The sequence below is a fragment of the Streptomyces sp. NPDC094143 genome, from assembly GCF_040303825.1.
GTDB lineage: Bacteria > Actinomycetota > Actinomycetes > Streptomycetales > Streptomycetaceae > Streptomyces.
The window spans coordinates 1-57,367 of sequence record NZ_JBEOTZ010000010.1 but is presented as its reverse complement, the minus strand read 5'-3'; the positions used below and the strand labels follow the sequence as shown (position 1 = coordinate 57,367).

Genomic DNA, 57,367 nt, shown 5'->3' with positions numbered 1-57,367 from the left:
GAGCGGGACGCGGCGGACATCCTGGTCTTCGGCGGTGGGATCATCCCCGAGGCGGACATCGCCCCGCTGAAGGAGAAGGGTGTCGCGGAGATCTTCACGCCCGGTGCGACGACGCAGTCGATCGTGGACTGGGTCCGGGCGAACGTACGCCAGCCGGCTGCCTCCGGGGGCTGAGCCGGCCCGGTCGGGGCCCGGGCCGGTGTGACCGGGGCCCGGGCCGGTGTGGTCGCGAGCCGGGTGGGAGTGATCGTGCCCCGGGCCGGTGTGACCGTGCCCCGGGCCGGCTTGGTCGCGAGCCGGGTGGGGGTGATCTTGGTCCGGGCCGGTGTGGTCGCGACGCGTACTGGCGTGATCGTGGCCCGGGTTCGCGTGGTGTTCCTCTAGGCCGGGGTGCCGTTCTCCGCCGGCCCCAGTTCCTCGATCATCGCCGCGCGCAGGCGCAGGGTCGTGACCAGGCGCTGGAAGGCCTCCGCCCAGTAGCCGCCCGCTCCCGGAGACGCGTCCTCCGGCTCGTCCGGTACGGCCAGCAGGGCGTCGAGACGGCCCGACTCGGACGGGACCAGGCAGCGCTCGGCCAGCCCCATGACTCCACTGAAACTCCATGGATAACTCCCCGCGTCCCGCGCGATGTTGAGCGCGTCCACCACCGCGCGGCCGAGCGGCGGGGCCCACGGCACCGCGCACACGCCGAGCAGCTGAAAGGCTTCCGACAGGCCGTGCGTCGCGATGAAACCGGCCACCCACTCGGCCCGTTCGGCGGCGCCCAGCGTGCCGAGCAGCTTGGCCCGCTCGGCCAGGGACACCGCTCCCGGACCGCCCGCCTCCGGCGCCGAGGGCTCGCCGAGCAGCGCCCGCGCCCACTCGGCGTCCCCCTGGCGCACCGCGGCCCGGCACCACGCGGCGTGCAGCTCGCGCTGCCAGTCGTCCGCCACCGGCAGCGCCACGATCTCCCGGGGCGTCCGGCCGCCGAGCCGCCGCGACCACGTGCCGAGCGGTGCCGCCTCCACCAACTGACCGAACCACCAGGACCGCTCGCCCCGCCCGGCGGGGGCCTTCGGCACCACGCCGTCGCGCTCCATGCCCGGGTCGCACTCGTGCGGGGCCTCGACGGCGATCGTGGGGGCAGGCGTCCCCGCGCTCCGGCCGGTCCGCGTGTGGTCGATGGCCACGCACGCCGCCGCCCGGACCGCCATCCGCTCCGCGAGCGCCGAACCGGGCAGGGTCGACAGCAGTTCCGCCGCCGTGGCCCTGACGTTGCGGCTGCGGTCGTCCAGGGCCTGTTCCAGGAACGGCTCGTCGTCCGGGCCGAGACCCGTGCGCAGGGAGTCGAGGAACATCAGCCGGTCCTCGGCCCGCTCGGTCGTCCAGGTGGACGCGAGCAGCTCGCGTGCGGCGGCCGGTTCACGGGAGCGCAGGGCGGACAGGAGGGCGACCCGCTCGGCGAACAGGCCCTCCTGCCACAACCGCCGCGTGGTGTCGTCGTCCTCGGGGCGCGGCAGGGCCGCTCCACCGCCTGGGGCCGCGCGCAGGGCGAACCGCCAGTCCGGGTTCAGCCGGGCCAGCCACAGGGCCCGCGGTCCGGCGAACTCCAGCGCCGCCGGGCGCAGGTCCGTCCGCCCCCGGGCCGCGTCCAGCAGGGCCGGCAGCAGCTGCGGAGGCGGGGCGAAACCCCGGGCGTTCGCCGCCGCCAGCCACTGGGGCAGCAGCTCCATCAGGTCGGGCGCGGTACCGCGGCGGCCGCCGCCGGACGCGCCGGGCCGGTCGGCCAGCAGCATCGCCAGTCTGCGGGCGGCGGCGGCGGGCAGTGGGGGACGCCGGTCCTCCGGGGCCGGCCGCGGACGCCGCGCCGCGCGCGCCGGACGCAGACCGGCCCGCCGCCGGACGGTCTCCACGGCCGCCGCGTCCAGCAGGGCCACCGGGGCGTCCTGTCCGGGGGCGGTGCCCGGCGGGGTGCGCCGGTCGGTGCCCAGCAGCGCCGTGGTGACGAGCCCCTCCCAGGCGTCCGCGACGGGCGCGTCCACAGGAGCGGAGGTCCTGGTCATGAGCTTCCTTTCCGTGGGGCGCCCGGAGGTGGTTGAAGGCTCGCCCTTACCGGTTGTCCCGTGATGCCTGAAAGATTCGTGGATCGGTGAGAAGGGTGGGTCCGCCCGAGGCCGCGGGAGCCGGGCGTCCGCTGTCGGGTCAGCACAGGGACACGGCGTCACCCGGGCCCTCGGGCCAGGCCGTCAGCGGGGTGAAGCCCTGGTGGCCGCACTCGCCGAACACCGTGACCGGGGCGCCGCCCGAGAGGGCGACGAGCCGCCACAGGCCGGGGCGGGACCGCGCGGCGGGAGTCAGCGGCAACGCCGCGTCCTCGTCGGCGTCCGCCAGCTGCCAGGAGTCCCCGTCGGGGGCCGGGACGACCCGCCCCAGCGTCACCGGGACGGACTCCAGCCACGGGTCGTCGCGCAGGGCGTCGCCGTAACGGGCGGCCGCCTCGGAGGTCGTCACCCCGGGCGGGCGGGTCTCCGCCGGTGCCGGAGGAGCGAACTGCTCGCCCAGCGCCACCCGCAGCTGCCCGGCTCCCGGATAGGAGGCCACCTCGGCGTCCAGGGCCAGCCCCACGGGCAGCGCCAGCTCCGGGGCGCGGCCGGCGGCGCCGTAGGACAGGAGCAGCGCCGTGCGGTCCGAGTCGGCGCCGTACAGCCAGATCCGGCGGGCCGTCAGGCGCGTGTCCACCGTGTCGTACTGGGCCAGCACCAGCCAGCGGTCCCGTACCGGCTTGCCGTCCGCGGAGACCGGCAGGCCCATGCGGGAGCGGACCGTGGCGGCGAGGCCGTCCGGGAGCCGCTCGCGCCGCAGCCAGCCCTGGCCGAGCAGATGCAGCAGCGCGCACTCCTCCAGCAGCCGCACCGGCCAGCCGGGCCCCGTGGACGGGATCGCCCCCAACTCCCGCACCCGAGCGGCGAGACCCTGGGCCTGGGCGTCGACCATGCGGGCCGCCGTCTCCTCCCAGAGCCCGTACCCGGACCGCTCCGCCGACGCGAGGCCGCCGCGCAGCAGGTCCGCCAGCCGCTGCTCCAGCTCCACCGCGCCCGCCGTGACCCGCTCGGCCCGGCGCTCCGCCCGGCGCCGCGCCGCCTCCGGATCAGCCGACCCGGACGGCGCGCCCGCAGCCTCCCCGCTCCGCTTCTCCTCCGCCCGTCTGCGCCGCCCCGCCAGCCACTGCGCGGCCCACTCCGGCGCCTGTCCCCGCGGCACCGCCGCGTCGCCGCCCGCCCAGAGCAGCAGCAGCCCCAGCGCGTGCTTGCACGGGAACTTGCGGCTCGGGCAACTGCACTTGTATGCGGGCCCGGAGGCGTCCGCGATGTCGACGACCGTCTGATACGGCTTGCTCCCGCTGCCCTTGCACAGCCCCCACACCGTCCCCTCGTCGGAACTGCCCGTCTCGGACCACGGCCCCGCCGCGCCGAGTTTGCTTCCCGCTTTGCGTGATGCGGCGTCAGGCGCCAAGGCCAGCACCTGGTCCGCAGTCCAGCGCACCCCCTGCTGAGTCATGCCATCGAAGGTAGATCCCACCACTGACAATCGGGTCCGCGAGCGGCTGCGGTACTGCATTTCCGCAGGTCAGGACGGATTGTCAGTGGTGTGGTGCACCGTTGGTGGCAGATCCGAACCGGCCGAGCTGGAGGGGGCCTCAGCCATGTCTGTGTCCGTTGAACCGACGACCGTGGAGCCGAAGCGGGAGGAGCCGGCCGAGGCGTTGCGGCCGCATGCCGAGGACGCCTTCGCCGGTGAACTCGCCGCGCTCGCCGCGCAGGACGACCGCCCGCGCCCGGCCCGCTGGAAGCTGTCGCCGTGGGCCGTCGCGACCTACCTGCTCGGGGGCACGCTGCCGGACGGCACGGTGATCACGCCGAAGTACGTCGGTCCGCGCCGCATCGTCGAGGTCGCCGTCACCACCCTCGCCACCGACCGCGCCCTGCTCCTGCTCGGCGTGCCCGGTACGGCGAAGACCTGGGTGTCCGAGCACCTGGCCGCGGCGGTCAGCGGCGACTCCACGCTGCTGGTGCAGGGCACCGCCGGCACCCCGGAGGAGGCCATCCGCTACGGCTGGAACTACGCGCAGCTGCTCGCGCACGGCCCGAGCCGCGACGCCCTCGTGCCCAGCCCGGTCATGCGCGCCATGGCCGAGGGCATGACGGCGCGCGTCGAGGAGCTGACGCGCATCCCGGCCGACGTGCAGGACACGCTGATCACGATCCTGTCGGAGAAGACGCTGCCGATACCGGAGCTGGGCCAGGAGGTGCAGGCGGTCCGCGGCTTCAACCTGATCGCCACGGCCAACGACCGCGACCGCGGGGTCAACGACCTGTCCAGCGCCCTGCGCCGCCGCTTCAACACGGTGGTGCTGCCGCTGCCGGAGAGCCCCGAGGCCGAGGTCGAGATCGTCTCGCGCCGCGTCGACCAGATCGGCCGGTCCCTGGACCTGCCGGCCGCGCCCGACGGGCTCGACGAGATCCGCCGGGTCGTCACGGTCTTCCGCGAGCTGCGCGACGGGGTGACGGCCGACGGCCGGACGAAGCTGAAGTCGCCCAGCGGCACGCTGTCCACGGCCGAGGCGATCTCCGTCGTCACCAACGGCCTCGCCCTCGCCGCCCACTTCGGCGACGGCGTGCTGCGGCCGAGCGATGTCGCCGCGGGCATCCTCGGCGCGGTGGTCCGCGACCCGGCGGCCGACCGCGTGATCTGGCAGGAGTACCTGGAGACGGTGGTCCGCGAGCGCGACGGCTGGAAGGACTTCTACCGGGCCTGCCGCGAGGTGAGCGGGTGAGCGACCGGGGGCGGGGAGCGCTCGCGGGGACGGACAGGGGATGGGAGGGAACCAAGTGACGGGTGTGGAAAGGCCTGCGGGCCGGGGGACCGGGGCGGGGCCGGTGCTGCTGGGGGTGCGGCATCACGGCCCGGGTTCGGCGCGAGCCGTGCGGGCGGCGCTGGAGGAGGCCGGGCCGGACGTCGTGCTGATCGAGGGACCGCCCGAGGCGGACGCCTTGGTCCCGCTCGCCGCCGACGAGGAGATGCGGCCGCCGGTCGCCCTGCTCGCCCACGCCGTGGACGAACCCGGCCGCTCGGCGTTCTGGCCGCTGGCCGAGTTCTCCCCGGAGTGGGTCGCCCTCCGCTGGGCCCTGGAGCACGGCGTCCCGGCCCGGTTCATCGACCTGCCGGCCACGCACACACTGGCCTGGGGACAGCGCGAGGACGAGGCGGAAGCGGAGGGGGATTCCCCGCTGGACGCCGAGACGGCGCGGACGGCGGACGGTGACGGCGCCCCGGGCACCGCCCCGGGCCTCGATCCCGGTCTGGGCACCGCCCCGGGCCCCGATCCTGTTCTGGGCGCCGCCGAGGTGCGGGTCGACCCGCTCGGGGTGCTCGCCGACGCCGCCGGTTACGACGATCCGGAGCGGTGGTGGGAGGACGTCGTCGAGCACCGGGGCGCCGGCCGGGGGGACGCGCTCGCGCCGTTCACCGCGCTGGAGGAGGCCATGGCGGCGCTGCGGGAGACCTACGGCAGCGGGGGCCACGACCGGGACCTGGTCCGGGAGGCGTACATGCGGCTCCAGCTGCGTTCCGCCCAGCGGGAGTTCGGGGACGGCGTGGCCGTCGTCTGCGGCGCCTGGCACGTGCCCGCCCTGCGGCGGAAGACCACCGTCGCCGCCGACAAGGCGCTGCTCAAGGGCCTGCCCAAGGTGAAGACGGACATGACCTGGGTCCCGTGGACCCACCGCAGGCTGTCCCGGGCCAGCGGGTACGGGGCCGGCATCGACTCGCCGGGCTGGTACGGGCACCTGTTCAGCGCCCCGGACCGGCCGGTCGAGCGGTGGATGACGAAGGTGGCGGGGCTGCTGCGCGCCGAGGACCGGATCGTCTCCTCCGCGCACGTCATCGAGGCGGTGCGGCTGGCCGAGACGCTCGCCGCGATGCGCGGCCGTCCGCTGCCGGGCCTGAGCGAGTCGACCGACGCGGTGCGGGCGGTGATGTGCGAGGGCTCGGACGTGCCGCTGGCCCTGGTGCACGACCGGCTGGTCGTGGGGGACGTGCTGGGGGAGGTGCCGTCGACGGCCCCGGCGGTGCCGTTGCAGCGGGACCTCACCCGGCTGCAGCGCCGGCTGCGGTTGAAGCCGGAGGCGCTGGAGCGGGAGCTGGAGCTCGACCTGCGCAAGGAGAACGACGCCGAACGCAGCAGGCTGCTGCACCGGCTGCGGCTGCTCGGCATCGCATGGGGCGAACCGGCCGCCGCGCGGGGCGGCACGGGCACGTTCCGGGAGACCTGGCGCCTGCGCTGGGAGCCCGAGCTGTCCGTGCGGGTCGCCGAGGCGGGCGTGTGGGGGACGACCGTACTGTCCGCCGCGACCGCCAAGGCCGAGGCGGACGCCGTCGCCGCGGAGGGCCTCGCCGACGTCACCGCGCTCGCCGAGCGCTGCCTGCTGGCCGAACTGCCCGACGCGCTGCCGGCGGTGATGCGGATCCTCGCCGACCGGGCGGCCCTCGACTCGGACGTCGGCCATCTCGCCCAGGCGCTGCCCGCCCTGGTCCGCTCCCTGCGCTACGGCGACGTCCGCGGCACCGACACCGGCGCCCTCGGCGAGGTCGCCGCGGGGCTGGCCGAGCGGGTCTTCGTCGGCCTGCCCCCGGCCTGCGCCGCGCTCGACGCCGACGCGGCGGAGGAGATGCGGCGTCATGTGGACGCGGTGCACGGGGCCGTCGGCCTCCTGGGCGACGCGCCGGCAGCGGGAAGCGGTCACCTCAGAGCGCGCTGGCGGTCGGTGCTGCGGGTGCTGTCCGGGCGGGACACCGTGCCGGGGGTGATCCGGGGGCGGGCCGTGCGGCTGCTGCTGGACGACGGGGAGCTGGCACAGGAGGAGGCGGCTCGGCTCATGGGACTCGTCCTGTCGCCGGGCACCCCGCCCGCGGACGCGGCCGCCTGGATCGAGGGCTTCGTCGGCGGAGGCTCCGGCGGCGGCATGCTCCTGGTGCACGACGAGCGGCTGCTCGGGCTGGTCGACGCGTGGCTGACCGGGGTGCCGGCGGAGGCGTTCACGGACGTGCTGCCCCTGCTGCGGCGGACGTTCTCGGCGTACGAACCCGGGGTGCGCCGGACCCTCGGCGAACTGGTCCGGCGCGGACCGGCCTCCGGGAGCGGTGCGGCGGCCGCCGGCTCCGCGCTCCCCGGCTTCGCGCCGGAACTCGACACGGCGCGCGCGGACGCCGTGCTGCCCGTGGTGCGGCTGCTGCTCGGACTCGACGACATGAACACACGGAACGACCTGGTGGGGGTGGAGGGATGACGACCGACGGACTGCGAGCGCCGACGCCGAGGACGGCGGAGGCGGACACCGTCAGGAAGGGACCAGGGGCGGACGGCCGGCCCAGGACGACCGTGCCGGTGATCCCGCTGTGGGAACGGTCGCGCGGGGGAGGACACGGATGACGGCCGAGATGACGGACCCGGCGCGGGAGCGGCTGCGGCGCTGGCGGCTCGTGCTCGGGGGAGACGCGGCGGACGGCACCGGATGCGCGCTGTCCGGGCAGGACGCGGCGATGGACGGCGCGCTCACCGCCCTCTACGGCAGGAAGGACGGCAAGGCGCAGGGCGGCCGGGACCGTTCGGCGGGGCTCGGGGCGTCGGCGCCGTCCGTGGCGCGCTGGCTCGGCGACATCCGGACGTACTTCCCGTCCTCCGTCGTCCAGGTCATGCAGCGCGACGCCATCGACCGGCTCGGTCTCGCCGCGCTCCTGCTGGAGCCGGAGATGCTGGAGGCGGTGGAGGCCGACGTGCACCTGGTCGGCACGCTGCTGTCGCTCAACAAGGCGATGCCCGAGACCACGAAGGAGACGGCACGGGCCGTCGTGCGCAAGGTCGTCGACGACCTGGAGAAGCGGCTCGCCACCCGCACCCGGGCCACCCTCACCGGCGCGCTCGACCGCAGCGCCCGGATCAGCCGGCCGCGCCACCACGACATCGACTGGAACCGCACGATCGCGGCCAACCTCAAGCACTACCTGCCCGAGTACCGGACGATCGTGCCGGAGCGGCTCATCGGCTACGGGCGGGCGACGCAGTCCACGAAGAAGGAGGTCATCCTCTGTATCGATCAGTCGGGATCCATGGCGGCGTCGGTCGTGTACGCATCGGTGTTCGGAGCGGTGCTCGCCTCGATGCGGACGATCTCCACGCGACTCGTCGTCTTCGACACGGCGGTCGTCGATCTGACGGATCAACTCGACGACCCGGTGGACGTGTTGTTCGGCACGCAGCTGGGCGGCGGCACGGACATCAACCGGGCCCTCGCCTACTGCCAGTCGCAGATCACCCGGCCGGCGGAGACCGTGGTCGTACTGATCAGTGACCTCTACGAAGGGGGCATCCGCAACGAGATGCTCAAGCGGGTCTCGGCGATGAAGGCGTCGGGGGTGCAGTTCGTGACGCTGCTGGCGCTCTCGGACGAGGGCGCACCGGCGTACGACCGGGAACACGCGGCCGCGCTGGCGGCGTTGGGGGCACCGGCGTTCGCCTGTACGCCCGATCTGTTCCCGGAGGTGATGGCGGCGGCGATCGAGAAGCGGCCGCTGCCGATACCGGACGCGGCGTGACGGTGGACGGGGCCTGACGGGGCGCGGGGCTTGTTGGGGCGCGGGGCATGACGGAGGGCGGGGCCGGAGTCGGCCCGGCCCCGGCCGGTTGCCGGCGCCCGTGTCGGCATCGGTGTTGGCGTCGGGGCCGGTGTCGTGACAGTTGGCCGGATGGCGACACGTCGACGCATCGTCGCCCGACTTGGGCCGGTAAACCGGACATGGCGGTCCATCGGCCGGCGAGGGCTTGCGCAACCTCCGCACTCCCGTGCGAGGATCGGCGCCTGCTCGGCGGGGTGTCGCGCTGTATCGGGCGGCACCGCGTTGTGCCGACTCATTGCCCGTGACGCGTGATGCGTTCCGCGCCTGTTCCGTCGCACGGAGGAACTCTCCCTCTTGACCTGGTCAGCAGCCCTGTCCGGTGCCGCGTCGCGCGTCCTGCGCACGGCGGCCGGACGGCGTGCGCTGCAAGTGGCGCTGCTGGTGGGTGGGTTGCTGGTGATCGGGCTGCTGTGCGGGGAGCGGGCCGATGCGGCGGACGGTGCCGTTTGGCGGGCCGGCGGTGAACAGAGCCTCCTGGTGCGGGAGGACGTGCATGCTGCGGCGGCGCGGGGGGCTCGGCTCGTGACCGGGGGTGGGGGCGCGCAGGGGGCGAGGGCTGCCGGGGAGCGGTGGGGGCTGGTGGGCTCGTCCGCGTCCTCGACGGTGCGGGAGGCGCCGGTGGACGTGGAGTCCTCTGCGACGCCGAACAGGCTTGAGCCGCCGGTGGAACCGACACTGCCGGGCGTACAGCCGGTCTCCGAGTCGCCGGGGCAGCCCGGCTCTCCGGCCGTGTCGGCCGTGTCGGCCGTGTCGGCCATGTCGGCCGTGTCGGCCGTGTCAGAGCTTTCGAGGCGCTCCGAGCCTCCAGCTCTGCCGTCCGCCCCCGAGCTCCCGGGGCGCTCCGAGTTGCCTGCCCTTCCCACGCTGCCGGTCGAGCCGACCCTGCCCGCCGTATCGACCCTGCCCGCCCTCCCCGGCTCGTCGCCGCTGCCGGGGCAGCCGGACCTGCCCGATCTGCCGACCCTGCCCAATCCGTCGACACTGCCTGACGTGCCGGCCCTGCCCGCGCCGCTGCCGACCCTGCCCAATCTGCCAGCTCTGCCCGCGCCGCTGCCGACCCTGCCCAATCTGCCAGCTCTGCCCGCACCGCTGCCGACCCTGCCCAATCTGCCAGCTCTGCCCGCGCCGCTGCCGACCCTGCCCAACTCGCCCGGTGGTGGCATCGTCCTCCCGGGAGCGCCCGGCTTCCCCGTGTCCCCTGGTCTTCCCGAGGGCCCCGGCGGCCCCGTCCTCCCCGGGCAACTCCTCCCCGCGCCGGTCACGGCGACCCCGCAACCGGGCCATGCGGTCGTGCCCTCGGCCGACGTACCCGCCTCCGTCGGGCGGGCAGCCACAACGGCGTCGAGCCGCCCCGGCGGCCACCGCGCCGTCCGGACGACCCTCGTGAACCACCACCCCGTGTACCCCGGGCTCTGCGGGCACCACCCGGGGCATGCCGACGACCGTGCCCCGTCAGACGCCCGCGCCGGGCACGCTCCGGCCGACGAGGCCCCCGCTGACCGGCCCGACGGCACGCTCGGCAACCGTTCCTCGGCCGACAACGGCACCCCGCGGCACGGCGGCGACCTGCACGCCGTCACGCTGAGCCGGGGGGTCCCGCCGCGTCTGGTGCCCGGTACCGCGGCCCGCGGTGAGGCGGCCGGTACGCGGGGCGGACATCGGGACGTCCCGCTCTTCCCCGGCTAGTCCGCCGGGCCCACGCCCCCTCCCTTTTCGGCCGCTCAGCTTCCCGTCTTCGCTCCGCCTGCGGGTCGCTCCGCCTGCGGGTCGCTCCGCCCGCACGCCGCACGCCGCACGCCGCACGGACAGGAAAGCCGGGAGATCACGCCCCGGTCGCGAGCCCGGGGCGCCACGCCACAGCCGGATCGTGCGACCAGCGTGCGTCGAAGCTCCACACCCACCGACCCCAAGACCCCCACGAGACATCCCCCGGCCGGTCGAAAGCCGTCGGCCCCCGGGGGCCGAGGTCTCGTGGGCAGGGCCCGTCGTACCCCATCGGGGTGGGGAAACGACCGGCCCGCACCCCGGGGAACCGGGGGTCCGACCAGGCCCTCCGTGCTCCCCCGGCGGTGTCGCGCGGGCCTCACCGGGTCAACCCCAGCCCGGTGAGGCCCCCACCCACGCGTCACCCGCTCCTCACACCCGGCACGCCGTGCCAGAGAGGGCGGCATCATGTGACAGGTATCACCGCTCAGGTGTGACCCTCGATTTAGAGGCCTCCCGGAAGCAGCGATAACCTGCGAGACGGACATGCCGCGCGCTCGGACACCGTGTGCGCCTCCCTTGTGACAGACAGCGGACGTCACGTTGCCCTCGCGGCACGCCCACGCAGACAACGAACCGCGAGATCACTGATAGGGACGGAAGCGCGTGGACCTGTTCGAGTACCAGGCGAGGGACCTCTTCGCCAAGCACGATGTACCGGTGCTGGCCGGTGAAGTCATCGACACGCCTGAGGCGGCCCGCGCAGCCACCGAGCGCCTCGGTGGCAAGTCCGTCGTCAAGGCCCAGGTGAAGGTCGGCGGCCGCGGCAAGGCCGGTGGCGTCAAGCTCGCCGCCACTCCCGACGAGGCGGTCGAGCACGCGACCAACATCCTCGGCATGGACATCAAGGGCCACACGGTCCACAAGGTGATGATCGCCGAGACGGCCCCGGAGATCGTGGAGGAGTACTACGTCTCCTTCCTCCTGGACCGTGCCAACCGCACCTTCCTCTCCATCGCGTCCGTCGAGGGCGGCATGGAGATCGAGGAGGTGGCGGCCACCCGCCCCGAGGCCGTCGCCAAGACGCCGATCGACGCCAACGAGGGCGTGACCGAGGAGAAGGCCCGCGAGATCGTCGCGGCCGCCAAGTTCCCGGCCGAGGTCGCCGACAAGGTCGTCAACGTCCTGGTCAAGCTGTGGGAGACCTTCATCAAGGAGGACGCCCTCCTGGTCGAGGTCAACCCGCTGGCCAAGGTCGCCTCCGGTGACGTCATCGCCCTGGACGGCAAGGTCTCCCTGGACGAGAACGCCGAGTTCCGCCAGCCGGAGCACGAGGCCCTCCAGGACAAGGACGCGGCCAACCCGCTCGAGGCCGCCGCCAAGGCCAAGAACCTCAACTACGTCAAGCTCGACGGCGAGGTCGGCATCATCGGCAACGGCGCGGGTCTCGTCATGAGCACCCTGGATGTCGTCGCCTACGCCGGTGAGAAGCACGGTGGGGTCAAGCCCGCCAACTTCCTCGACATCGGTGGCGGCGCCTCCGCCGCCGTCATGGCCAACGGCCTGGAGATCATCCTCGGCGACCCGGACGTCAAGTCCGTGTTCGTCAACGTCTTCGGCGGCATCACCGCGTGCGACGAGGTCGCCAACGGCATCGTCCAGGCGCTGCAGCTGCTCAAGGACAAGGGCGAGGACGTCACCAAGCCGCTCGTCGTCCGGCTGGACGGCAACAACGCCGAGCTGGGTCGCAAGATCCTCTCCGACGCCAACCACCCGCTGGTCCAGCGCGTGGACACCATGGACGGCGCGGCCGACAAGGCCGCCGAGCTCGCGGCTGCTGCGAAGTAAGGGACGAGGGACTACACAGCCATGGCTATCTTCCTCAACAAGGACAGCAAGGTCATCGTCCAGGGCATGACCGGTGCCACGGGCATGAAGCACACCAAGCTCATGCTGGCCGACGGCACGAACATCGTCGGTGGCGTGAACCCGCGCAAGGCCGGCACGACCGTCGACGTCGACGGCACGGAGATCCCGGTCTTCGGCACCGTCGCCGAGGCGATCGAGAAGACGGGCGCGAACGTGTCCGTCCTCTTCGTCCCGCCGGCCTTCGCCAAGGCCGCCGTCGTCGAGGCCATCGACGCCGAGATCCCGCTCGCGGTTGTCATCACCGAGGGCATCGCCGTCCACGACTCGGCCGCGTTCTACGCCTACGCCGTGTCCAAGGGCAACAAGACCCGGATCATCGGCCCGAACTGCCCCGGTCTCATCACCCCGGGCCAGTCCAACGCCGGCATCATCCCGGGCGACATCACCAAGCCGGGCCGCATCGGCCTGGTCTCGAAGTCCGGCACGCTGACGTACCAGATGATGTACGAGCTGCGGGACATCGGCTTCTCCTCCGCCGTCGGCATCGGTGGCGACCCGGTCATCGGCACCACGCACATCGACGCCCTGGCCGCGTTCGAGGCCGACCCCGACACCGACCTGATCGTCATGATCGGTGAGATCGGCGGCGACGCCGAGGAACGGGCCGCGGCCTTCATCAAGGAGAACGTGACCAAGCCGGTCGTCGGCTACGTCGCGGGCTTCACCGCGCCCGAGGGCAAGACCATGGGCCACGCCGGCGCCATCGTCTCCGGCTCCTCCGGCACGGCCGCCGCGAAGAAGGAGGCCCTCGAGGCCGCCGGCGTCAAGGTCGGCAAGACGCCGACCGAGACGGCCAAGCTGGCGCGCGAGATCCTCGCCGGCTGACACCATCCCCGGCTCCGGCCGACGGTGGGCCCGCCCCCTCAGGGGGCGGGCCCACCGCCGTTCGTGGCCTTCGGCGCCGCTGCCTGTCGTGCGCCGGTCCGTCAGCGTGGCTGTGGCAGCAACCGCTCCGGCCCCTTCTGCGTCTGCTCGCGCAGCTTCGCCCGCAGGTCGCGCTCCGACTCCGACAGCGGCCCGGGAGCGACCGGGGGAGGAACGTCCTGGACGGTCTCGCCCTGCGGCACGGGCGGCTCGTAGTGGGTGGGTGCGGTGCGCAGGGTGAGGGCCGTGGTGCCGATCAGGGTGAGGGTGAAGGCGATGGCGGCCCGGGTCCAGAAACGGGCCCGGCGTTCCCCGTCCCTGCGCACGACCTGAGGCTTGGCGGCCCGCAGCCGCTCGGTGGAGGCGAGCTCGACCAGCCGCCAGTGCAGCGTCTCCGGGTCCGCCAGCTCCGGCAGCCGTTCGGCGACCGCCTCCCGCGCGTGCACCAGCCGGTTCACGGCCGCGCGGGTGCTGGCCTCCGTCTCCGCCGCCGTCTCGGGCAGGCCGAGCCCCACGCCGTCGTGGAGCAGGAGCGTGCGGCGGTAGGACGGCGGGAGCTGCAGCAGGGTGTCCATCAGCGCGCGGTCGAGCGCGTCCGAGGGCGGCGGCTCGGGGTGGCGGTAGCGGAGGCGGAAGCGCTGCCAGGGGGAGAGCGCGCACTCGTACGCCATCGCGCGCACCCAGCTCGCCGGGTCACGGTCCCGGGCCACCTCGGGCCAGCGCTGCCAGGCGATCTGGAACGCCCGTTCGACCGACTCCCGGGCCAGCTCACGGCTCCCGGTCAGCAGATAGGTCTGCCGGACGAGGGCGGGGGCGCAGAAGGCGTAGAGCGCGTCGAAGGCCTGGTCGGGGGTGAGCGCGTCGGTGGCGTCGTCCGGCAGGTAGGTCCGCGTCGGGCGGACGACAGGGGCGGGCCACCGGTCGAAAACCGGCACACGGCCTCGATCAGGGACCGGCACACGCCGCTGATCGTGAACCGGTCCGGGTCCCCGGTGGCCGCGGTCGGTGGCGGGCGAGTGGGGCCGTTCGTGGGCGGGGCCGCGGGAACGGTCCGCGGCCGGGGCGCGGCCACGGCCCGGGTCGTTCGCAGTGGCGCGCCGCCTGTCCTTCGCGGAGCCCCGGCCCCGGTCGGTCCCGGACCCGGACCCGGCGGTCACGGTCGCCGAAGTCGCCGAAGTCGCGGTCGCCGCGGTGGCGCGCTTGCGGCCCAAGGCGGAGGCCCGGCCGCGCCCGCGCGACGGGGCCGCCCGAGTGAGGTCATCCGCCTGAACCGCGTCCACCGTGCGTGACTCCCGGGCCGTCTGAGGAGACGTCACTCCGGCCTCTTCACCCAGCGAGTTCAGCACCCTCGCGTACTTCTCCCCTTTCCGGCCGCGGGGTGTCGAACGGCCCGTCTCCCAGCCGCGCACCGTCTCGCTGGTCACGCCCACCCGGGAGGCCAGTTGAGCCCGGGTCAGCGAGGCGGCCTCACGCAGGCGTCGGCGCTCCTTCGGCGGGGGGAGCGGCATGGCAGGGCTCTGTGTCACAGCACGCCCCTCCGTGCAGAAAAGTACATAAACGTATATTGAGCGACACAACGGGGGTTCGCCTGTTACGACGGGAAAGCGCGTGTCGTTGGGAGCATGGCGGGCGTGACCGAGATGACCGCTCGCCGACGTCCGTCGTCACCCCTGCTCACCCGGATGCGCGACCGTTCGCCCGGACTGGTCGGCGGCCTGGTGGGTGGTGCGGTCGCGGCGGGTCTGGGACTCGCGTCGTTCGCCGTGCTCGTGACGCTGCTGTGGATCAGCTCGCCGTACCCGGACAGCGGACCCGGCGGCGCGCTGCACGTCGCCGCGGCCCTGTGGCTGCTGGCCCACGGAGTCGAACTGGTCCGTGCCGACACGCTCTCCGGCGGCGCCGCCCCCATGGGCGTCCCGCCGCTGCTGCTGCTCGCCGTGCCCGTGTACCTGCTGCACCGCGCGGCGCGGGACGCCACGGACGGCGGGGCGGGGGGCGGGGACGACGCCGACGACGAGTACGGCGTCATCGAGGTGGGCGCCGAACCTCCCCAGGTCCCGGCCCGCACGGCTTGGACGGGTGTCGTCCTCGGCTACCTCGCCGTGGCCGTGCCGGCCGCCCTGTACGCGGCCGGCGGTGTGCTGCGGCCCTCGTGGGTGTCGGCGGGGGTGTGCGTACCGGTCGTGGCCGTCGTGGCGACGGGGCTCGGGGTGTGGTCGGCGCACGGCCGTCCGGGCGGGCCGCTGCGGCGGTCGCTCGGGGTGCTGCCCGGGGGAGTACGGCCGCTGGTGCTCGACCCGGACGGACGCCCGGGGGTCGCCGCCCGGGCCGCGGCGGCCGGGCTGGCCGTGCTGCTCGGGGGCGGGGCCCTGCTGGTGGCGGTGTCCCTGGCCGGGCACGGGGCCGCGGCCCAGTCGTCGTTGCTCCGGCTGACCGAGGGGTGGTCGGGGCGGTTCGCGGTGCTGCTGCTGTGCGTGGCCTTGGTGCCGAACGCGGCGGTGTGGGGTGCCGCGTACGCCCTCGGGCCCGGGTTCGCCCTCGGCGCCGGGCATGCCGTCGGGCCCTTGTCCTCCGCGCCGGCACCGTTCCTGCCGCCGTTTCCGCTGCTGGCGGCGGTGCCGGAGGCGGGGGCGGGGACACCGGTGCACTGGGCGGCCGGGACGGTGCCGTTGGTCGCCGGGGTGATGGTGGGCAGGTGGGTGGCGAAGGCGGCGGTCGCCGCGGCGCGGGGCGGGACGAGGCCGGGTGGGCGGCCGGGCGTGGTCTGGTCGGCGGGGCGCACCGCCCGTGCGGCCGGCCTGGCGGCCGTGTTGTGCGCCGCCGTGCTGGCGGGGCTCGCCGCGCTGGCGGGCGGGCCGCTCGGGGTGTCCGTGCTAACCCGTTTCGGCCCGGTGTGGTGGCAGGTCGGCGCGGCGGCACTGGCCTGGCTGGCGCTGGTGGCGATCCCGACGGCACTGGCCGTACGGTCCCGGCGGTGCCGGCCGCCGCGCGACGACGAGCCGCGGATGGGCGGGGAGCGGGACGAAACGGCCGAGGACGACCGGGGCCACCGGGGCGGACGGCTGTGGAGGGGGCGCGGGGCCGGGCGCCGTCGCCCACGCCGGGCCGGCACCGCCAGGGGAGCCGCGGACGCGGGAAGCGCCGACGGCGCGGAAGAGGCCTGGGGCGACGACGAGGACCTGGGCGCGATCTGGGCAGCCGGGGCACCCGACGGCCCGGACAGCACCTCCCCGGACGAGAACTGGCCGACGCCGTGGGCGGCCGGACCCCCACCCGAGCGCGCCGGCTTCGGCGCGGGCGCGGGGGACAGCGGCCGAGCCCCCGAGCGCGACCCCGCGGCCCCCGGCCGCCGAGGTCAAGGCCACGGCGGCGCCTTCACGTCCGTCGAGTCCTACGGCTTCCCACCGCCCGAGTCGGAGACCTCCTGAGGTCCCGGCCGGGTCGGGGCGGCGCTGTCAGCCGTCCGTGTCCAGCACTCCGCGCAGCTGGTCCGGCAGCAGCTCGGAGCAGGACTGCTTCGCCTCGTTGGTCAGGGCGTCATTGGTGCACGTGTAGTAGTCGCGGTAGACCAGCTGGGCCGCGAAGGACGCGGCGACCAGCACGATGGCCAGGGACGCCGTCACCAGGCCGCTCACCGCCGCCGTCGTCTGCGGACGGCCCTGCTGCTCCGGGGCCGGGGAGTCCGGGTCGGACCTGCGGGGCTTGGCGCGCAGGGAGCTGATGGCCCAGTACAGGGCCAGCGCGCCGAGCAGCAGCGCCACGTACGGCCAGCTGAACAGGGCGAAGAAGAACGCCCACATGCCCGACAGCAGGGCGAAGCGCGCGCGGCGCTGGGCCGGGTCCGTCGGGTCCCAGCGCATGTTCGGGCCGCCACCCTGGGGGCCGCCCGGGCCCTCGGGGCCACCGCGCGGGCGTTCGCCGAAGCCACCGGGGGAGCGGCCGGGCTGCCGGTCGCTCCACTGACTGCCCCACGGCGAACGGTCACGCCCTCCGTCGTCCCGCGCCTCGTCCCCGGAGGGGCGCCGCGGCTGCCAGGGCCGGTCCGGCGTGCCCTCGGGCGGCGGGGCGAAGGGGTTGTCCTCCTGGGATCCGCGCTCCCGGCCGCCCCGGTCGCCGCCGTCCGACGGCGCCTCGGGCGGTGAGCCGGGGCGCTCCCGCAGCAGCACGGCGCCGCGCTCCCCTCCCTGTGGCGACAGCTGGGGGAACGTGAGGAGTCGCAGGCTGCGGTCCGGCATCAAGTGAGCGTCTTCCCGTGGGTGAGTAGGACTGGCTGGACGGGACTGGGCGGTGTCGGATCCGGGTCCGTCACCTCCTGAACGCTCCGCGTCCGGACGGCGTTCCCGAACCAGCCCCGCCCAGACGCTACCTTCCGGCCACGCCCCCGTCCCGTGGGGGCCGTCCGGTGTGCCGGTATCGTTGCTGACGGTCGGCCGGTTCGTAGGCTTCCCCGTATCCGGGGGCCCGAAGCATTCGTATGAATGCACAAACGCCACGAGGCGGGCCGCCAGGACAGACGCTCCCCCGAGAAAGGCCCACCACCGTGGCCGCCAAGCCCGTGGCCCCGCGCGCCAAGCGCCTCGTCGTGCTGGTCTCCGGATCCGGCACCAACCTCCAGGCGCTGCTCGACGAGATCGCCGCCACCGGCACGCAGGAGTACGGGGCCGAGATCGTCGCGGTCGGCGCCGACCGCGACGGCATCGAGGGGCTGGCCCGCGCCGAGCGCGCCGGTCTGCCGACCTTCGTGCGCAGGGTCAGGGACTACGGCAGCCGCGAGGAGTGGGACGCGGCGCTCGCCGAGGCCGTCGCCGCCTTCGAGCCCGACCTCGTCGTCTCCGCCGGGTTCATGAAGATCGTCGGCAAGGAGTTCCTCGCCCGGTTCGGCGGGCGCCTCGTCAACACCCACCCCGCCCTGCTGCCCAGTTTCCCGGGGGCCCACGGCGTACGGGACGCGCTCGCGTACGGCGCCAAGGTCACCGGCTGCACCGTCCACTTCGTCGACGACGGCGTCGACACCGGGCCGATCATCGCGCAGGGCGTGGTGGAGGTCCGGGACGAGGACGACGAGAGCGCTCTGCACGAGCGCATCAAGGAAGTCGAGCGAAGGCTGCTCGTCGAGGTCGTGGGGCGGCTCGCCCGCAACGGCTATCGCATTGAGGGACGAAAGGTAGTTATCCAGTGACCGCCGAGAGCAACAAGCGGCCCCTTCGCCGGGCGCTCGTCAGCGTCTACGACAAAACCGGGCTCGAGGACCTCGCGCGCGGGCTCCACGAGGCCGGGGTCGAGCTCGTCTCCACCGGCTCCACCGCCGCGAAGATCGCCGCTGCCGGCGTCCCCGTCACCAAGGTCGAGGAGCTCACCGGCTTCCCCGAGTGCCTGGACGGCCGGGTGAAGACGCTGCACCCGCGCGTGCACGCCGGCATCCTCGCCGACCTGCGCCTGGACAGCCACCGCGAGCAGCTCGCCGAGCTGGAAGTCGAGCCGTTCGACCTGGTCGTCGTCAACCTCTACCCGTTCCGCGAGACCGTCGCCTCCGGCGCCTCCCCCGACGAGTGCGTGGAGCAGATCGACATCGGCGGCCCCTCGATGGTCCGCGCCGCCGCCAAGAACCACCCCTCGGTCGCGGTCGTCACCAGCCCGGCCCGCTACGCCGACGTGCTCGCGGCCGTCCGGAACGGCGGTTTCGACCTTGCCACCCGCAAGCGGCTCGCCGCCGAGGCCTTCCAGCACACGGCCGCCTACGACGTGGCCGTCGCCTCCTGGTTCGCCTCCTCCTACGCGCCGGCCGACGAGTCGCGCTTCCCCGACTTCCTCGGCGCGACCTGGGAGCGCGAGCACACCCTGCGCTACGGCGAGAACCCGCACCAGCCGGCCGCGCTCTACGTCTCCCCGGAGGGCGGCGGTCTCGCCCAGGCCGAGCAGCTGCACGGCAAGGAGATGTCGTACAACAACTACACGGACACGGACGCCGCCCGCCGTGCCGCGTACGACCACGCCGAGCCGTGCGTCGCGATCATCAAGCACGCCAACCCCTGCGGCATCGCGATCGGCGCGGACGTCGCCGAGGCCCACCGCAAGGCGCACGCCTGCGACCCGCTGTCGGCGTTCGGCGGCGTGATCGCGGTCAACCGCCCGGTCAGCAAGGAGATGGCCGAGCAGGTCGCGGAGATCTTCACCGAGGTCATCGTCGCGCCGGACTACGAGGACGGCGCGCTGGAGGCCCTCACCAAGAAGAAGAACATCCGCGTGCTGCGCTGCCCCGAGGGCCCGGCCGCCCCGGTCGAGGTCAAGCCGATCGACGGCGGCGCGCTGCTGCAGGTCACCGACCGGCTCCAGGCCGACGGCGACGACCCGGCCAACTGGACGCTCGCGACCGGCGAGGCGCTGAGCGAGGCCGAGCTGGCCGAGCTGGCCTTCGCCTGGAAGGCCTGCCGCGCGGTGAAGTCCAACGCGATCCTGCTCGCCAAGGACGGCGCCTCGGTGGGCGTGGGCATGGGGCAGGTCAACCGCGTCGACTCCGCGAAGCTGGCCGTCGAGCGGGCGGGCGCCGAGCGCGCGGCGGGCTCCTACGCCGCGTCCGACGCCTTCTTCCCCTTCCCCGACGGCCTGGAGATCCTCACCGAGGCCGGCGTGAAGGCCGTGGTCCAGCCCGGCGGTTCGGTCCGCGACGAACTGGTCGTGGAGGCCGCGCGCAAGGCGGGCGTCACGATGTACTTCACGGGCACGCGGCACTTCTTCCACTGACCGAGGACCGGTTCGACGGAGCGGTCGGACCACACGACCGGGCGGCGCTGCGCGGAAACGCGGGGCGCCGCCCCTTGTTTTCCTGGCCGACGCCCCACTTATAGGATCCCCGGACCGCGGGTAACATACAGACCTATCTGTTTTCCGGTGTTCGTCATCCGGTTACCCGCCTCCGCCCCTTCACCTCGGAGATCCCGTACATGCCACGTCAGGAACGCGCCCTGCGGACCCGGGCACTGCTGCTCAGGTCCGCCGCCGAATGCATCAAGGAGTACGGCTACGACGGCTCCAGCACCACGGACGTACTGCGGCGGGCGGGTGTGACCCGGGGGGCCCTCTACTTCCACTTCCCGTCCAAGGAGGCGCTGGCCGACGCCATCGTCGAGTACCAGCGGCCCCTGCTGCGTTCCCTGCCCGGCGACTGCTCGCTGCAGTCCGCCATCGACCTCACGCTCTCCTACGCGCGGGCGCTGCAGCAGGACGTGATCCTGCAGGCCGCCGTGCGGCTGGCCACCGAGGAGACCTCCTACCAGCCCGGCACCCGCCCCTACCTGTGGTCCCGGCAGAGCGTGGCCGACCTGCTGCACCAGGCCCGCAACAAGGGCGAACTGCTCCCGCACACCGACCCCGACGAGATCGCCGTCCTGGTCGTCGGGGCGTTCACCGGCATCCAGCTGCTGTCCCAGCTGTCCTGTGGGCGGGCCGACCTGCTGTTCCGTGTCTGCGTGCTGTGGCGGGCCCTGCTGCCCGGGATCGCCGCCCCCGGGCTGCTGCTGCGCCTGCGGACCGACGAGAAGCGGGTGGAGGAACTGGAGCTGGCCGACGCGGCCCCCGACCCGGAGCTGCACGACGTCGGGTGACGACGTCTGACCGTGAGTGACGCTTCTCACGTCCGTGCGGCCCGTCATCCAAAACCTGTAGCACCACCGAAATAAACAGGTGAGTATGTTTGTTTTAGAGGGGCAGGCGGCACGGGGGAGCCGCGTGAACCTGGTGTGTCCGTACGTCCCCCTGCTCCGCCATGAACAGAAGGGGAACCGCAACCGATGGGAAACGCTGCTTCCGCCAGGCGCGTGGCACCTCCGCACCTCCTCGAACTCGGCCGGTTCCTGATGGCACGGCGGGCCGAGGTGTCCCCGAACCAGGTCGGTCTCCCGGACGCCGGCAAACGCCGCACACCGGGCCTGCGCCGCGAGGAGGTGGCACTGCTCGCGGGCGTGGGCGTCTCCTGGTACACGTGGATCGAGCAGGGCCGTGCCGAGAACGTCTCGGGCGAGGTGCTCGACTCCATCGCCCGCGTGCTCCGCCTCAGTGAGAACCAACGGCTGTACCTGCGCCAGCTCGCCGGTGTGCAGGCCGTCCCGCTGCTGCCGGACGCCCCGCCGGAGGCGGAGGCCATGCGCCCGTTCGTCGAGAACTGGTGGCCCAACCCCGCGTACATCGCCGACCACGCCTGGAACGTCGTGGTCGCCAACGCGGCGGCGGAGTCCCTCCTCGGCATGGTCGACGAACGTCCGGGCGGCGCCTGCCTCGACGCGGGCACCGGGGTCGGCGGCCTCGGCGGACGCCGGCCGTACAACATCCTGCGGGAGTTCTTCACCAACGACGACGTACGGTCCGCCTACCCGCTGTGGGAGAAGATCGCCCCGACCGTCGTGGCCCGCTTCCGCAGCCAGGCCGCGCTGCACATCGAGGACGCGGCGATCCCGGCGCTGGTGGAGGAACTGCGCGTCGCCAGCCCCGTGTTCGCGCAGCTGTGGGACCGGCACGAGGTGCTGGAGGACTCCTGCGGCCCCGAGGTGCTCACCCACCCCGCCGTCGGCGACCTGCACTTCACCCGCGCCACGCTCGACTTCACCCGCCGTATCGCCCTGCGGATGACGGTGTTCCTGCCCACTCCGGGCACCGGCACGGAGGCGGCGCTGCGCCGGATGTCCCACGTGACGCTGGCGCAGCGGATGAACAGCCTGGGCCGTGACGGCCTGGTGGGGGAGGCCCGGTGAGCACCGTGCTGAACAGCCATGTGACCGAGCCGGTCCGGGTCCGGCTCGGCACGCACCGGCTCACCTATCTCCCCGACGGCTACGTGCAGTTGCACCCGAGGGCCTGGTTCCCGGACTCACCCGGTGCGTTCTGGGAGGACCACGGCGGCCACCTCGACGACGAGGGTTTCCTGCGGGCCTCGGTCGGTGCGCTGCTCGTCGAGTACGAGGACCGGGCCCTGCTCCTCGACACCGGCTTCGGGCCGGCCCACGTCCCCGCCGACCACACCATCCCGCCCCTGGGGCGGATCGAGGGCGGAGGCCTGCCGGACGCGCTCGCCGCGGCGGGGGCCGCCTGGGAGTCGGTGGACACCGTGGCCTTCACGCACCTGCACGACGACCATGTCGGCTGGGCCGGGGACGAGCGGCTGCGCGGTGCCCGGTTCGTGGCCTCGGCCGCGGAATGGCGCGGTGCGCACCGCCGTCCGGCCGGGCAGCCGGTGGCCGTGCGGGACGGCCAGGAGCTCTTCCCCGGCGTCACGGCGTTCGCCACGCCGGGACACACCCCGGGGCACCTGTCGTACGTGATTCGCGGCGGCTCCGGCGGGCCCGCGGCCGTGGTGGTCGGCGACGTCCTGCACTCCGCCCTGCAACTGGCCGATTTGACCTGGCGGGCGGCCTCCGACATCGATCCCGCGGAGGCGGTCCGCAGCCGCCGCAAGGTCGTGGCGGAACTCTCCCGGCCCGGCACGATCGGCTTCGCCGGCCACTTCTCCGGCGCGGTGTTCGGGCGGCTGGCGGTTTCCGGCGACGCGCTGCGGTGGCAGCCGCTGGACTGACGTCCTCCCGCCTGCCCGGCCCACCGGCCCCTGGTCCCCTCGGACCGGGGGCCGGGCGCATTTCCCCGCTCCTCCCCGCGCTTCCCCCGCTTTCCCTGCTTTCCCTGCTTTCCCCGCTTTCCGCCCGCACGGCTTCCGCCGGCGGAGTCGTCCCGTGCTGTGCGTGACCCCCGCGGATATTCCCGGCCGGGGACAAGTGGCCGTTCTCTTCTGTTGGCGCGAGCAATATGTTGCCTGCGCACTGGCAGGTCGTACGGACCCGGCCGAGCCTGAAGGCATGTCCTCAACGGTTGTTCCCCCGATGTCCCGCCCGGCACCGGTCGAACCGCGGCGGCTGCGTACCGTCGCCGGACGGTTCACCACCGGAGTGGTGGCCGTGACGGCGCTGCGCGGCTCCGACGGTGCTCCCGCGGGGCTGGCCGTCAACTCGTTCACCTCGGTGTCCCTGGACCCCCCTCTCGTGCTGTTCTGCGTGGCCAGGACCAGCAGCAGCTGGCCCGACGTCCGATCGGCGGACCGGTTCTGCGTGAACATCCTCGGCGAGGGTCAGCGCGATCTCAGCACCCGTTTCGCGACCAGCGGGGGCGACAAGTTCGGTGCGGCCTCCTGGACGGCCTCACCGGGCGGGGCGCCCGTGCTGGACGGCTCGATCGGCTGGATCGAGTGCTCCGTCGAGGAGGAGATACCGGCCGGCGACCACGACGTGGTGATAGCCCGCGTCCACGACCTGGACACCCACCACGAGGACTCGCCCCTGCTGTTCTTCCGCGGCCTGTACGGGCGTTACGCCCAGCTCTGACCCTCTTTCAGGAAAGGACGATGCATTCGTGAAGCAAACAGCGGCCCCGCTCGGAGTGGGGATCGTCGGACTGAGCGCGGACGGCGGATGGGGCGGGCGCGGCCACGTGCCCGCACTGCGAGCCGTCGAAGGCTACGAACTGCGCGCGCTGACGGCGTCCACGGCCGACTCCGCACGCAAGGCCGCGGCGGCGTTCGGACTGCCCGAGTCGGCCGCGGGGACCGACGCCGCAGAACTCGCGGCCCGGGACGACGTCGACCTGGTGGTGGTCGCCGTCCGCGTGCCCCGCCACCGGGAACTGATCCTGCCCGTCCTGCGGGCCGGCAAGACGGTGCTCAGCGAGTGGCCCCTGGGCAACGGCACGGCCGAGGCCGAGGAACTCGCCGCCGTCGCGGCCGAGGCGGGCGTGCGGACGGCGGTGGGCCTGCAGGCCCGGTCCGCTCCGGTCGTCCGCTACCTCCGGGACCTCGTCGCGGACGGCTTCGTCGGCGAGGTGCTGTCCACCACGCTGGTCGGGTCCGGCGGCGGCTGGGGCCCGGTGGTGGCCGAGCGCACCGCCTACGTCGCCGACCGCGCCAACGGGGCGACCCTGCTGACCGTTCCGTTCGGGCACACGCTGGACGCGCTGACCATGGTGCTGTCCGGGTTCGCGAGCCTGACCGCCACCACGGCGACCCGGCGTCCCCGGGTGCGGATCGCCGAGACCGGTGCCACGCTGCCGATGACCGCCGAGGACCAGATCGCCGTGACCGGGCGCCTGGAGAGCGGGGCGGTCGCCTCCCTGCACTACCGGGGCGGCTCCTCGCGCGGAACCAACCTGCTCTGGGAGATCAACGGCACCGAGGGCGACCTGGTGCTGACCGGCGACTCCGGCCATCTGCAGTTCGGCCAGGTGGAGTTGCGCGGCGCCCGGGGTGACCAGCGGGAACTGCGGCCGCTGCCGGTGCCCGGCGACTATCTGCTGCCGGGCGGCCTCGACCGCCTCGCGGCCCTCGACGGACCGGCCGGAGTGGTCGCCCACGCCTACCACCAGTTGCGTGCCGACCTGCGGGACGGCACCTCGGTGGTACCGGACTTCGCCCACGCCGCCGCCCACCACCGGCTGCTGGACCGCATCACCCACGCGGCGGAAACCGGCAGCGCGCAGTAACCAACCCCGGCGGCCTCCCGACCCCGGCCACGCCGTGATCCCGGCAACTCCCGATCCCGGCCACGCCGTGATCCCGACAACCCCCGATCCCGGCCACGCCGTGATCCCGACAACCCCCGATCCCGGCCACGCCGTGATCCCGACAACCCCCGATCCCGACCACCGGCCGATCCCGGCCACCGGCCGATCCCGGCCACCGGCCGATCCCGGCCATCAGCCGATCCCGGCCATCCCCGACCCCGGCCCCACCCGCAGTGCGTGGCCGTCCGGGATTCAGCCGGCCCCCGACCCGACGGACCCCTGCCGGGCGCGTCCGGCGCCACGGTGTCCGTCGCCCACCCCCGACCACAGGAGCATCATGCACACCGGCTTCGGAGCCTTCCTCTCCCCCCTCCACACGCCCGGACAGGACCCGCACCTGACCATTCGCCGGGACCTGCAGCTCGTCGAGCACCTCGACGAACTCAACTTCGACGAGTGCTGGTTCGGCGAACACCACTCCCTGTCCTGGCCGACGGTGGGCGCCCCGGAGACGATGATCGCCGCCCTCGCCGAGCGGACCCGGCAGATCAAGCTGGCCAACGGCGTGGTGACGCTGCCCTTCCACCACCCGTTCCACGTCGCGACCCGGGCGATCATGCTGGACCACCTGACGCGCGGCCGGTACATCCTGGGCGTCGGCCCCGGTGCCACTCCCAACGACGCCCACATGCTCGGACTCGACCTCGGCGAGCTGAAGCGCATGGCGCGCGAGGCCATCCCCACCGTCATGGAGCTGGTCAACGGCGAGGAGCGGATCTCGGAGAAGACGGACTGGTACACCCTCCAGGACGCCAAGATGCAGCTGCCGCGCTACAGCAAGCCCGGCATCGAGATCGCCGTCTCCAGCGTCGGCACCCCCAACAGCCCCCAGATCGCGGGCAAGTACGGTCTCGGCCTGCTGTCGTTCGGTGCCCCGCCGCCCGGCTGGCCGGCCGTCGACCTGGCCCGGCAGTGGAGTTACGCGGAGGAGTCGGCCGAGGAGCACGGCCAGCGCGTGGACCGCCGCAACTGGCGCATCGCCGTGCCCCTGCACATCGCCGAGACCCGCGAGGAGGCCTTCCGGGACGCCCGGGAGGGCTTCGGCCAGTGGCTGCACGGCTACTGGGGCGAGGCGGTCGGCGCCGACGTCCTCGGCGGCCTCGAAGGGGTGCCGGAGTCCCGGCACCTGGAGGCGACCGTGGAGCAGGGCCGGGCGGTCGTCGGGTCGGTCGAGGACGCGGTGGAGGCCATCCGGAACCTCCAGGAGACCACCGGAGGCTTCGGCACGTTCCTCACCTACGTGGTCAACTGGGCCTCCTTCGAGAAGGTCAAGCGCAGCTTCGAACTGCTGGCGACCGAGGTGGCCCCGCGGTTCACGGGCACCGCCGACCGCGGCCTGGAGTCGGTGCGGTGGAGCACCGAGAACCGGGCCCTGTTCCCCCACACCGAGCCACTGCGCACGCGTCTCGCCGCGACCGCCCGCTGACCCGGACCCCCTCACCCTCACGCGCGCCCGGCCCGCCGGCTCCCCGGCGGGCCGGGCGCACCCGTGTTACGGAACTTTGAATTCCAGCTCCGGTTCCACCGGCATTCCCGTAACCTGTATCCGGACTTCCCATTTCCGGATTCGAGCTCATCCTGTTGGTCGTGGCAATAGCGTTGATGGCCACTGGTTCAGGTGAAAGTCCCCTGTGATGCTTGATCCGTGACGAAACGAATCGCCGTCGTAGGCGCCTACGGATCGGGAAAGACAACGCTTCCCACGGCGCTCTCGCATCTGACCGGCCTGCCCCGCACCCACGGTTCGCCCATGCGGGAGCCGATCGGGGGCGAGGGCCGCAGTGTGCACAACTGGACCGACGGGCAGCTCATCCAGCTCACCGTGAACCGCTACGCGGAACGGCTGCTCGGCGAGGCCGCCCACCCGGAGGGCTTCGTGTCCGACGGTTCCGTGGTGCACGAGTGGGTGTACGCCAAGCTCCGCCTGGTCGCCGGCTCGTACCCGGGCACGCTCACCCCGCTGGAGGACCGGCACCGCAGCACCACGACGGCCGCGCTCGAAGCGGCCGTGGACGACATCGGCCTGCTGATGAAGCACCACGCCCGCACCGCATACCAGGCCTTCGTGCACGTGCCGGTGGAGTTCGAGCTGGCACCGGACAACCGCCCCGTCAACGAGAACTTCCGGCACCTGTCCGACTCCCTGCTGCTGCCCGCCCTCCAGGCCACGGGCGTCCCCGTGCACACCGTCCACGGCGACGTGGCCGAGCGCCTCGCCCAGACCGTGAAGCACCTGGGGCTCCAGGACGCCACGGTCATGACTCCCGACGAGGCCGTCGGGCTCACCGCGTCCGCCCGCTGACCCACCCACCGAGCCCCCAGGCTCTCTTCCGCAAAGGTGACCACCTGTGTCCGCGCTCGAAGTACCCAGTTTCAAGGACAATCCCAAGCTGAAGCTCGCCATTTCCGGCACGTATTCGACGGGAAAGTCGACGACGACCGAGGCCCTTTCCATAGCCACCGGAATACCGCGTACCCACGCCAAGACCTCGCGCGAGCTGCTGGTGGACCTCGTTCCCGGCAAGACCGTCATGGAACTCAACGCCATGGAACTCGTGAAACTCGGACTGCGCCGCTTCGAGGAGCGCGTGCACAACGAGTCCAGCGGTGACGCCTTCATCTCGGACGGCGGCGTGTTCCACGAGTGGGTGTATTTCGAGGCGCGGATGCGCGTCGGCATCAACCCCGGCGCCGACTGGTGGTTCAAGGGCATCAAGAAGGTCATGGGCCTGCCGGTGAAGCACTTCTACCAGCGCTACACCGACACCCTGGGCGACATCACCCGTGCCCGCGCCAAGCGGATCTACGACGCCTACGTCCACCTGCCGGTCGAGTTCGACATGGAGCCCGACGGGCACCGGCCCGTCTCCGAGAAGTTCCGCCGCCTCTCCGACGACCTGCTCATCGAGGCGCTGGAGCGGATGGACATCCCCTACCGGGTCATCGGCGGTCCCATCCCGGACCGGATCGAGAAAATCGTCAAGCTCTTCGACCTGCCGGTGGTGGTCCCGATCGAGGAGGCCATCGAGGAGGCGCAGCGCCGCGTCCTGGCCGACATCGAGGACCTCAAGGCCGACGCCCGCTTCCACGAGGCACAGCGCCAGAAGTCCCTGGCCCGGCGCATCGGTTACGCCATGCGCTACTGACCGGCGCGCCGTTCCCGCCCCCGCACGTCCCCACCCCCCGTCCCCTCCCTTCCCAACCTCGTCCCCCCGACGTCAACCACGAAAGGAACCGGCGTGTCCGGCATCAACTCGACACGGCCGCGTCATCTGGGAGCGGTGCTCGCACTGCTCGCGTTCGCCCAGATGATCATTGCGATCGACTACAACATCGTCTTCGTCTCCCTGCCGGAGATCGGCGACCAGCTCGGCTTCGGCGCCCAGGACCTCCAGTGGGTGGTCTCCGCCTACGCCGTCGCCTTCGGCGGGTTCCTGCTGCTGGGCGGCCGGGCGACCGACCTCTTCGGCCGCAAGCGGATGTTCGTCCTCGGCCTCTTCCTCTACGCGGCGTCCTCCCTCGCGGGCGGTCTCGCCGAGGAGCCGTGGCTGCTCATCGCCGCCCGGGCGGTGCAGGGCCTGGGCGGCGCGTTCCTCGCGCCGGCGACCCTGTCCCTCGTCACGACGCTCTTCGCGGAGGGCGCCGAACGCAACCGCGCCCTGTCCGTGTGGGGCGGCGCCGGCGGCTCCGGCATGGTGCTCGGCTCGATCCTCGGCGGTCTGCTGACCGACGCCTTCGGCTGGCCCTCGGTCTTCTACGTCAACGTGCTGCTGGCCGGCGCCGCCATGTTCGTGGCGATGTCCCTGCTGCCCGACGACAAGCCGCAGGCCGGCGGCGGGTTCGACCTGCCCGGCGCGATCACCGGCACCGTCGCGTCCACGCTGTTCGTCTTCGCCCTCGTGCAGGGCCCGGAGGCGGGCTGGGGCTCCGGCCAGGTCCTGGCCGCGCTCGCCGTCGCCGTCCTGACCTTCGCGCTGTTCCTGGTCATCGAGAGCCGGAGCGCGGCCCCCATGGTGCCGCTGCGGCTGTTCGGCAACCGCAACCTGTCCACCGGTGCCGGCATCACCTTCCTGTTCATGGCCACCTTCGGCGCCCTTGCGTACTTCCTCACCCAGTACTGGCAGATCGTCCAGGGCTACAGCGCCTGGACCACCGGTTTCGCCTTCGTGCTGCCGTCCGGCAGCGTGCTGATCGGCACGATCGTGGGCGGCAAGTGGGCCACCAGGTTCGGCGTGCGCAACACCCTGTTCATCGGTCTGGCCATGGGCCTGGTGGGCACCGTCGTGCTCGCCCTCACGCTCGGCCAGGACGCCTCGTACGGCGTGATCGCGCCGTCGCTGTTCGTGCTCTCACTGGGCCAGGGCATCGTCTTCACGACCATGTTCGCCGCGGCCACCACCGGCGTCGAGGCGGCGGACCAGGGCATCGGCTCCGGTATCGCGACGACCGGCCAGCAGATCGGCGGCGCCGTCGGCCTCGCCGTGCTGATCGCGATCGCCAACGCCTCGGGCGGCGGCGAGACCAAGGACCTCGGCGAGCTGATGGACGGAGTCACCACGGCCACCTGGGCGATCGCCGTCGGCATCGCGCTCACGTTCCTCGTGGTGCTCAACTTCAAGAAGCCGGCGTCGGGCGACCACGTCGACCCCGCGGAGACCGAGCCGGTCGCGGGCACCGCTGAGCCCGTCCAGGCCAGCCGGACCGCCTGAGCACCGCCCGACCTGGACGTCGGCGATACCCGGTCCACTGTTGCGGAGGGTCCCGGGCATCGCCGTCGCCGTTCAACGGCCGTCACCCCGCAGGGGTGTGGCCGCCTACGAAGGAAACTCTATGACTACGGCAGCACCTCTCGACACCCTGGGCACCGTGGACGACTTCCTCGGCGCCAGGGAGGAACGGTTCTTCGGCGAGGGCTTCAAACGGGTGCACCACTCGCTCACCGACCTCACCGTCGACGACCGCGGCATCACCGCCACGGCGGGCCTGGAGATCCCCGGCGCCTGGTCCCGCAAGGGCGACAGCACCCAGCGGCCCCATCTGTCCACCATCGACGTCATGCTCTACGGCGCCCGGCTCGCCGGCCTGCACGCCGCCCACACCCGCAGCCTCGGCCCGCACACGCCGTTCACCGTCCGGTCGCTGACCATCAAGGCCGGGAAGAAGCCGCAGGAGGAGGACCTCGACACGTTCCCGGTCTCCGGCCGGCTCCTGGACACCGCCGGCGACGGCACGACGACCATGGAATGCCGCGTGGGCCCGCTCACCGTACGGGTGGAGACCACCGCCGGCACCGGCGCGCCGCAGGCCGCCCCCACCCGGCCGGGCACGGCCCGCCACGCGGACGCCGACGCGCTGCCCGGCCCCTGGAACGAGGCGCCCTTCGGCACCCCGCACCGCGACCGGCGGCAGCTGCTCACCTCCGTCGAGGTGCTCCCGGACGCCTCGCTGGCCCGGGCCGACCTCACCCTCGATCCGGACGGCCCGGCGTCGATGATCGACCTGTTCGTCGCGGCGCTCCAGCTCGGCCAGGTCCTGCTCTACTCGCTGGACGGAGTCCCCCGGGCCGACAGCAACACGCTGTGGATGCGGCGCACCGTCATCGGGCCGGCGCCCGAAGCCGACACGGCGGGAGGCCGGTTCGCCGTCCGGCTCCGGGAACCGCAGCTGCTGCACAGCGCCCAGGGCACCTGGCGCAGCGCCGAGATCGCCGCCGACCACGCCGGCCTGCGGCTGAGCTGCTCCGTCGCCCACCTGCTCCCCGCGTGACGGCCCGGGAGCGCACCACCACCCGGAGCCGACGGCTCCGATCCCAGTTCGCGTCCTCGGCCGCAGCCGGTCACCACCGGCGCCCGCGGCCCGCGGCCCTCCACGGGAGGCGAGACACATGCCCCTGACCGCCGTACTCACCGGACTCGGCGCCTACCTTCCTCCGCGTCGCGTCAGCAACGAAGAACTCGCGGACCGCTTCGACACCACCGACGAGTGGATCACGTCCAGAACCGGCATACGCAGCCGGCGCTGGGCGGACCCGGGCACCTCCACCGGCGACCTCGCCGTGGAAGCCGGGCACCGCGCGCTGAAGTCCGCGGGCGTCGACCCCGGGCCGGGCGCGGTGGACCTGGTGGTCCTGGCCACCACCACGCCCGACCACCTGTGCCCGGCCACCGCGCCCGACGTCGCGGCCCGGCTCGGCCTGGCCGGCGCGGCGGCGTTCGACATCAGCGCCGTCTGCTCCGGATTCGTCTACGCGCTGGAGACCGCGGCCAACGCCATCGGCGCCGGACGGGCGCGGACCGCCCTGGTCATCGGCGCCGAGACCTACTCGACCATCCTCAACCCGGCCGACCGCACCACCTCGGTGATCTTCGGGGACGGTGCCGGAGCGGTCGTCCTCACCGCGGGCGACGCAGACCTCCCCGGCGCCCTGCACGGCTTCGAACTCGGCTCCGACGGCACGCAGAAGGACGTGATCTGCATCCCGGCCGGGGGCTCCCGGCAGCGTGCCGCGCTGACCGAACCCGCCCCGGGCGACGAGTACTTCGCCATGGAGGGCCGCAAGGTCTTCCTCTCGGCCGTGCAGCGCATGAGCGAGTCGTCCGCGTCCCTGCTCGACCGGATCGGCTGGCCGGTCGAGAGCCTCGGCCACCTGGTCGGCCACCAGGCCAACGTCCGCATCTTGCGCGCGGTCGCCGAGCAGCTCGGCATCCCCGCCGAGCGGGCGGTGGTCAACCTCGACCAGGTCGGGAACACCTCGGCCGCGTCCATTCCCATCGCCCTCGCGGACGCCGCGGCCTCCCTGACGGTGGGGGAGCGGGTGCTGCTCACCGCCTTCGGCGGCGGGCTCACCTGGGGCTCCGCGGCACTCACCTGGCCCGACGTCGTACCCGCCTGACCCGGCCCGGCCCCACCCGCCGGCCCCGCCCGACCGAAGGAGAAGGACACCATGACCGCACCCACCGCCCCGGCCGACCTGACCGAGGCCGTGCTCGACATCGTCCGCGGCAAGTTCGAGGCACCGCAGGGCACGACCGCCACCACGCCGTACGAGGACATGGACTTCGACTCCCTCGTCCTGCTGGAACTCGCGGTGCACCTGTCCAAGGTGTACGGGGTCGAGATCGGCGACGACGAGATACTCGACGCCTCCGACGTCGCCGAGACCGCCCGGCTGCTCACCGCGAAGGGCGCCCGCCTTGCCCGGTGACGGCCCGGCCGGCACCGCGGGGGCCGCGTTCTTCGACGTCGACGGCACACTCACCACCGGGACCACCCTGTTCCGGTTCCTCGAGTACCGCTTCGCCGTCGAGGGACGCCCCCCGCAGGCCTACACGCAGGAGCGGCAGCGGCTGCGCGCCATGACCGAGGCGGGCGTGTGCCGGTCACGCACCAACCGCGCCTACTTCGCCAGTTACGCCCGGCTCAGCGTCTCCTACGTGACGGACCTGGCCGAGGACTGGTTCCGCTCGGAGCTGGAGTCCGGGGGCTTCCTGCACGACGAGGCCGTCGCCGCGCTGCGCCGGCACCAGGCGGCGGGGGAGCCCGTGGTGCTCGTGTCGGGCTCCTTCGCCGCGCTCATCGCGCCGCTGGCGCGCCTGCTGGAGGTGGACGCGGTCCTGGCGACGGAGCCGGAGACCGTCCTCGGCCACTACACCGGCGACGCCGCGGTCACGATGATCGGCGCCACCAAGGCGGAGGCCGTCCGGTCCTGGTGCGCCGAGCACGGCGTCGACCGGGCCGCCGCCACCGCCTACGGCGACCACGCCTCGGACCTGCCCATGCTGCGGGCCTCGGGCCGCGGCGTGGTGGTCGGTGGCGACCGGGAACTGCGCGCCATCGCCGCACGGGAGGGCTGGCGCCTGCTGCCCGCCCCGCCCCCGGCGCCCCCGCTGCGGCTCCCCGAGCCCCTGTGGACGGCCCGGACGTCACCCGCCGGCCTGCGGCACCCGGCCTGACCACCCCCTTCCACCCACCCGAGACAACCCACCCGCAGGCCTCACGGCCCCACAACGGAAGTGCTCCACCATGCGCGCAGTCGGAATCCTGGAATACGGCGGACCGGACGTGCTCGAGGTCATCGACCGGGGGATACCGGACCCCGGCCCCGGAGAGCTGCGCGTCCGCGTGGCCGCCGCAGCCGTCAACCCCACCGACCTCATGCTCCGCTCGGGCGAACTCGCCGCCTACATGGCCGCCTTCGAACCCCCGTACATCCCCGGCATGGACGTGTCCGGCACCGTCGACGCCGCGGGCGCCGGCACCCTGTTCGCCCTGGGCGACCGGGTCATGGCGTTCGTCAACCCGTTCCGTCCGCTGGGCGGGGCCCAGGCCGAGTACGTGGTCGTCGCCGCCGCGGACTCGGTGCTGGTCCCGCCGGGCATGGACCTGGTCCGGGCGGCCGGGCTGCCCATGAACGCGCTGACGGCCCATCAGGCGCTGGCCCTGCTCGGACTCCGCTCGGGGGCGACCCTGGCCGTCACCGGCGGAGCCGGCGCACTCGGCGGCTTCGTGATCCAGCTCGCGGCGCACCGCGGCCTCCGCGTGGTCGCCGAGGCGGCCGCCGAGGACGAGCCGCTGCTGAAGCAGCTCGGCGCGGAGATCATCGTGGCGCGGCACGAGGAGCTGGCGGACGCACCGCACGCGATCGCCACGGCGGCGGCCTCGCTCGCCGGGCGGTACCGCCGCGCCGTGCCCGAGGGCGTCGACGCGCTGGTGGACGCCGCCGTCCTGGGCGAACCGGTGCTCGGCGCCGTCCGCGACGGCGGCGCCGTGGTGACCTGCCGTCCGGGCCCACTGGCCGTGCCCCGCGGGATCGTGCGGCACGAACTCAACGTCATGGCCTACCCGGACAAGGCCGCGGCGCTCAGCGAACTCGCCGCACTCGCCTGCGAGGGACTGCTCTCCCTGCGCACGGACTCCCTGCTCACCCCGTCCGCCGTACCGGACGCCCACCGCCGCCTTGCCGCGGGCGGCGTACGCGGACGCCAGCTCGTCGTCTTCGACGGGCGGCGGGACACCCCGGCCGGTTCCTGACCGGGCCTCACCCCGCCACCCGGGAGGCCTCGCGGGACGACGGCGGTCCCCGCCCCGCCGTCGTCCCGGCAGCCACCCCCGCAGTCCCGCACCGCTCAGCCCGGCCCGACACCGAACCCGCCCGAGGAGGCAGCACCCATGACAGACGGGGCCCTTTCCTACGCCCGGACCGTCGATCGTTCCCTCACCCACCGCGCCGCCGTCAGCGAGTGCTTCCTGACCGACACCCGGCGCACCGGCGAGCGCACCTTCCGGGTCGCGGCCCAGCCGCCGCGAGCGCACCTGTACTACAGCGACCACGTGACGGACGCGCGGACGGCGCCGTCCTACGACCCGCTGCTCGTCCTGGAGATCTTCCGCCAGTGCTGCATCCTCGCCGCGCACGAGTACCTCGCGGCACCGGCGGACAGCAGTTTCGTCTTCGACCGGGGCACGCTGGAGGTCCTCGACCCCGAGGCGCTGCGCGTCGGCGAACTGCCCGCCGCGGTCACCGTTGAGGGCGAGTTCACCGACGTCCGTGAGCGGGCCGGCCGGCCCTGCGGCGCCACCGTGGAGGTGCGGGCCTCGGTCGACGGCCGGGCGGCGGCGACCATGCGGCTGGCCTTCCGGTGGATACCCCGCCGGAGCATGCGGCAGCTGCGCACCCGGGCCAGGGCCGCTCTCGCCCTGACCCCGCGCCGCGCCCACCCCCTGGTCAACCGGCTGGCGCCCGCCGAGGTGGGCCGTGAGCTGTCCGCCAACGTCGTCCTGGGACGGGTGACCGTCTCCTCCGGCCCGGAGGTGGTGGCCCAGGTGGTCGTCGACCGCGGCCACCCCGCACTCTTCGACCACTACGTGGACCACATCCCGGGTGCGGTGATGTTCGAGGCGCTCCGCCAGACGGCCACCACGGCCGCCCGCGAGCTGTGCGGCCTCGACGTCGCGCCCCAGGAGCTGGAACTGACCGGCTGCGACGTGGCGTTCCTGCGGTTCGGGGAGTTCGAGCTGCCCACCGACTGCCGTGCCCGGGTCGCCGGCGGGGCCGACGGACGCCCCGTGCTCGACCTCGTCCTGGAGCAGGAGGGCGACGTCCTGGCGACGGCGCGGGTGACCCTCGCCCGCAAAGACCGCGCTCTCCGGGAGCGAGGTGACCGCGGCACCGGCGACATCGTCGTGACGGATGCCCGCCCCCGGCTCCTGAGCGCCGCCTGAGACGGGCGGCACACCGTGACGACCACGCGTGACGACCACCGCGCACCGGCGCCCGCACCGGAGGGTGACGCGCCCGCCGCCACCACCGTCTGGTTCGACTTCGGCGGTGTCCTGACCCCCACCATGGCCGAGCTGTACGCCCGGTACGCCGAGGAGACCGGCATCTCGCCCGAGCGGCTGCGCCGGGCCGTGGCCGACGTGACAGCGGACCTCGGCACGCACCCGCTGGCCCCGCTCGAACTGGGCCGGATCAGCGAGGCCGAGTGGGGAGCCCGGGGCCGGGCGGCGCTGCGCGCCCGCCACCCCGGCCTGGACCTCGGCGCCGCGCGGCTGGAGCGGTTCGGCGAGCAGTGGCTGGGCGGGCGCCGGGGCAACCCGGTGACGGCGGCGGTGGTCCGCGCCGTCCGGGCCGCCGGCCACCCGGTCGGGCTGCTCACCAACAACGTGCCCGAATGGGAGGGCCACTGGCGGCGCATCACCGCCCCGGCGGGCCCCTTCGACGCCGTCGTGGACTCGTGCCGGGTCGGCGTGCGCAAGCCCGATCCGGCCGTCTTCCGCATCGCGGCGGCGGCGTCCCCCACCCCCGGCCACGTCCTCGTCGACGACCTCCCGGAGAACTGCGCGGCCGCACGGGCGGCGGACTGGCGGACCGTGTGTTTCCGGGACGACGCGCAGGCGTCCGGCGACCTCTCCGCGCTCCTGGGCCTCCCGCTGCCCGGACCCGGCACGCCACCCGGACCGGGCGGGGTCACCGCCGTCCGGCCGGCGCGTACTCCTTGAGGTAGTGGGCGACGCGTCCGGCGTAGTCGCGTACGTCCGGGGGCACGCCGCCCGCCCTGTTCACCGTCCGGTACGACGTGCGGTACGCGGCGGCGATCAGGACCCGGCGGTCGCCCGGCAGGTCCGCGTGCAGGCGGGGTGCGATCCAGCACAGGTAGCGGCCCATCGCCGGGATGGACTCGGCCGGCGGGAAGGGCGGATGGGGGACGGTCTCCCCGGGGGTGCCGTCCTCGTTCATCCACCAGCGCAGCACGCGCGGGGTCCAGCGGGCGATGCCGTACTCGTCGTTGGCGGGGTCGGACAGGTCCGGGTCGAAGTCGCTCTCCACCTTCAGCATGGCGGCGATCAGGACCGGGGTGACGTCCTTCTGGTCGCAGTCGTGCGCCGTCTCGACGATCAGCAGCCGGTAGGCGGGCGGGATGCCGCGGTCGGTGCGCAGTTCCGAGGCGCCGTACGTGGCGGCGGCGACGTTCGCCGTCGCCCCCGGGCCGCTGCCGCCGCCACGCGCGCCCTCGTCCAGGAGGCCGACGCCGTAGGCGAGGGCGGCGACGGCCGTGACGGCGACGGCCGCGGCCGCCACGACGGACGCACGGCGCGGGCGGCGGCGGGCCGGGCGCAGCCGGGGCAGGCGGAAGGGGCGGTGCCCGGTGCCGGCGGCGGCCTCGACCCGGCGCAGCAGCGCCTCGGCGGTGACGCGGCTTGCGTGGGTCTGGGTCAGGCAGGCGGAGATGATCTGCCGCCAGTCGTCGGTCAGCGCGGGCGACAGGCGCAGCTCGTCGGTGCCGCGGGCGTAGGCGACGGCCGCGTCGCGGCGGGCCGTCGGGGTGGCGCCGGGCAGGGGGAAGGAACCGGTCAGGACGAGGTGGGCGAGGACGCCGAAGGCCCAGACGTCGGCGGAGGGGCGGATCCGGCGGCCGCGTTCACCGATCTCGGTCCACAGCAGCTCGGGCGGGGTGTAGTCCGGGGTGGAGAAGGCCGCTGTGTAGGCGTGGGTGCCCTCCAGCTCGGCGGCCATGTTGAAGTCGGCGAGCCGGACCGAACCGTCCGCCATCAGCAGGACGTTGGCCGGTTTCAGGTCGCCGTGCACCCAGCCGGCGCCGTGCAGCTGGGCCAGGCCCTCGCAGATCTGGGCGAGCAGGGCGGGGCCGGCCGCGGGCCGGGGCGTGGCTTCGAGCAGGGCGGACAGCGAGCCCTCGGCCCGCTCCAGGACGAGGACGGTGGCGCCGTCCAGCTCCGGGTGGCCGGGGTCGTCGACGGTCAGGGTCTCGTACATCCGCACCAGCCGCGGGTGCCGCAGGCGCCGGTACAGCTCGACCTCCCGCTCGATCAACTCCCGCAGGTGGGCCAGCCGGCGGGGCGTCGCGGTGCCGGTGGGCAGGAACTTCAGGGCGGCCGTCGGCGGCAGGGCGGCGTCGCCGCCGACGCGCCGGGCCGTGTACACGCTGCCGAAGGCCCCGGTCGCGAGGGGCTCGCGCACCTCCCAGACACCGACCCGGTAACCCTTCGGTACGGGTACGGCGTAGGGCTCGGTCACCGGGACACCCCGCCCGGTGGGGCGGCCGGTCCGGCCCCGTGCATGGGGTGGAAGGGGCGGAAGGTGTGAAGGGGGTGGGCAACGTTGTCGGGCGCGGACCTGCCGGGGGTGGGGCGTGGGCCGGGCGCGCAGCGGTTGGGGGTGCGGTCTCGTTCGTCCTCCGTGGTCGGCGGAGGTACCACGACGATGCTGTACAAGGTGCTCTCCCCGTGCCTGGACAGCTACCACCGTCAGACTAGGGCGACGCACCAGGGCCGTGCCCCCCTCGTACGGGTGAGACACGGCCCTTGGATGTGATTGGCGTGAAGTGGTCCGGTCGACCGGGTCCGCTCAGTAGCGGGGGCGGTTGAACCAGGCCTTGCCGGCCGCGTTGCCGACGAACACCGCCACCAGGACGGCCAGGATCGTGTGCACCAGGCCGACGATGACGAACGGGTAGATGCCGAGGACCGCCGTGATGATGGCGAAGACCAGGATCGTCACGCGGGCGCCGTTGCCGCCGTTCTTGAACTTCGTCGCCAGCACGGCCGCGAACACCAGCCAGGCCAGGCCGAACACCACGTAGCCCCAGATCACGCCGGTCGAGTCACCGACGAGGTCCTGGAAGGCGGTGTTGTCCTTGAGGGACTCGTCGTCCTTCGCGGCGTTCAGCGCGATGGCGGAGAAGGCGAAGATGGCCACGCCGAGGACCTGGAGGCCGACGATCACCCACAGCATCACGCGGGCCGCGTTCACCGAGCCGGGCATCGTGGTCGGGGCGGCGGGTCCTGCGCCGTAGGGGGAGACCGGAGGGGCCTGCGGGTAGCCGTAGCCGGGCGCCTGTCCCTGCTGCTGCGGGTAGCCGTAGCCCTGCTGCTGCTGCTGCTGCTGCTGCGGCTGCTGCCCCTGGGGCTGGCCGTAGGGGTTGTTCGGGTCGCCGAAGCTCATGGCGGACTTTCCTCCGTTGTTCCGAGTGCGGGGACGACGCGTGACGTCCGTACGGAGGAGAGCTCTTCAGATTGCGACCGTCCCCCCGTTGAACTGCCCGCGGCACTTGTCAGGTCATCGTTCTGCACCACTGACCGGCTTGTCCAGCCGCATTCCCGATGTGTTGTGCAAGTGCAACATCGCTGATCATGGGCGGATACGGGCGGAGCGCACCCCCGGTGCCCGGATTGCGGGCGGATTGGAACCGGGGCGGGGTCATCCGCGAGGATGGGGCCATGACCGCCCAGATTCTCGATGGCAAGGCCACCGCAGCCGCGATCAAGTCCGATCTGACCGCCCGCGTGGCGGCGCTGAAGGAGAAGGGCGTCACGCCCGGCCTCGGCACGATCCTCGTCGGGGACGACCCCGGCAGCCAGAAGTACGTCGCCGGCAAGCACCGCGACTGCGCGCAGGTCGGCATCGCCTCCATCCAGCGTCAGCTGCCCGCCACCGCCACGCAGGAGGAGATCGAGGCGGTCGTGCGCGAGCTGAACGAGGACCCGGCCTGCACCGGGTACATCGTGCAACTCCCGCTGCCCAGGGGCATCGACGAGAACCGCATCCTGGAGCTGATGGACCCGGACAAGGACGCCGACGGCCTGCACCCGATGAACCTCGGCCGTCTCGTCCTGAACGAGCCGGCGCCGCTGCCCTGCACCCCGAACGGCGTGCTGACCCTGCTGCGGCAGTACGGCGTGGAGATCAAGGGGGCCGAGGTGGTGGTAGTCGGACGCGGCGTGACCATCGGCCGGCCGATGCCGCTGCTGCTCACGCGGCGCAGCGAGAACGCGACCGTGACCCAGTGCCACACCGGCACGCGCGACCTGTCGGCGCACCTGAAGCGCGCGGACATCATCGTCGCGGCGGCCGGATCCGCCCATCTGATCCGCGCCGAGGACGTCAAGCCGGGCGCGGCCGTCCTCGACGTCGGTGTCTCGCGCAGCGCCGAGGGCAAGATCGTGGGCGACGTCCACCCCGACGTGGCCGAGGTCGCCGGCTTCATCTCCCCGAACCCCGGCGGGGTCGGCCCGATGACCCGCGCGCAGCTGCTCGTCAACGTGGTCGAGGCGGCGGAGCGCAGTGCCGGCTGACCGCGACGCAGCGAGCACGCCGGGCGCCGCGCCCGGCCCGGACGGGGCGGTCGCGTCCGACGCGCACGACGACCCCGGGGGCCGTGACGGCCAGGCCCGGTCAACCGGGCTCGAGGACCGTCAGGGCCACGACGGCCGTGAGAGCCCCGTCGGGCGCGACGGCCAGGACGGCCGGGGCGGCGGTCCTGGCGTGGCGGACGAGGGCGACGGCGAGGAGTTCACCGTGCGTGACCCCGTCAGCGCCCCCGGCGCCGACGGACGGCCGCGGCGGGTCACCCGGCGGTTCCCGCTGTTCACCAAGGACACCGCGCGCCCCGAGGGCGGTGGCCGGGCCGCGTCCGGGGACGCGCCCGCGCCGGCCCGGCAGTGGCCCGTGCTCACCGTGCTGGGGATCGCCGGGCTCGGGCTGCTCATCACCGCGTTCGACCAGTTCCGTCTCGGCACGCTGCTGATCGGCGTCGCCCTGCTGGGCGGCGGCGCGCTGCGCTGGCTGCTCCCGGACGTCGGCATGCTCGCCGTCCGCTCCCGCTTCACCGACATCGTCACGTGCGGCGTGCTGGGCACCGTGATCGTCCTGCTGGCGCTGATGGCCCAGCCGCATCCGCTGCTGCAGATCCCCTTCCTGAAGGACACCCTGCACTTCACGGTCACCAGCGAATGACCGGACGACGGCCCGTCCCCTCCCCCGAGGAAGGACGGGCCGCCGCCGCGATCCACCCTCGTGCACCGCGAACGGCCTGTTCAACGCCTGTCAGTACGCTGTGGCACGGAAGTGACGGTTCCGGTACGTCCTGCTTCCGATTCCGCACGAAGTGGTGCGACACGGGGGTTGGCATGGACAATCGGGACGGTCCAGGGTGTATCGCGCGCGGTCCCCACGCTTCTGTGCGCCCCTCGTCGGGGAACTGAGATCCTGACTGGACGCATCCCAGTGGGTAGCCACAACGGGGATCGGCCCAGGCCGCCACGCGCGGGGCGAACAGCGCGGGAAAGAACAGCACGTACCGGGGGGAAGAGGGTGGGAAGCAATGCCTCGTTGGAAGGCCTTGCCGGATGAGCTCGATCCACAGATCAGGGAGTTCACCAGCCAGCTGCGCAGACTCGTGGACCGCAGCGGTCTGAGCATCGCGTCGGTGGCGGACCGCACGGGCTACAGCAAGACGTCGTGGGAGCGGTATCTGAACGGCCGGCTGCTCGCGCCCAAGGGCGCGATCGTGGCCCTGGCCGAGGTCACCGGGACCAACCCGGTGCACCTCACCACGATGTGGGAGCTCGCCGAGCGTGCCTGGAGCCGCTCGGAGATGCGGCACGACATGACGATGGAGGCCATCCGGATCTCCCAGGCGCGCGCCGCGCTCGGCGAGTTCGGCGGCCAGGACTTCGGCGCCGCCGCGGCCGGCTCCAGGGAGGACGGCAGATCCGGGGGCGGCAAGCCGTCCCGCCGGAGCGGCAGCGCCACGGTCACGCCGGGCATCGCGGGCCCGGCGGGCGTCGTCCCGAGCGTGCCGTCGCAGCCGACGGCGCCCGAGGTCCAGGACTCCGCCGGCACCGGCCTGCGGGAGGACCGCAGCGAGGTCAATTCCTGGGGGCTGGCCGGGTACAAGGGCCCGTCGCCGACCGGCCCGGGAGTGGGTGGACGCACGTCCGGCACCGGCGCCTGGCCCGGCTCCGCGGACGCGGCCGGAGCGCCCGGCGCGTCCGCCCGGCCGGCGGCCGTGGGCGCGTCCGGCGCGCCGCAGGACGCCGTCCCGGCCGCCGGCGGTGGCGGCCGGGCCGGTGGCCGCGGCCGGGGGGCCGGCCCGGGGCACAAGGGCGGTTCCGCCGGCAAGCGGCGGACCGGGACGTTCCTCGCGGGGATCGTGGGCGTGCTCGTGGTGATCGCCGGCGCCTTCTACCTCACCGGCGGCGGCGGTGACGACGACGTCAAGGGCGGCGCCCAGTCGCCCACGCCGACCGCGGGCACCGACCGGAACCTGCCGCCCGGTGTGAAGTGCAGCGGTGACAGCTGCACCGGCAAGGACGCGGAGAACATGGGATGCAGTGGTGACCTGGTGACCACGGCCCGGACCGCGACCGTCGGCACGACCGTCGTGGAGGTCCGCTACAGCGAGACCTGCAAGGCGGCCTGGGGCCGTATCACACAGGCCGCGCAGGGCGACGAGGTCCAGATCAGCGCCGGCAAGGCGAAGCAGAACGGCAGCATCACCGCGGCCGGCGACACCATCGCGTACACCCCGATGGTGGCCGTCAAGAGCGCCGCCGACGCCAAGGCGTGCGCGACGCTCGCGGCCGGCGGGCAGGGCTGCACGGAGTAGCGGGAAGCGGGGCTCCGCGGGGGGCGAAGGATTCCGCCGGGGGAGGCATGCCCGCCGGAATCGGGGGCAGGCGATCCGTACCCCCACGGGACCGGCATCGTCGGTATCCCCCTCAGGCGGCCGCCTCCGTCCTCCTCTCCCGGACGGGCGGCCGCCTCTTGTGTGACGGGTGGCGGGTTGTGGGCCGGGCCACACCGACCCGGCCGTCCGGGATCCCGGATGCGCGATAGCCTGACCGCTTGATGGATCTCTTGACGCCAAGAGATCGATCAAACGTCCGGGGCAGGGACCCCGCCCCTACCGCCAGCTGTCATACGGAGAACGCCATGACCCGCACTCCCGTGAACGTCACCGTCACCGGCGCGGCCGGCCAGATCGGTTACGCCCTGCTCTTCCGCATCGCCTCCGGTCAGCTGCTCGGCGCGGACGTGCCGGTGAAGCTGCGCCTGCTGGAGATCACGCCGGCGCTCAAGGCGGCCGAGGGCACGGCCATGGAGCTGGACGACTGCGCGTTCCCGCTCCTGCAGGGCATCGACATCACGGACGACCCGAACGTCGCCTTCGACGGCGCCAACGTCGCTCTGCTCGTCGGCGCCCGCCCGCGCACCAAGGGCATGGAGCGCGGCGACCTGCTGGAGGCCAACGGCGGCATCTTCAAGCCGCAGGGCCAGGCCATCAACGCCCACGCCGCGGACGACATCAAGGTCCTGGTCGTCGGCAACCCGGCCAACACCAACGCCCTGATCGCCCAGGCCGCGGCGCCGGACGTCCCCGCCGAGCGGTTCACGGCGATGACCCGCCTGGACCACAACCGCGCCCTGACCCAGCTGTCGAAGAAGACCGGCACCCCGGTCTCCGAGATCAAGAAGCTGACGATCTGGGGCAACCACTCCGCCACGCAGTACCCGGACATCTTCCACGCCACGGTCGCCGGCAAGAACGCCGCCGAGGTCGTCAACGACGAGAAGTGGCTCGCCGACGACTTCATCCCGACCGTCGCCAAGCGCGGCGCCGCCATCATCGAGGCCCGGGGCGCCTCGTCGGCCGCGTCCGCCGCCAACGCCGCCATCGACCACGTCTACTCGTGGGTCAACGGCACCCCCGAGGGCGACTGGGTCTCCATGGGCATCCCGTCGGACGGCTCCTACGGCGTCCCGGAGGGCCTGATCTCCTCCTTCCCGGTCACCTGCAAGGACGGCAAGTACGAGATCGTCCAGGGCCTGGACATCAACGACTTCTCGCGCGCCCGGATCGACGCCTCCGTCAAGGAGCTGGAAGAGGAGCGCGAGGCGGTCCGCGGCCTCGGCCTCATCTGACCGCACGCCGCACGCGTCTTCGCGCGGGCCCCGCACCGGATCTCCGGTGCGGGGCCCGCGCGCTGTTCGACGAGTCTTTCGTTCCCTTTGTCCGCATCTCCCGTGACGCAGCGCACTTTCGGCCACCCAGGCGCATGCATCCGGGGGCTCTCGGGCAGGCGAACCCGGTCTCTTGGTGGCACGTGTGTGACACGGAGACGCTGACCAGGAACGGAAGGCGAAGAGCGACCATGGCGGAAAGTACCGAGCTTCAGGCGAGTCAAACCATCCACGCGGGAGGAGAATGGCGCGCGGCCGTCTCCGGGGCCACGCGCGAGATCCTCGACCCCGCGGACGCCCTGCCCTTCGCCGTCGTCGCGGAGGGCGACGAGAAGGACACCGACGTCGCGGTCGCGGCGGCCCGGCGGGCGTTCGACGAGGGCCCCTGGCCCCACACGCCCGCCGCCGAGCGGGCCGCGCTGCTGCGCCGGGTGGCCGACCTGCTCGTGCGGGACCGGGAGAAGCTCGGCCGGCTGGAGGCCCGGGACGCGGGCAAGACGGTCGAGGAGGGTCGCGTCGACATCGACTGTGTTGCCGACGCCTTCCGCTACTTCGCCGACCTGGTCGCCGCCGAGGCCCCGGGCCGGGTCGTGGACGCGGGCTCGCCGGACGTCCACAGCGTCGTCGTGCACGAGCCCGTCGGCGTCTGCGCGATGATCACGCCCTGGAACTACCCGCTCCTGCAGGCCAGTTGGAAGATCGCCCCTGCCCTCGCCGCCGGCAACACCTTCGTCGTCAAGCCCAGCGAGATCACGCCGATGACGACCATCGCGCTGATCGACCTGCTCGTCGAGGCCGGACTGCCCGCCGGAGTCGCCAACATCGTCACCGGACCGGGCCACACGGTCGGCGCCCGGCTCTCCGAGCACCCCGACGTCGACCTGGTCTCCTTCACCGGCGGTCTGCTCAGCGGCACCAAGGTCGCCCAGGCCGCCGCGCCCACCGTCAAGAAGGTCGCCCTCGAACTCGGCGGCAAGAACCCCAACGTCGTCTTCGCCGACGCCTGCGCCACCGAGGAGGGCTTCGACACCGCCGTCGACCAGGCCCTCAACGCGGCCTTCATCCACAGCGGCCAGGTCTGCTCGGCCGGGGCCCGCCTCATCGTCGAGGAGTCGGTGCGCGACCGGTTCGTCGCCGAACTCGCCCGCCGGGCCCGGAAGATCCGCCTGGGCCGGGGCACCGAGGACGGCGTCGAGTGCGGCCCGCTCGTCTCCGAGCAGCAGCGCGCCAAGGTCGAGGCGTACGTCGCCTCCGCCCTGGCGGAAGGGGCGGTGCTGCGCTGCGGCGGCAAGCGCCCCGAGCCGTCCCCCGAGCGGCCGGAGAACGGCTACTTCTACGAGCCGACCGTCCTCGACCACTGCCACCGCGAGATGCGCGTCGTCCGGGAGGAGGTCTTCGGGCCGGTCCTCACCGTCGAGACCTTCCGCACCGAGGACGAGGCCGTCGCCCTGGCCAACGACACCGAGTACGGACTCGCGGGTGGCGTCTGGACCGCCGACCCGGGCCGCGCCCGCCGCGTCGCCGGCCGGCTGCGCCACGGCACCATCTGGATCAACGACTTCCACCCCTACCTGCCGCAGGCGGAGTGGGGCGGATTCGGCAAGAGCGGAGTGGGCCGCGAACTCGGCCCGGCCGGTCTCGCCGAGTACCGGGAGACCAAGCACGTCTACCAGAACCTCGCCCCCAAGCCGGTGCGCTGGTTCGCGGGCTGACCCGTCGGCCCGGATCACCGCCCTGGTCCGGGCCGCCCCCGGGTCCGGATCACCCCCGGTCCGGGCGCCCTCCACCGGCCCGGATCCCCGGTCCGGGCCCCCCTGGCCCGGATCTCCCGGGGCGCGCCCCCTCGGCCCCGATTCCCCCGGTCCGGGCCGACCCGGCCGGCCCCGGGGCGCCCCCCGGCCCCGGGCGGGTTCCCCCACACCTCCGAGCCCGTCCCCCTCATCCCCCTCTGGAGCAAGCACGCCATGTCCCACACCAGTCATGAGTACGACTATGTCGTGATAGGCGGCGGAACCGCCGGTTCCGTCATCGCCTCCCGCCTCACCGAGAACCCGGATGTGACCGTCGCCGTCATCGAGGGCGGCCCCAGCGACGTCGGCCGCGACGACGTGCTGACCCTGCGCCGCTGGATGGGCCTGCTCGGCGGCGAGCTCGACTACGACTACCCCACCACCGAACAGCCCCGCGGCAACTCGCACATCCGGCACAGCCGGGCCCGCGTCCTGGGCGGTTGCTCCTCGCACAACACCCTGATCGCCTTCAAGCCGCTGCCCGCCGACTGGGACGAGTGGGAGGCCGCCGGCGCCGAGGGCTGGGGCGCGGCGCAGATGGAGGCGTACTTCGCCCGGCTGCTCAACAACATCGTCCCGGTCGACGAGAAGGACCGGAACGCCATCGCCCGCGACTTCGTCGACGCCGCCCAGGAAGCGCTGGGCGTGCCCCGCGTGGAGGGCTTCAACAAGAAGCCCTTCACCGAGGGCGTCGGCTTCTTCGACCTCGCCTACCACCCCGAGAACAACAAGCGCTCCTCGGCGTCGGTGGCCTACCTGCACCCGGTGATGGACGAGCGGCCCAACCTGACGATCCTGCTGGAGACCTGGGCGTACAAGCTCCAGCTGGACGGCAACCGCGCCGAGGGCGTGCACGTGCGCACCAAGGACGGCGAGGAGATCCTCGTCCGGGCCCGCAACGAGGTCCTGCTCTGCGCCGGCGCCGTCGACTCGCCCCGGCTGCTGCTGCACTCCGGCATCGGTCCGAGGGCCGACCTGGAGAAGCTCGGCATCCCCGTCACGCACGACCTGCCGGGCGTCGGCGAGAACCTGCTCGACCACCCCGAGTCGGTCATCGTGTGGGAGACCAACGGCCCCATCCCGGAGAACTCCGCGATGGACTCCGACGCGGGCCTGTTCGTGCGCCGCGACCCCGAACTGGCGCACCCCGACCTGATGTTCCACTTCTACCAGATCCCGTTCACGGACAACCCGGAGCGACTGGGCTACCAGCGGCCGGAGTTCGGCGTGTCGATGACCCCGAACATCCCCAAGCCCAGGAGCCGCGGCCGGCTCTACCTGACCAGCGCCGACCCCGAGGTCAAGCCGGCCCTGGACTTCCGCTACTTCACCGACGAGGACGACTACGACGGCCGCACCCTCGTCGACGGCATCCGCATCGCCCGCGAGATCGCCAGGACCGAGCCGCTGGCCGGCTGGCTCAAGCGCGAGGTCTGCCCCGGCCCGGAGGTCACCGGTGACGAGGAGCTCAGCGAGTACGCCCGCAAGGTCGCGCACACCGTCTACCACCCGGCCGGCACCTGCAGGATGGGCGCCGCCGACGACCGACTGGCCGTCGTCGACCCCGAGCTGCGCATCCGGGGTCTGGAGGGCATCCGCGTCGCCGACGCCTCCGTGTTCCCCACCATGACCACCGTGAACCCGATGATCGGCGTGCTCATGGTCGGGGAGAAGGCCGCCGAGCTGATCGGCGGTGGTGCCAAGTGACCGCGACCCTCGAACCCCCGGCGGAGCAGACCATGGACACCACCCCCGTCTTCTCGGTGGAGGGCCTGTGGAAGGTGTTCGGCCCCAAGGCCGACCGCGTCCCGGGCGACCCCGCGCTCACCGCCCTCGACCCCGCCGAACTGCGCGCGCGCACCGGCTGCACCGCCGCCGTCCGGGACGTCAGCTTCGACGTGCGCAAGGGCGAGGTCTTCGTCGTCATGGGCCTGTCCGGCTCCGGCAAGTCCACCCTCGTGCGCTGTCTCACCCGGCTGATCGAGCCCACCGCGGGCACGATCGCCATCGACGGCGAGGACGTCCGCGCCATGGACCGCACCCGGCTGCGCGAACTGCGCCGCCACCGCGCCGCGATGGTCTTCCAGCACTTCGGCCTGCTGCCGCACCGCACGGTCCTCGACAACGTCGCCTACGGCCTGGAGATCCAGGGCATGGGCAAGGCCGAACGGCGCGAACGGGCCGCCGAGGTCGTCGCCAAGGTCGGCCTGGAAGGCATGGAGCACCGCCGCCCCGGCCAGCTCTCCGGCGGCCAGCGCCAGCGCGTGGGCCTCGCCCGGGCCCTCGCCGTCGACCCCGAAGTCCTGCTGTTCGACGAGCCGTTCAGCGCGCTCGACCCGCTGATCCGGCGCGACATGCAGGAGGAGGTCGTCCGGCTGCACCGCGAGGAGGGCCGCACGATGGTCTTCATCACCCACGACCTCCAGGAGGCCCTCAAGCTCGGCGACCGCATCGCCCTGATGCGCGACGGCCGGGTCGTCCAGCTCGGCACGCCCGAGGAGATCGTGGGCGCGCCCGCCGACGACTACGTCCGCGAGTTCGTCCGGGACGTCCCGCGCGAGCAGGTCATGACGGTCCGCACGGCCATGCGCCGCCCGTCGGCGGAGCTGGACGGCAGCGGACCGGCGGTCCGGCCCGAGGCGACGGTCTCCGAGGCCATCGAGGCGGTCGCCCGCGCCGGTCTTCCGGCCCGGGTCATGGACCACGGCCGGTGCGTGGGCATGGTCGACTCCGACACCCTCCTCGGGGTCGTCGCCGGCACGGAGCAGCCCGCCCCGCCGGGGACGGAGCAGCCCGGGGAGGCGGTGTGATGGCGACCATCACGGCGAACCCGCCGCGCCTCGGTCTGCCCGGGCTGCTGAAGAACCGGACCGTGCGCAAGCTCCTCCTGCTCGCCGTCGCGGCGGCGGTCCTCGTGCCGCTGGCCGATGCCCGCTGGGCCAGCGGCACCTGGCCGAGCGCGCTGACGGTCGACTTCTCCGAGCCGCTCGCCAAGGCCAGCGACTGGATCATCGACAACCGCGACAGCCACCCGCTGTTCCTCTACTTCTTCGGCCACGTCAGCAACGTCGTCGTCATCGCCGTGCGCGCCGTCTACCTCGCCCTCCTCGCCGTCGGCTGGGCGGGGGTCACGGCTCTGGGCGCCCTGGTCGCCTGGCGGGTCGCCGGTGTGAAGCTCGCGCTCGGCACGGCCGTCGCCTTCCTCGCCTGCGGCCTGCTCGGCATGTGGGTGCCGACCATGCAGACCCTCGCCCTGATGGTCGTCGCGGTCCTCGCCTCGATCGCGGTGGGCGCGCTGCTCGGGCTCGCCGCCGGGCTGTCCGACCGGATGGACCGCGCCCTGCGCCCGGTCCTGGACACCATGCAGGTGCTGCCCGCCTTCGCCTACCTGCTGCCCGTCGTCCTCGTCTTCGGCATCGGCGTCCCCGCGGCCGTCCTGGCCACCGTCGTCTACGCCGCCCCGCCCATGGCCCGGCTGACCTCGCTGGGCCTGCGCCGCGCCGACAAGGAGGTGCTGGAGGCCGTCGAGTCGCTCGGCGCCACCGCCCGCCAGCGGCTGCTGACCGCGCGCATCCCGCTGGCCCGCAAGGAACTCCTCCTCGGCGTCAACCAGACGATCATGATGGCGCTGTCCATGGCCGTCATCGCCGCCGTCATCGGCGCGGGCGGTCTCGGTGACCGCGTCTACCAGGCCCTGGCCTCGGTCGACGTGGGTGCCGCGCTCGCCGCCGGCATCCCGATCGTGCTGCTGGCCGTCGTCCTGGACCGCGTCACCGGCGCGGCCGGGGAGAGGCTCGGCGCCGAAACCGAGCCCCACAGCGGGCGCGCCTGGCTGTACGCCCTCGCCGGGGTCGTTGCCGTGGCGGTCGCCGGGCGGCTCGCGGGCCGCCTGGACTGGCCCGATGCGTGGGTCGTCGGCATCGCCGAGCCCGTCAACCGGGCCGTGGACTGGATGACCGCGCACCTGTACTCGGGCGTGCCCGTCGTCGGCGGCACCGCCGACTGGGCGGGCCACTTCACCGCCTGGGTCCTGGACCCGGTGCGTGACGGGCTGCAGGGGCTGCCCTGGTGGGCTGTCCTGCTGATCGTCGCCGCCCTGGCCTGGGTCATCGGCACCTGGCGCACCGCCCTGACCGCCGTCCTCGCCATGGCCGCCATCGGTGTCCTCGGCGTGTGGAAGCCGTCCCTCGACACCCTTTCCCAGGTGCTCGCGGCCGTCGCCGTCACCCTCGTCGCCGGCTTCGCCGTCGGGATCGCCGCGGCCCGCAGCGACCGCCTGGAGCGGGCCCTGCGTCCCGTGCTGGACGTGTTCCAGACGATGCCGCAGTTCGTGTACCTCATCCCGGTCGTCGCGCTGTTCGGCGTCGGCCGCGCCCCGGCCGTCGCCGCCGCGATCGTCTACGCGCTGCCGGCCGTCGTCCGCATCACCACCCAGGGCCTGCGCCAGGTCGACCCGGCCGCCCTGGAGGCGTCCGGATCGCTCGGCGCGACGAGCTGGCAGCAGCTGCGGCAGGTGCAGCTCCCGCTGGCCCGCCCGGCGCTGCTGCTCGCCGTCAACCAGGGTCTCGTCCTGGTCCTCGCCGTCGTCGTCATCGGCGGCCTGGTCGGCGGCGGCGCCCTCGGCTACGACGTCGTCTTCGGCCTCGCCCAGGGCGACCTGGCGACCGGTCTGGTGGCCGGCGCGGCGATCGTCTGCCTCGGCCTGATGCTCGACCGGGTGACGCAGCCCACCGGACGCCGCGCGAGGAAGGGAGCCTGACATGCGGATCCGTACCACCGCCGCGGTCGCCGCGGCGAGCTGCCTGGCGCTGCTCACCGGCTGCGGTGCCGCCGACATGACCAAGCAGGCCTCACCGTTCGCGAACGCGCAGGGCGCGAAGACCGTGACCCTGTCCGTGCAGTCCTGGGTGGGCGCGCAGGCCAACGTGGCCGTCGCCCAGTATCTCCTGGAGCACGAGCTGGGCTACCGCGTCGACACCGTCCAGGTCGACGAGGTGCCCGCCTGGGACGCGCTCAGCCAGGGCCGGGTCGACGCGCTCCTGGAGGACTGGGGCCACCCCGAGCAGGAGAAGCGGTACGTCGACGACAAGAAGACGATCGCCCGCGGCGGTGAACTCGGCGTCACCGGCCACATCGGCTGGTTCGTCCCGACATACCTCGCCGAGCGGCACCCGGACATCACGAACTGGAAGAACCTCGACAAGTACGCCGACCTCTTCCGCACTGCGGAGAGCGGCGACAAGGGCCAGCTGATGGACGGTTCGCCGTCCTACGTCACCAACGACAAGGCCCTGGTGAAGAATCTGAAGCTGGACTACCAGGTGGTGTTCGCCGGGTCCGAGGCGGCGCAGATCACGCAGATCAAGCAGTTCGCCAAGGAGAAGAAGCCCTTCCTCACCTACTGGTACTCGCCGCAGTGGCTCTTCGAGAAGGTCCCGATGACCGAGGTGAGGCTGCCGCCGTACAAGGAGGGCTGCGACGCCGATCCGGAGAAGGTCGCCTGCGCCTATCCGCACACGCCGCTGGAGAAGTACCTCAACGCGGACTTCGCGCGGAAGGGCGGCAAGGCGGCGGCCTTCCTCAAGAAGTTCAAGTGGACGACGGAGGACCAGAACGAGGTCTCCCTGATGATCGCCGAGCGGAAGATGTCCCCCGAGGACGCGGCGAAGAAGTGGGTGGACCGTCACGAGTCCACGTGGCGGAAGTGGCTGTCCTGACGTCCCCTACCTCAACCCGGCGGCGATCTCCCGCAGTGCGCGGGCGGCCCGCCGCTGGAGCCCCGGCCCGAAGGTGACCCGGGTGGCCCCTCGCGCGCCGAGTTCGGCGGGCGAGGGGCCGTCCTCGGTGAAGACCCCCGCGTTGAGCGGCCCCTGGATCCCGGCCCGCAGCAGCGGCAGGACCGCCAGGGGCGCCCCGACCGGGTAGACGCAGTCGGCGCCCGCCGCCACGTACAGCGCGGCCCGCTCGATGGCCCGTGCGGGATCGGCGACCCCGCGGGCGAAGGTGTCCACCCGGGCGTTGACGAAGAGCCGGTCACCGGCCGCCGCCCGCACCTCGGCGAGCCACTCGGCGTGCCGGTGGGGGTCCTTGAGCACCCCGTTCCCGGAGTCCTCCAGGTTGCAGCCGACCGCGCCGGTCTCCAGCAGCCGCTCCACCAGTTCCCCGGGCGCGAGCCCGTACCCGCCCTCCACGTCCGCCGACACCGGCACGTCGACGGCCCGGACGATCCGGGCGACCGCCGCGAACATCTCGTCGGCCGGGACCTGCCCGTCCTCGTACCCGAGGGAGGCGGCGACCCCGGCGCTGGGCGTGGCCAGCGCCGGGAACCCGGCCTCCACGAACACCCGGGCGCTGGCGGCGTCCCAGGGGCCGGGCAGCACGAGCGGATCGTCCGGTGTCCGGTGCCGGTGCAGGGCGCGGAACACGTCGGCCTTGCTCATGGTGTGTATCCCCCCGGCGGAATCCGGCGGGCGACCATCATCCGGTTCCAGTTGTTGATGGCGACGATCAGACCGACCAGATGGGCCAGCCGGGCCTCGTCGAAGTGCTTGGCGGCCCGCTCGTACACCTCGTCCGGCACGAAGCCCCCGGTCAGCACGGTCACCGCCTCGGTCAGCGCCAGCGCCGCCCGCTCCCGCTCGCCGAAGACGTCCCCGGCCTCCTCCCAGGCGGCCAGCAGATCGAGCTGCCGCTCGCTCACCCCGTACCGCCGGGCGATCGCGAGATGCATGTCGAGACAGAACGCGCACCGGTTGAGCTGCGAGGCGCGGATCACCACCAGCTCGGCCAGGGCCGGGTCGCCCAGCCCCTGCTTCGCCGCGGCGCTCAGGGCCGACATAGCCCGGGCCACCGCCGGGTCGAGCGCCCGCGTCCGGGCCGTCACTTGTACTGGCCCGGCTGGTAGTGCCCCGGCGCCATGCGGCAGGTCACCCCGAACCGGTTCCAGGCGTTGATCGTGGTGATCGCCGCGAGCAGCTGCGCCAGCTCCGCCTCCTCGAAGTGCCGGGCGGCGTTGTCGTACACCGCGTCCGGCACGAACCCGTCCGTCAGGACCGTCACGGCCTCCGTCAGCTCCAGTGCCGCGATCTCCTTCTCCGTGTAGAAGTGCCGCGACTCCTCCCAGGCGCTGAGCTGCACGATCCGCTCGACCCGCTCGCCCGACGCCAGGGCGTCCTTGGTGTGCATGTCGATGCAGAAGGCGCAGTGGTTGATCTGGGAGGCGCGGATCTTCACCAGCTCGTACAGCGTGTGGTCGAGGCCCTGCCGGGCGGCGATCTCCAGCCGGACCATCGCCTTGTAGACCTCGGGTGCGTGCTTGGCCCAGTCCAGGCGGGCCGGCTGTTCGGGAGCGTAGGTCCTGCTCGTCTCGTCGGAGTGTGTCGTCATGCCCTCGACCCTAGGGAGGAAGCAGCCCAGGAGTATGGTCCATTTCCATGGCGGATCAGTGGGCCACTTTGGGCGTCGACCTGCACCTGGAGCCGGCCGGCCCGGGCCTGCGCAGAGGGCTGACCGACGCCCTGCGCGAGGCGGTGCGCTCGGGCCGGCTCGCCCCGGGCACCCGGCTGCCCTCCTCCCGCTCGCTCGCCGCCGACCTGGGCCTCGCCCGCAACACGGTCGCCGGCGCCTACGCCGACCTGGTCGCCGAGGGCTGGCTCACGGCCCGGCAGGGCTCCGGCACCCGGGTCGGGGAGCGGACGGTCGTACCGCCCGCCGGGACGGCCTCCCACCCCCGTGAGCGGGCCCGCCCCGCCTACGACCTGCGCCCCGGCAGCCCCGACCTGACGTCCTTCCCGCGCGCCGAGTGGCTCAGGGCCGCCCGCCGCGCCCTCGACGCCGCCCCGTACCACGCCCTGGACTACGGCGACCCGCGCGGCCGCCCCGAGCTGCGGACGGCGCTCGCCGGGTACCTCGCCCGGGCCCGGGGCGTGCGCGCCGACCCCGAGCGGATCGTGGTGTGCGGTGGATTCGCGCACGGCCTGAAACTGCTCGGCACGGTCCTGCGGGCGCGCGGGGCAGGGACGGTCGCGGTGGAGTCGTACGGCCTGGACGTGCACTGGAAGGTCCTGACCGGGTCGGGACTGCGCACCGTCCCGCTGCCCTTCGACCGCCGGGGCACAGACCCCGGCGACCTGACCGGCACGGACGCGGTCCTGCTCACCCCGGCCCACCAGTTCCCCATGGGGGTGCCCCTGCACCGCGACCGCCGGGCCGCCGTCGTCGACTGGGCGCGCCGCACCGGCGGGCTGGTGCTGGAGGACGACTACGACGGCGAGTTCCGCTACGACCGGCAGCCCGTCGGCGCCCTCCAGGGGCTGGACCCCGACCGGGTGGTCTACCTGGGCACCGCGAGCAAGTCCCTCGCGCCCGGGCTGCGGCTGGCCTGGACGGTGCTGCCGCCGGACCTCGCCGAGGAGGTGGCCGCGGCCAAGGGCGGCGTCGACACCTGCGGGGTGCTCGACCAGCTGACCCTGGCCGAGTTCCTCACCTCAGGCGCCTACGACCGGCACGTCCGCGCCACCCGCCTGCGCTACCGGCGCCGCCGGGACGCCCTGGTCGCCGCCGTGGCGGCCCGGGCCCCCGAGGCCCGGGTCACCGGCATCGCGGCCGGTCTGCACGTCCTGCTGCGGCTGCCGCCCGGCACCGAGCAGTCGGTCGTCCAGGCCGCCCACTGGCGGGGCCTGGCGGTCCACGGGCTGGCCGGCTACCGGCACGCCGACGCGGCCGCCGAGCCGTTCGACGCCCTGGTCGTCGGGTACGGGACGCCGCCGGACCACGCCTGGTCGGGAGCGCTGGACGCGCTGTGCGCGGTACTGCCCGGCTGAGCGGCGGGTCCTTCCCCGGCCGGGCCGGCACCTCCGCTCACTCCGGCGCGACCGCCCCGGCCGGCTCCCGCACCGGCGCTCCCCGAACCGCGACGACGCCAGCGCCCCCGCCACCGCGAAACCGGCGATCGCCAGCCAGCCGGGACCCGGCCGCGTCCGGTCCCCGAGCCGCACCCCACCGATCACCGCGGGCGCGACCGTCTCCCCGAGGACGAGCCCCGCCGTGGCGGTCGTCACCGACCCGCGCCGCAGGGCCGAGGTCAGCAGCCCGTCCGGCCCGGTCGCCGCGGCGGCCCGAGCGGCGGTCGCCTGCGGCACCGTCGCCGTACCGAAGCAGACCGCCGCACCAAGGGTGCACACCATGCCAAAGATCACAAATCGACGGCAGGTCAGGGGCGTGCGCAGGGGGGCCGTGCACGCCCGCTCACACCGATCTCTAGGCTGACCGTCCGGCAGTACATGACGGAAGACGCACGGGGGAGAAGCGGCGGTATGGCGGAGACACGGCGGCGACTGCGTTCCAGCACGGTGGTCCTCGGCGGCATGGGCGTCCTCGCGGCGGCCCTGTCCGCCTGCGGCTCCGACCCGGACCGCCGCTGTGTGGACCGCGACAGCTACGACTACATCAACGGCTACAAGATCGTCGCCGACAAGAACTGCAAGTCGGGCTCCTCCACCGGCAAGAGCCGCAAGAAGACCGGCAAGGCCACCGGCACGAACGCCGACTGGTACTACGACGCCGACGTCAGCGGCGGCTGGGCCGACGACGGCACCTTCAGCCGCAGCGAGGCCGTCGACCGGGGCGGCTTCGGCTGCTCGGGCGGCAGCGGCGGCGGCTGACCGGACACGCGCGCATGGAACGCCGCACCACCGCACCCCGCCCCGGCTGGCAGCGGACCGTCGAGGAACAGGGCCTGATCTACCCCCTGACCCGCTACCCCGACGGCTCCCTGCGCCCCTACTGGGACGAGAGCGCCTACTACGTCTTCAGCCTGCCCGAGATCGAGGCCCTGGAGGAGGTGGTCGAGGAGCTCCACCGCATGTGCCTGGCGGCGGCCGAGCACATCGTCACCGAGGACCGCTTCGCCGACCTGGGCATCACCGACCCCCGGGTGGTCCGGGCGGTCACCGAGGCCTGGCACCGCCGCGCCGAACTCCCCTCCCTCTACGGCCGCTTCGACCTCCACTACGACGGCACGGGCCCGGCCAAGCTCCTGGAGTACAACGCCGACACCCCCACGTCCCTGGTGGAGGCCGCGTCCCCCCAGTGGTTCTGGATGGAGGAACGCTTCCCCGGCGCCGACCAGTGGAACTCCCTCCACGAGCGGCTCATCGACGCCTGGAGGAAGCAGGCGGCCCTCCTCCCTCCCGGCAGCCCCCTCTACTTCGCCTACTCCTCGGCGGACGAACTGGGCGAGGACCTCATGACGGTCGCCTACCTCAAGGAGACCGCCGAGCAGGCCGGCCTGCCCACCGACTGGATCTCCATGGAGGAGATCGGCTGGGACCGCCTCTCCGGCCGCTTCGTCGACCAGCGCCTGCGCTTCATCCGCAGCGTCTTCAAGCTCTACCCCTGGGAGTGGCTCACCACCGACCGCTTCGCCGGCCACGTCCTCGACACCCTGGACAACGGCGGCGGCACGGGCTCCACGCTGTGGATCGAACCGGCCTGGAAGATGCTCCTCAGCAACAAGGCCCTGCTGGCGGTCCTCTGGGACCTCTACCCCGGCCACCCCAATCTCCTGCCCGCCCACCTGGAGGGTCCGCGCGACCTGGCCGCCACGGGCTGGGTCGCCAAGCCCCTCCTGGGCCGCGAGGGAGCGGGCGTCACGATCCACGAGCCCGGCGCGGACCCCGCCCCGCGCGACGAACCCTGCTGCTACCAGCAGCTGGCCCCGCTGCCCGACTTCGACGGCAACCGCGTGGTCCTGGGCGCCTGGGTGGTGGAGAACGAGTCGGCGGGCCTGGGCATCCGCGAGTCGTCGGGTCTGATCACGGACGAGTACGCGAGGTTCCTGCCCCACGTGATCCTCTGAGGGCCGAAACCCGCGCCCGGCCGCGCGGGGCGACCCGGTAGGCTGACCGAGGGCCGTGACTGGCGCGCTGGGATGGACGAACCATCGGGGAGCGGCCCGAACGACAAGAGCCGTGCGCCTGGGCCGTACCGTGAACGCTGAACGCAACGTCCGGAGGTCCCCATGTCAGCAGAGCTCAGCCCCGCTTCCACCGCCTACCGCGCCGCCCTCGACGTCATCCGCGCCGTGGAGCCGCGCGTCGCGGACGCCATCGGCCAGGAGGTCGCCGACCAGCGCGAGATGCTCAAGCTGATCGCCTCCGAGAACTACGCCTCCCCGGCCACGCTCCTGGCGATGGGCAACTGGTTCAGCGACAAGTACGCCGAGGGCACCATCGGCCGCCGCTTCTACGCCGGCTGCCGCAACGTCGACACCGTCGAGTCCCTCGCCGCCGAGCACGCCAAGGAGCTCTTCGGCGCCCGCCACGCGTACGTCCAGCCGCACTCCGGCATCGACGCCAACCTCGTCGCCTTCTGGTCGGTGCTGGCCCAGCGCGTGGAGGTCCCGGCCCTGGAGAAGGCCGGCGTCCGCCAGGTCAACGAGCTCTCCGAGGAGGACTGGGCGGAGCTGCGCCGCGCCTTCGGCAACCAGCGCATGCTCGGCATGTCCCTGGACGCCGGCGGTCACCTCACCCACGGCTTCCGCCCGAACATCTCCGGCAAGATGTTCGACCAGCGCTCCTACGGCACCGACCCGGCCACCGGCCTGCTCGACTACGAGGCCCTGCGCGCCACGGCCCGCGAGTTCAAGCCGCTGATCATCGTCGCGGGCTACTCGGCCTACCCCCGTGTGGTGAACTTCCGGATCATGCGCGAGATCGCCGACGAGGTCGGCGCCACGCTCATGGTCGACATGGCGCACTTCGCCGGCCTGGTCGCGGGCAAGGTCCTCACCGGCGACTTCGACCCGGTCCCGCACGCCCAGATCGTGACGACGACCACGCACAAGTCGCTGCGCGGCCCCCGCGGCGGCATGGTCCTGTGCGACGACTCCCTGAAGGACCAGGTCGACCGCGGCTGCCCGATGGTCCTCGGCGGCCCGCTCCCGCACGTCATGGCCGCCAAGGCCGTCGCCCTCGCCGAGGCCCGCCAGGAGTCCTTCCGCGACTACGCCCAGCGCATCGTCGACAACTCCCGGGCCCTGGCCGAGGGCCTGATGCGCCGCGGCGCGACCCTGGTCACCGGCGGCACGGACAACCACCTGAACCTGATCGACGTCGCCTCCTCCTACGGCCTCACCGGCCGCCAGGCCGAGGCCGCCCTGCTGGAGTCGGGCATCGTCACCAACCGCAACGCGATCCCCGCCGACCCGAACGGCGCCTGGTACACCTCCGGCATCCGCATCGGCACCCCGGCCCTGACCACCCGCGGCCTCGGCACGGCCGAGATGGACGAGGTCGCCGGCCTGATCGACCGCGTCCTGACCACCGCCGAGCCGGGCACCACCAAGTCGGGCGCCCCCTCCAAGGCCTCCCACGTCCTCGACGCGAAGGTGGCGGACGAGATCTCCCGCCGCGCCACGGACCTGGTGGCGGGTTTCCCGCTGTACCCGGAGATCGACCTCGGCTGAAGCGCTCCGTGAGGGTCGTGGGGAACCGCCGGCCGGCGGTTCCCCACG

General features: G+C 73.5%; 48 protein-coding genes, 2 pseudogenes and 1 riboswitch (1 of these 51 cut by a window edge). Of the genes and pseudogenes, 39 read left to right on the top strand and 11 right to left on the bottom strand.

Going from position 1 to position 57,367, the window contains the following annotated elements; genetic code table 11:
- Positions 1-174, top strand: the end of a protein-coding gene (icmB, locus tag ABTZ58_RS15470; RefSeq protein WP_094054527.1) for a coenzyme B12-dependent isobutyryl CoA mutase small subunit. 249 nt of this gene lie to the left of the window's left edge; only the last 174 of its 423 coding nucleotides appear in the window; its start codon lies beyond the left edge, outside the window; its stop codon occupies positions 172-174.
- Positions 175-380: 206 nt separating this feature from the next.
- Here icmB and ABTZ58_RS15465 read toward each other — a convergent pair whose 3' ends face one another.
- Both ABTZ58_RS15465 and ABTZ58_RS15460 read right to left on the bottom strand, forming a co-directional pair.
- Entirely contained in the window at positions 381-2,042 is a 1,662-nt protein-coding gene (locus ABTZ58_RS15465; protein WP_351355766.1) for a DUF5691 domain-containing protein, read from the bottom strand.
- Between the two features lie 139 nt (positions 2,043-2,181).
- Entirely contained in the window at positions 2,182-3,537 is a 1,356-nt protein-coding gene (locus ABTZ58_RS15460) for an SWIM zinc finger family protein (protein WP_351355763.1), read from the bottom strand.
- A gap of 145 nt (positions 3,538-3,682) precedes the next feature.
- Between ABTZ58_RS15460 and ABTZ58_RS15455 the strand changes: the two genes are divergently transcribed.
- The 6 genes from ABTZ58_RS15455 to sucD all read left to right on the top strand — a co-directional run bounded on the left by ABTZ58_RS15455 (position 3,683) and on the right by sucD (position 13,170).
- Complete coding sequence (locus ABTZ58_RS15455) at positions 3,683-4,813, top strand: ATP-binding protein (protein ID WP_309094905.1); 1,131 nt, start codon at positions 3,683-3,685, stop codon at positions 4,811-4,813.
- 40 nt (positions 4,814-4,853) lie between these two features.
- Positions 4,854-7,325, top strand: a complete 2,472-nt coding sequence (locus ABTZ58_RS15450) for a DUF5682 family protein (RefSeq protein ID WP_351355760.1) — start codon at positions 4,854-4,856, stop codon at positions 7,323-7,325.
- Between the two features lie 139 nt (positions 7,326-7,464).
- The gene (locus ABTZ58_RS15445; protein ID WP_351355757.1) at positions 7,465-8,631 is read left to right on the top strand and encodes a VWA domain-containing protein; all 1,167 of its coding nucleotides are present in this window, start codon (positions 7,465-7,467) and stop codon (positions 8,629-8,631) included.
- A gap of 375 nt (positions 8,632-9,006) precedes the next feature.
- On the top strand, positions 9,007-10,398 hold the full coding sequence (locus ABTZ58_RS15440) for a hypothetical protein (protein WP_351355754.1): 1,392 nt from the start codon (positions 9,007-9,009) through the stop codon (positions 10,396-10,398).
- 684 nt (positions 10,399-11,082) lie between these two features.
- Positions 11,083-12,264, top strand: coding sequence for an ADP-forming succinate--CoA ligase subunit beta (sucC, locus tag ABTZ58_RS15435; protein WP_351355751.1), 1,182 nt, complete (start codon positions 11,083-11,085; stop codon positions 12,262-12,264).
- A gap of 21 nt (positions 12,265-12,285) precedes the next feature.
- Positions 12,286-13,170 carry a succinate--CoA ligase subunit alpha gene (gene sucD / locus ABTZ58_RS15430; RefSeq protein ID WP_309096114.1) on the top strand — a complete coding sequence of 295 codons (885 nt, stop codon included), beginning with the start codon at positions 12,286-12,288 and terminating at the stop codon, positions 13,168-13,170.
- 101 nt (positions 13,171-13,271) lie between these two features.
- Here the strand turns inward: sucD and ABTZ58_RS15425 are convergent, their stop codons facing one another.
- The gene (locus ABTZ58_RS15425) at positions 13,272-14,735 is read right to left on the bottom strand and encodes a helix-turn-helix domain-containing protein (protein ID WP_351355749.1); all 1,464 of its coding nucleotides are present in this window, start codon (positions 14,733-14,735) and stop codon (positions 13,272-13,274) included.
- Positions 14,736-14,831: 96 nt separating this feature from the next.
- Here ABTZ58_RS15425 and ABTZ58_RS15420 point away from each other — a divergent pair, with 96 nt between their 5' ends.
- The gene (locus ABTZ58_RS15420) at positions 14,832-16,637 is read left to right on the top strand and encodes a cell division protein PerM (protein WP_351355747.1); all 1,806 of its coding nucleotides are present in this window, start codon (positions 14,832-14,834) and stop codon (positions 16,635-16,637) included.
- A gap of 27 nt (positions 16,638-16,664) precedes the next feature.
- On the opposite strand, the gene ABTZ58_RS15415 is transcribed toward ABTZ58_RS15420, so the two are convergent.
- Positions 16,665-17,444 carry a hypothetical protein gene (locus ABTZ58_RS15415; RefSeq protein WP_351355744.1) on the bottom strand — a complete coding sequence of 260 codons (780 nt, stop codon included), beginning with the start codon at positions 17,442-17,444 and terminating at the stop codon, positions 16,665-16,667.
- Positions 17,445-17,749: 305 nt separating this feature from the next.
- Here ABTZ58_RS15415 and purN point away from each other — a divergent pair, with 305 nt between their 5' ends.
- The 18 genes from purN (at position 17,750) to ABTZ58_RS15325 (ending at position 35,802) form a co-directional block, all read left to right on the top strand.
- Positions 17,750-18,388 carry a phosphoribosylglycinamide formyltransferase gene (gene purN, locus ABTZ58_RS15410; RefSeq protein ID WP_351355742.1) on the top strand — a complete coding sequence of 213 codons (639 nt, stop codon included), beginning with the start codon at positions 17,750-17,752 and terminating at the stop codon, positions 18,386-18,388.
- The gene (gene purH, locus ABTZ58_RS15405; RefSeq protein WP_351355739.1) at positions 18,385-19,950 is read left to right on the top strand and encodes a bifunctional phosphoribosylaminoimidazolecarboxamide formyltransferase/IMP cyclohydrolase; all 1,566 of its coding nucleotides are present in this window, start codon (positions 18,385-18,387) and stop codon (positions 19,948-19,950) included. Before purN ends, purH begins: the two co-directional genes overlap by 4 nt.
- A gap of 200 nt (positions 19,951-20,150) precedes the next feature.
- On the top strand, positions 20,151-20,810 hold the full coding sequence (locus ABTZ58_RS15400; protein WP_351355736.1) for a ScbR family autoregulator-binding transcription factor: 660 nt from the start codon (positions 20,151-20,153) through the stop codon (positions 20,808-20,810).
- Positions 20,811-21,023: 213 nt separating this feature from the next.
- Positions 21,024-21,953, top strand: coding sequence for a helix-turn-helix transcriptional regulator (locus tag ABTZ58_RS15395; RefSeq protein ID WP_351355733.1), 930 nt, complete (start codon positions 21,024-21,026; stop codon positions 21,951-21,953).
- Positions 21,950-22,771 (top strand): MBL fold metallo-hydrolase, encoded by an 822-nt coding sequence (locus tag ABTZ58_RS15390; protein WP_351355730.1) that lies wholly within the window; start codon positions 21,950-21,952, stop codon positions 22,769-22,771. Before ABTZ58_RS15395 ends, ABTZ58_RS15390 begins: the two co-directional genes overlap by 4 nt.
- Positions 22,772-23,048: 277 nt before the next feature.
- Positions 23,049-23,570, top strand: a complete 522-nt coding sequence (locus ABTZ58_RS15385; RefSeq protein WP_351355727.1) for a flavin reductase family protein — start codon at positions 23,049-23,051, stop codon at positions 23,568-23,570.
- A 28-nt stretch (positions 23,571-23,598) separates the two neighbouring features.
- The gene (locus ABTZ58_RS15380) at positions 23,599-24,720 is read left to right on the top strand and encodes a Gfo/Idh/MocA family protein (RefSeq protein WP_351355724.1); all 1,122 of its coding nucleotides are present in this window, start codon (positions 23,599-23,601) and stop codon (positions 24,718-24,720) included.
- A gap of 358 nt (positions 24,721-25,078) precedes the next feature.
- On the top strand, positions 25,079-26,227 hold the full coding sequence (locus ABTZ58_RS15375; protein ID WP_351355721.1) for an LLM class flavin-dependent oxidoreductase: 1,149 nt from the start codon (positions 25,079-25,081) through the stop codon (positions 26,225-26,227).
- Positions 26,228-26,446: 219 nt separating this feature from the next.
- The gene (locus tag ABTZ58_RS15370) at positions 26,447-27,103 is read left to right on the top strand and encodes an AAA family ATPase (RefSeq protein WP_351355718.1); all 657 of its coding nucleotides are present in this window, start codon (positions 26,447-26,449) and stop codon (positions 27,101-27,103) included.
- Between the two features lie 46 nt (positions 27,104-27,149).
- Positions 27,150-27,947, top strand: a complete 798-nt coding sequence (locus ABTZ58_RS15365; RefSeq protein WP_309096126.1) for an ATP/GTP-binding protein — start codon at positions 27,150-27,152, stop codon at positions 27,945-27,947.
- Between the two features lie 93 nt (positions 27,948-28,040).
- Positions 28,041-29,510 (top strand): MFS transporter, encoded by a 1,470-nt coding sequence (locus ABTZ58_RS15360; RefSeq protein WP_351355715.1) that lies wholly within the window; start codon positions 28,041-28,043, stop codon positions 29,508-29,510.
- A gap of 121 nt (positions 29,511-29,631) precedes the next feature.
- A complete protein-coding gene (locus ABTZ58_RS15355) occupies positions 29,632-30,567 on the top strand; it encodes an AvrD family protein (RefSeq protein ID WP_351355712.1) in 936 nt (311 codons plus the stop codon).
- Between the two features lie 118 nt (positions 30,568-30,685).
- Entirely contained in the window at positions 30,686-31,693 is a 1,008-nt protein-coding gene (locus ABTZ58_RS15350; protein ID WP_351355709.1) for a beta-ketoacyl-ACP synthase III, read from the top strand.
- A gap of 51 nt (positions 31,694-31,744) precedes the next feature.
- The gene (locus ABTZ58_RS15345; RefSeq protein ID WP_351355706.1) at positions 31,745-32,005 is read left to right on the top strand and encodes an acyl carrier protein; all 261 of its coding nucleotides are present in this window, start codon (positions 31,745-31,747) and stop codon (positions 32,003-32,005) included.
- Positions 31,995-32,753 (top strand): HAD family hydrolase, encoded by a 759-nt coding sequence (locus tag ABTZ58_RS15340; protein WP_351355703.1) that lies wholly within the window; start codon positions 31,995-31,997, stop codon positions 32,751-32,753. Before ABTZ58_RS15345 ends, ABTZ58_RS15340 begins: the two co-directional genes overlap by 11 nt.
- A 70-nt stretch (positions 32,754-32,823) precedes the next feature.
- Complete coding sequence (locus ABTZ58_RS15335) at positions 32,824-33,831, top strand: NADP-dependent oxidoreductase (RefSeq protein ID WP_351355701.1); 1,008 nt, start codon at positions 32,824-32,826, stop codon at positions 33,829-33,831.
- Between the two features lie 138 nt (positions 33,832-33,969).
- A complete protein-coding gene (locus tag ABTZ58_RS15330) occupies positions 33,970-35,022 on the top strand; it encodes a ScbA/BarX family gamma-butyrolactone biosynthesis protein (protein WP_351355698.1) in 1,053 nt (350 codons plus the stop codon).
- Positions 35,023-35,037: 15 nt separating this feature from the next.
- Positions 35,038-35,802, top strand: a complete 765-nt coding sequence (locus ABTZ58_RS15325; protein WP_351355695.1) for an HAD-IA family hydrolase — start codon at positions 35,038-35,040, stop codon at positions 35,800-35,802.
- Here the strand turns inward: ABTZ58_RS15325 and ABTZ58_RS15320 are convergent.
- From ABTZ58_RS15320 to ABTZ58_RS15310, 3 genes and pseudogenes are all read right to left on the bottom strand, one after another.
- On the bottom strand, positions 35,771-37,336 hold the full coding sequence (locus ABTZ58_RS15320) for a protein kinase domain-containing protein (RefSeq protein ID WP_351355692.1): 1,566 nt from the start codon (positions 37,334-37,336) through the stop codon (positions 35,771-35,773). The genes ABTZ58_RS15325 and ABTZ58_RS15320 overlap by 32 nt on opposite strands.
- A gap of 86 nt (positions 37,337-37,422) precedes the next feature.
- Positions 37,423-37,533, bottom strand: a pseudogene (locus ABTZ58_RS15315) (FHA domain-containing protein); the annotation flags it as partial.
- 133 nt (positions 37,534-37,666) lie between these two features.
- Positions 37,667-38,263 carry a hypothetical protein gene (locus ABTZ58_RS15310; protein ID WP_351355689.1) on the bottom strand — a complete coding sequence of 199 codons (597 nt, stop codon included), beginning with the start codon at positions 38,261-38,263 and terminating at the stop codon, positions 37,667-37,669.
- Between the two features lie 275 nt (positions 38,264-38,538).
- Here ABTZ58_RS15310 and ABTZ58_RS15305 point away from each other — a divergent pair, with 275 nt between their 5' ends.
- The 9 genes from ABTZ58_RS15305 to ABTZ58_RS15265 all read left to right on the top strand — a co-directional run bounded on the left by ABTZ58_RS15305 (position 38,539) and on the right by ABTZ58_RS15265 (position 50,570).
- Positions 38,539-39,393: a bifunctional methylenetetrahydrofolate dehydrogenase/methenyltetrahydrofolate cyclohydrolase gene (locus ABTZ58_RS15305; RefSeq protein ID WP_309096137.1), complete on the top strand. Its 855-nt coding sequence runs from the start codon at positions 38,539-38,541 to the stop codon at positions 39,391-39,393.
- A complete protein-coding gene (locus tag ABTZ58_RS15300) occupies positions 39,383-40,054 on the top strand; it encodes a DUF3017 domain-containing protein (RefSeq protein WP_351355686.1) in 672 nt (223 codons plus the stop codon). The genes ABTZ58_RS15305 and ABTZ58_RS15300 overlap by 11 nt, the downstream gene beginning before the upstream one ends.
- A gap of 367 nt (positions 40,055-40,421) precedes the next feature.
- Positions 40,422-41,708, top strand: coding sequence for a helix-turn-helix domain-containing protein (locus tag ABTZ58_RS15295; protein ID WP_351355683.1), 1,287 nt, complete (start codon positions 40,422-40,424; stop codon positions 41,706-41,708).
- 326 nt (positions 41,709-42,034) lie between these two features.
- Positions 42,035-43,024, top strand: coding sequence for a malate dehydrogenase (locus tag ABTZ58_RS15290; protein ID WP_351355680.1), 990 nt, complete (start codon positions 42,035-42,037; stop codon positions 43,022-43,024).
- Between the two features lie 230 nt (positions 43,025-43,254).
- Complete coding sequence (locus tag ABTZ58_RS15285; protein ID WP_351355677.1) at positions 43,255-44,775, top strand: aldehyde dehydrogenase family protein; 1,521 nt, start codon at positions 43,255-43,257, stop codon at positions 44,773-44,775.
- A 252-nt stretch (positions 44,776-45,027) separates the two neighbouring features.
- Positions 45,028-46,560 (top strand): GMC family oxidoreductase, encoded by a 1,533-nt coding sequence (locus tag ABTZ58_RS15280; protein ID WP_351355674.1) that lies wholly within the window; start codon positions 45,028-45,030, stop codon positions 46,558-46,560.
- Positions 46,561-46,592: 32 nt separating this feature from the next.
- The gene (locus tag ABTZ58_RS15275) at positions 46,593-47,663 is read left to right on the top strand and encodes a quaternary amine ABC transporter ATP-binding protein (RefSeq protein WP_351356152.1); all 1,071 of its coding nucleotides are present in this window, start codon (positions 46,593-46,595) and stop codon (positions 47,661-47,663) included.
- Positions 47,663-49,612: an ABC transporter permease gene (locus ABTZ58_RS15270; RefSeq protein WP_351355672.1), complete on the top strand. Its 1,950-nt coding sequence runs from the start codon at positions 47,663-47,665 to the stop codon at positions 49,610-49,612. The genes ABTZ58_RS15275 and ABTZ58_RS15270 overlap by 1 nt, the downstream gene beginning before the upstream one ends.
- A 1-nt stretch (position 49,613) precedes the next feature.
- On the top strand, positions 49,614-50,570 hold the full coding sequence (locus ABTZ58_RS15265; protein WP_351355669.1) for an ABC transporter substrate-binding protein: 957 nt from the start codon (positions 49,614-49,616) through the stop codon (positions 50,568-50,570).
- Between the two features lie 6 nt (positions 50,571-50,576).
- On the opposite strand, the gene ABTZ58_RS15260 is transcribed toward ABTZ58_RS15265, so the two are convergent.
- The 3 genes from ABTZ58_RS15260 to ABTZ58_RS15250 are packed head-to-tail and all read right to left on the bottom strand — an operon-like array spanning position 50,577 to position 52,239.
- Complete coding sequence (locus ABTZ58_RS15260) at positions 50,577-51,293, bottom strand: isocitrate lyase/PEP mutase family protein (protein WP_351355666.1); 717 nt, start codon at positions 51,291-51,293, stop codon at positions 50,577-50,579.
- The gene (locus ABTZ58_RS15255) at positions 51,290-51,736 is read right to left on the bottom strand and encodes a carboxymuconolactone decarboxylase family protein (RefSeq protein WP_351355663.1); all 447 of its coding nucleotides are present in this window, start codon (positions 51,734-51,736) and stop codon (positions 51,290-51,292) included. The genes ABTZ58_RS15260 and ABTZ58_RS15255 overlap by 4 nt, the downstream gene beginning before the upstream one ends.
- Positions 51,733-52,239 carry a carboxymuconolactone decarboxylase family protein gene (locus ABTZ58_RS15250; RefSeq protein WP_351355660.1) on the bottom strand — a complete coding sequence of 169 codons (507 nt, stop codon included), beginning with the start codon at positions 52,237-52,239 and terminating at the stop codon, positions 51,733-51,735. The genes ABTZ58_RS15255 and ABTZ58_RS15250 overlap by 4 nt, the downstream gene beginning before the upstream one ends.
- A 47-nt stretch (positions 52,240-52,286) precedes the next feature.
- Here ABTZ58_RS15250 and pdxR point away from each other — a divergent pair, with 47 nt between their 5' ends.
- Entirely contained in the window at positions 52,287-53,675 is a 1,389-nt protein-coding gene (gene pdxR, locus ABTZ58_RS15245; protein ID WP_351355657.1) for a MocR-like pyridoxine biosynthesis transcription factor PdxR, read from the top strand.
- Between the two features lie 78 nt (positions 53,676-53,753).
- Here the strand turns inward: pdxR and ABTZ58_RS15240 are convergent.
- Positions 53,754-53,942: pseudogene (locus ABTZ58_RS15240) on the bottom strand (hypothetical protein); the annotation flags it as partial.
- 225 nt (positions 53,943-54,167) lie between these two features.
- Between ABTZ58_RS15240 and ABTZ58_RS15235 the strand changes: the two are divergent.
- The 3 genes from ABTZ58_RS15235 (at position 54,168) to ABTZ58_RS15225 (ending at position 57,319) form a co-directional block, all read left to right on the top strand.
- The gene (locus ABTZ58_RS15235; RefSeq protein WP_309095892.1) at positions 54,168-54,515 is read left to right on the top strand and encodes a hypothetical protein; all 348 of its coding nucleotides are present in this window, start codon (positions 54,168-54,170) and stop codon (positions 54,513-54,515) included.
- A gap of 14 nt (positions 54,516-54,529) precedes the next feature.
- On the top strand, positions 54,530-55,711 hold the full coding sequence (locus tag ABTZ58_RS15230; protein WP_351355654.1) for a glutathionylspermidine synthase family protein: 1,182 nt from the start codon (positions 54,530-54,532) through the stop codon (positions 55,709-55,711).
- Positions 55,712-55,756: 45 nt separating this feature from the next.
- Positions 55,757-55,842, top strand: a riboswitch (ZMP/ZTP riboswitch).
- A 31-nt stretch (positions 55,843-55,873) separates the two neighbouring features.
- Entirely contained in the window at positions 55,874-57,319 is a 1,446-nt protein-coding gene (locus tag ABTZ58_RS15225) for a glycine hydroxymethyltransferase (RefSeq protein WP_351355651.1), read from the top strand.
- The last annotated feature ends 48 nt before the right edge of the window (positions 57,320-57,367 follow it).

What these genes read in the sequence shown, in the direction of transcription:
- ABTZ58_RS15465 (WP_351355766.1), bottom strand. Translation starts at nt 2,042, where the DNA reads ATGACCAGGACCTCCGCTCCTGTGGACGCGCCCGTCGCGGACGCCTGG.
- ABTZ58_RS15460 (WP_351355763.1), bottom strand. Translation starts at nt 3,537, where the DNA reads ATGACTCAGCAGGGGGTGCGCTGGACTGCGGACCAGGTGCTGGCCTTG.
- ABTZ58_RS15455 (WP_309094905.1), top strand. Translation starts at nt 3,683, where the DNA reads ATGTCTGTGTCCGTTGAACCGACGACCGTGGAGCCGAAGCGGGAGGAG.
- ABTZ58_RS15450 (WP_351355760.1), top strand. Translation starts at nt 4,854, where the DNA reads ATGGGAGGGAACCAAGTGACGGGTGTGGAAAGGCCTGCGGGCCGGGGG.
- ABTZ58_RS15445 (WP_351355757.1), top strand. Translation starts at nt 7,465, where the DNA reads ATGACGGCCGAGATGACGGACCCGGCGCGGGAGCGGCTGCGGCGCTGG.
- sucD (WP_309096114.1), top strand. Translation starts at nt 12,286, where the DNA reads ATGGCTATCTTCCTCAACAAGGACAGCAAGGTCATCGTCCAGGGCATG.
- ABTZ58_RS15420 (WP_351355747.1), top strand. Translation starts at nt 14,832, where the DNA reads ATGGCGGGCGTGACCGAGATGACCGCTCGCCGACGTCCGTCGTCACCC.
- ABTZ58_RS15415 (WP_351355744.1), bottom strand. Translation starts at nt 17,444, where the DNA reads ATGCCGGACCGCAGCCTGCGACTCCTCACGTTCCCCCAGCTGTCGCCA.
- ABTZ58_RS15400 (WP_351355736.1), top strand. Translation starts at nt 20,151, where the DNA reads ATGCCACGTCAGGAACGCGCCCTGCGGACCCGGGCACTGCTGCTCAGG.
- ABTZ58_RS15385 (WP_351355727.1), top strand. Translation starts at nt 23,049, where the DNA reads ATGTCCTCAACGGTTGTTCCCCCGATGTCCCGCCCGGCACCGGTCGAA.
- ABTZ58_RS15375 (WP_351355721.1), top strand. Translation starts at nt 25,079, where the DNA reads ATGCACACCGGCTTCGGAGCCTTCCTCTCCCCCCTCCACACGCCCGGA.
- ABTZ58_RS15355 (WP_351355712.1), top strand. Translation starts at nt 29,632, where the DNA reads ATGACTACGGCAGCACCTCTCGACACCCTGGGCACCGTGGACGACTTC.
- ABTZ58_RS15350 (WP_351355709.1), top strand. Translation starts at nt 30,686, where the DNA reads ATGCCCCTGACCGCCGTACTCACCGGACTCGGCGCCTACCTTCCTCCG.
- ABTZ58_RS15345 (WP_351355706.1), top strand. Translation starts at nt 31,745, where the DNA reads ATGACCGCACCCACCGCCCCGGCCGACCTGACCGAGGCCGTGCTCGAC.
- ABTZ58_RS15335 (WP_351355701.1), top strand. Translation starts at nt 32,824, where the DNA reads ATGCGCGCAGTCGGAATCCTGGAATACGGCGGACCGGACGTGCTCGAG.
- ABTZ58_RS15330 (WP_351355698.1), top strand. Translation starts at nt 33,970, where the DNA reads ATGACAGACGGGGCCCTTTCCTACGCCCGGACCGTCGATCGTTCCCTC.
- ABTZ58_RS15310 (WP_351355689.1), bottom strand. Translation starts at nt 38,263, where the DNA reads ATGAGCTTCGGCGACCCGAACAACCCCTACGGCCAGCCCCAGGGGCAG.
- ABTZ58_RS15305 (WP_309096137.1), top strand. Translation starts at nt 38,539, where the DNA reads ATGACCGCCCAGATTCTCGATGGCAAGGCCACCGCAGCCGCGATCAAG.
- ABTZ58_RS15295 (WP_351355683.1), top strand. Translation starts at nt 40,422, where the DNA reads ATGCCTCGTTGGAAGGCCTTGCCGGATGAGCTCGATCCACAGATCAGG.
- ABTZ58_RS15290 (WP_351355680.1), top strand. Translation starts at nt 42,035, where the DNA reads ATGACCCGCACTCCCGTGAACGTCACCGTCACCGGCGCGGCCGGCCAG.
- ABTZ58_RS15285 (WP_351355677.1), top strand. Translation starts at nt 43,255, where the DNA reads ATGGCGGAAAGTACCGAGCTTCAGGCGAGTCAAACCATCCACGCGGGA.
- ABTZ58_RS15280 (WP_351355674.1), top strand. Translation starts at nt 45,028, where the DNA reads ATGTCCCACACCAGTCATGAGTACGACTATGTCGTGATAGGCGGCGGA.
- ABTZ58_RS15275 (WP_351356152.1), top strand. Translation starts at nt 46,593, where the DNA reads ATGGACACCACCCCCGTCTTCTCGGTGGAGGGCCTGTGGAAGGTGTTC.
- ABTZ58_RS15270 (WP_351355672.1), top strand. Translation starts at nt 47,663, where the DNA reads ATGGCGACCATCACGGCGAACCCGCCGCGCCTCGGTCTGCCCGGGCTG.
- ABTZ58_RS15265 (WP_351355669.1), top strand. Translation starts at nt 49,614, where the DNA reads ATGCGGATCCGTACCACCGCCGCGGTCGCCGCGGCGAGCTGCCTGGCG.
- ABTZ58_RS15260 (WP_351355666.1), bottom strand. Translation starts at nt 51,293, where the DNA reads ATGAGCAAGGCCGACGTGTTCCGCGCCCTGCACCGGCACCGGACACCG.
- ABTZ58_RS15250 (WP_351355660.1), bottom strand. Translation starts at nt 52,239, where the DNA reads ATGACGACACACTCCGACGAGACGAGCAGGACCTACGCTCCCGAACAG.
- pdxR (WP_351355657.1), top strand. Translation starts at nt 52,287, where the DNA reads ATGGCGGATCAGTGGGCCACTTTGGGCGTCGACCTGCACCTGGAGCCG.
- ABTZ58_RS15235 (WP_309095892.1), top strand. Translation starts at nt 54,168, where the DNA reads ATGGCGGAGACACGGCGGCGACTGCGTTCCAGCACGGTGGTCCTCGGC.
- ABTZ58_RS15230 (WP_351355654.1), top strand. Translation starts at nt 54,530, where the DNA reads ATGGAACGCCGCACCACCGCACCCCGCCCCGGCTGGCAGCGGACCGTC.
- ABTZ58_RS15225 (WP_351355651.1), top strand. Translation starts at nt 55,874, where the DNA reads ATGTCAGCAGAGCTCAGCCCCGCTTCCACCGCCTACCGCGCCGCCCTC.